Raw genomic sequence first — 57,671 nt, 5'->3', positions numbered from 1 at the left:
ACAGCCCAGACCGAGGGCGATCACGAACAATGCGAACAGGAACATGCCGAAGCTGCCTGCGGAGGCGGCGGGCACGAACAACAGTGCGCCCAGGGCATACAGACACAGACCCACCAGGATCCCGGCTTTATAACCGAACCTGTCCATGAAGAAACCGGCGGGCAGGGCGATGATAAAATACGCCCCGAAATAGGCGGCCTGTAGCAGACCGGACTGGGCTTTATTGACGTGCAACACGTCCTGGAAATGCTTATTCAGGACATCCAGCAGCCCGTAGGATAAACCCCACAGGAAAAACAGCGTGGTGACCAGTATGAACGCCAGTCGGAAACCGGACGTCGTTTTGCGCTGCGCATAAGCGGGCGCGGCAGTTTTATCGGCGAGCATGTTGTATTCCTCAGTATCTGGTGACGCATGTAGGGGTTCAGCTCAGGTGGCTGATTTTTTATGTCAGATAACGTGAAAAACGGTTTCTCCCTCATAGCAGGGAGATGTATAGCTATTTCTGATCAGCCAGCGAAAAAATCTTCTCCATTTCCACCCACTTTTCACCGGCGGGCGTCCACGGCGTAGGGCGCTGATACTTCCACATCAGGGCTTCCCATTCGCAGACTTTCGGATCCTCCAGACTGCGGCGTTCGAACAGTCCGCTGTCAAAATCTTCCGTGGTTTCCATCACCATCATCAGGCGGTTGCCCAGCCGGTAAATTTCCATGTCTGCGATGCCATAGCGGCGCAGGTGCGCGGTAATTTCCGGCCAGATTTCGCGGTGATAACGCTGATATTCTTCGATAAGCACCGGATCGTCCGCCAGATCCAGCGCCTGACAATAGCGGCGTTTCATGTTAAGGCCCGGTCGAGATGCGTATAACCGCCGTCCACGGTCAGCCACTGGCCGGTGGTGTGCGAGGCGCGGGAAGAGAGCAGGAACACCACGGTGTTGGCGATTTCCTGCGGCGTGGTCATACGCTGTCCCAGCGGAATATGCGAAGTGATTTGTTGCAGCTTTTCTTCGGGATGGTCGAAGCTTTTGATCCAGCGTTCGTACAGCGGCGTCATGACTTCCGCCGGGATCACCGCGTTCACGCGGATACCGTCGCCGAGCAGCGCCGCTGCCCATTCGCGGGTCAGCGCCAGAATGCCGCCTTTGGCCGAAGCGTAACCGCTGGTGTTGCCTTGTCCGGTGAGTGCGGTTTTCGAGCTGATATTGACGATAGCTCCCCGGCTGGCGCGCAGGGCGTTCAGGCTCAGGTGCGCCATCAGGTAATAGTGGATCAGATTCTGCTCGAGCGATTGCACAAAGGCTTCGCGACCGGCATCCAGCCCGACGCTGTCGTTGGCACCGGCATTGTTCACCAGCCCGTCGATGCTGCCGTAGCGGGTAAGCACCTCATTCACCGCTGCCTTGCAACTGGCTTCGTCGCGCAGTTCAGTCAGTACAAAACTGGCCTGTGGCGAAAGCTGTTGCAGTTTATGCATCAGTTCATTGGCCGGTTCGGTATTGCTGATGATCACCGGAACCGCGCCTTCTTCCGCCAGCGTCAGCGAAATCGCCGCGCCGATACCGGAACCGCCACCGGTGACCATCACCACTTTATTTTGCAGATGCAGATTCATCAGTCATTTCCTGTAATCGGTAAAGGCTGTAATCGATAAATCGTGCAGGCATTGCCGCCATAAATGGCTGCCTGCTCGTCAGAACTGAGTGCGGCCGTGGCCTGTTCACATAAATCCCACGGATTTTCATCCCCGTCTGCCAGTAAACACACCGGCCAGTCGGAACCAAACATCAGGCGTCCGGCACCGAAAACGTCCAGTGCGGCATCGAAATACGGCAACAGATCGCGGGCTGGCATACCTGCCGGACGCGGCTCGGTCAGCAACCCCGAGAGCTTGCAACTGACGTGTTTTAACCCCGCCAGCGGTGCAATCTGCTGCTTCCAGTACGCTGCACCCCGGCTGAGATCCGGCTTGCCGAAGTGATCGAGCACCAGAAAATGCCCGTCATGCTTTGCCGCGAACTGCACGGCATCGCGCAGATGGCGATGCGTCACCAGAATTTCATAGACATAGTCCTGCCGCTGAATCTGGCGAATACCCGCATTGATGGTCGGATTTTCCAGCCACTGCGCAGGTGAAGACTCGTCCTGAACCTGATGACGAAAGCCGCGCAGCATCGGGTGCGAAATAGCCTCCAGATCCCGTTGCAGCGCGGGTGACGACAGATCCACCCAGCCGGTCACGGCATGCACAAAGTCGGTTTGCTCTGCGATCTCCAGCAGCCAGCGGGTTTCCTGCACAGAGGAACAGGCCTGAACCAGAACCGTGCCCTGAATATCGTGACGTTGTAACGCAGGCCGCAATATCTCCGGCAATAAATCCTGTTTCAGCACCGCCATGTCATCACCTATCCAGCGATAATCCTGCGGGGTGTAGCGCCAGAAATGCTGGTGGCTGTCGATTCGCATCATCGGCGTTCTCCTTGCTGCTTTTCGATCATTAAGGTCAGGCGTGATGGCGGTATCTTTCGATCGACGCCTGATGCATCTCAATGGAGAATCCCGATGCCTGCGGCGGCATATAGGCCGCGCCCCGGACGTCGCACGGATGCACAAAATGCTCGTGAAGATGGTCAACGTATTCGATGACGCGGCCTTCGTGCGTACCTGCGATGCACAGATAATCAATCATCGACAGATGCTGCACGTATTCGCATAACCCGACGCCGCCCGCGTGCGGACACACCGGCAGATTGTATTTGGCCGCCATCAGCATCACCGCCAGCACTTCGTTGACGCCGCCCATGCGGCAGGCATCAATCTGCACCACGTCGATGGCTTCGCGCATAATGAACTGCTTGAACATGATGCGGTTCTGGCACATTTCGCCGGTGGCGACTTTAACCGGTGCAACGCCCTGACGGATTTTGCGGTGGCCTTCGATGTCGTCCGGGCTAGTCGGTTCTTCGATAAACCAGGGGTTGGCAAAGGCGAGGGCGTTCACCCAGGGGATGGCGTCGTTGGTTTCCCATACCTGATTGGCGTCGATCATCAGTTTGCGGTCCGGGCCGATCACTTCGCGGGCGATGCGCACACGGCGGATGTCGTCTTCCAGGTCGCGCCCGACTTTTAGTTTCAGATAATCGAAACCGGCGTCGACCGCTTCCTGACATAAACGGCGAAGTTTATCGTCGGGATAGCCGAGCCAGCCCGCTGACGTGGTGTAGCACGGGTAGCCTTCCGCCAGCAGTTTCTCCGTGCGCCGGGGTTTGTTGTCGGCACGTTGCTGCAATAAGGCCAGCGCTTCCTGCGGCGTGATGCAGTCAGTGATGTAACGAAAATCGATGCAGCGCACCAGCTCTTCCGGCGACATATCGGCGACCAGTTTCCACAGCGGTTTACCGGCGGCTTTGCTCCATAAATCCCACACCGCGTTAACCACCGCACCGGTCGCCAGGTGGATTGCGCCTTTGTCAGGACCAATCCAGCGCAACTGGCTGTCGCTGGTGAAATCGCGCCAGAACTGGCCCATATCGGCGGTAATGTCCGCCAGTTCGCGGCCCACGATCAGATGTTCCAGCGCTTTAATCGCCGCACAGCAGATTTCATTGCCGCGCCCGATGGTGAAGGTCAGGCCGTGGCCTTTCAGCGCCGGAGTGTCAGTGTCTAAAATCACATACGCGGCGGAATAATCCGGATCCGGGTTCATGGCATCCGAACCGTCCAGCGCCAGCGAGGTCGGGAAACGCACATCTTCAACACGTAAAGCGGTAATCGTTGTCATCGCAAAATTCCTTTAGCTGTAAAGGGTTATGCCTGCACTGTCTTCTGGCGCTGCTCACCCAAACCTTCAATCCCAAGCCGCATCACCTGACCGGCTTTCAGGTACACCGGCGGTTTTTGCCCCAGTCCGACGCCCGGCGGTGTGCCGGTAGAAATGATGTCACCGGGTTGCAGGCTCATGAAGCGGCTGAGATAACTGATGATTTCTGGGATCTGGAAAATCATGGTGCGCGTATTGCCGTTCTGATAGCGCTTGCCGTCAACTTCCAGCCACAGATTCAACTGGTGCGGGTCAGGGATTTCATCCGCTGTCACCAGCCACGGACCGGTCGGGCCGAATGTGTCGCAACCTTTACCTTTGTCCCAGGTGCCGCCGCGTTCAATCTGGAATTCGCGCTCAGAGACATCGTTAATCACGCAGTAACCGGCGACGTGCGACATCGCATCGGCTTCGCTGATATAGCGCCCGCCGGTGCCGATCACCACACCGAGTTCCACTTCCCAGTCGGTTTTGACAGAATCACGCGGGATCTCCACGTCGTCATTTGGCCCGACCATCGCGCTGGTCCATTTGCTGAAAATCACCGGTTCTTTCGGGATCTCCGCGCCAGTTTCGGCGGCGTGGTCGGCGTAATTGAGGCCGATACAGATAAATTTCCCCACCTTGCCGACACAGGCACCCAGACGTGGTTCACCGCCGACCAGTGGCAGCGTGTGCGGATCGAGCTGGCGCAGTTTATCCAGCGTTTCAGGCTGCAGAAATTCGCCGCTAATGTCGGCAATATGTGCGCTGAGATCCCGCAACGTGCCGTTGTCATCCAGCAGGCCGGGGCGCTCAGAACCTGCGTTGCCGTAACGTAATAATTTCATGGGTCAGTGTCCTTCTGTGAAAGTCAGATCGGTGAAAATCAAATGTTTAAAGCCGCTGGCGTGTCAGTTGCTCCAGCCGCCGTCAATAATTTGAACCGTGCCGGTGGTGTATGAACTGGCGTCGGAAGCCAGATACAGCGCAAGCTGGGCGATTTCTTCGGTTTTACCGATGCGCCCGATCGGCTGGCGGGAAACAAACGCCGCGTACACCTCGGCTTCGCTGCGGCCTTCGGCCTTTGCCTGTGCCGCGATGCGCTGGCGCAGGGACGGCGATTCCACCGTGCCCGGACAAATCGCGTTACAGCGAATGCCGCGGGTGACGTAATCCGCTGCAACAGAACGGGTCAGGCCAATCACGGCCGCTTTTGAAGCGCTGTAAGCAAAGCGGTTCGGCACACCTTTGATGCTGGAGGCGACGGAAGACATGTTGATCACTGAACCGTGGTTGCGCTCAAGCATGGCGGGCAGAAAAGCGCGGATCATGCGGAACATCGCGGTGACGTTAAGATCGAGCGCAAACTGCCATTCGCGTTCGGTGCAGGTCAGGATATCGCCGCTGTGCACCACGCCAGCGCAGTTGAACAGCACATCGAGCGCGCCGGTTTCTTCTGCCAGCGCAGCAATCGCCTGCGGGTCGGTCACATCAAGCAGGCGCGGGGTGATGCCGGGAATATTGTGTAATGCGTCGATGTTGATGTCGGTGGCAATCACCTCTGCGCCTTCACGGGCAAACAGCGTGGCGGTGTTGAAACCGATGCCTTGTCCGGCGGCGGTGATCAGAACTTTTTTCCCGGCCAGGTTCATAACAATTCTCCCTAAAAGGTGCTTTAAAGGCCTAATGGTCAGGCCATTGGAGGTGAAAAAAACGCGTTAAACGCAGTGCTTTTTGTTAAGATGTTCGGCAAGCTTCTGCTTAAAACGCCATTTCGGTTAACCAATTTTTTACATGCATAAAACAAATCAGCAAGATTTTTGTCCGGAAAATGCTAGCTGAATCACTTAATGAGAATTGACCGCAGGTGTCCGATGCCGATAAAAAAATTAGAAAATCCCAGAATATACAGGCAGATAGCTGACCAGCTTAAAACGTTAATTGATAACAAAGAATTTCCGCCCGGCAGCCGTCTTCCGGCCGAGCGTGAACTGGCGAGTCAGTTACAGGTCAGCCGCGCGTCGGTGCGTGAGGCGCTGATTGCGCTGGAAGTGATCGGGCTGGTGGATGTGCGGGTGGGAAACGGCGTCATTGTCCGTCAGCAACCTGCCGTTCCGGCCACGCCTTCGCAGGAGCCGGTGATGTCGCAGGCAGGGCGTAATCAGTGGGCGGATGTGGATGATGAGCTGAATATTGAGCTGGATTTTACGGCTGAACTGCCACCGTTTTCGCTGTTGCAAACCCGTCGTCTGATAGAGCCGGAAACCGCCGCGCTGGCGGCAAGAAATGCCACTGACGCCGAACTTGCGGCGATCAGGCAGGCATATGAACAAAACTGTCGCGATAACCGCAATGGCTCGGCAACGCATCCCGGCGACCGGTTGTTCCATATCCGTATTGCGCAGGCCAGCGGAAATCCGGCTTATGCCTTCATCATCGCCCACCTGCTCGGCCACCGTTATGGCACCATGTTCCGCAGCCTGCAATTACACTACACGCCGCAGGACATGCCGCACCGTTCTGAGATTGAGCACCTCGAGATCCTGACCGCGCTGGAGGCCCGTGACAGTCGTGCAGCGAAGAAGGCAATGAAGGAACATCTGGATGCGGTGATTAAGATTTTCGGGCAAGGGTGACAACGGTCGCTGCATCTGACCCCGTATTTTTAATGCGACTTCATTCCGGCTGCCGTCATCATCATTCTGAATAAGAATGCCACCACGGCCAGTGATAAAACACTCAATGAATAAATGACGATCAGCCAGACGACGCGTTTCCAGAAGGGCTTCTTACTATTAACGGTCATATCCTGCATCAGGAACCTCCGGTGATAACCGGGCGAAATGCGGTCATTTCGCCCGATACTGTTGCGATCAATGGTAGCCTTCGTTTTCCCTGATTTTCCCCCGGAAGACGTAATAGCTCCAGAAGGTATAAATCAGGATCACGGGGATGATGAACACCGCGCCAACCAGCATAAATGCCAGGCTTTTCTCTGACGATGCCGCATCCCAAATCGAGATGGCCGGCGGAATAATATTCGGCCAGATGCTGATCCCAAGCCCCGAAAATCCGAGGAAAATCAGCGCGAGAGTCAGCAGAAACGGCATATAGTGCGCGTGACTTTTTATCGCCCGCAAAATTCCCCAGGTACAGGCTAAGACCAGTACCGGCACCGGCAGAAAGGCGATCAGATTCGGCATGCTGAACCAGCGATGAGCAATATCGGCATGGGTCAGCGGCGTCCAGATGCTGATCACACCGGTGATCGCCAGCAGCGTGATCACCAGGGGTTTAGCCAGACGGCACATCTTCTGATGCAGGGCATTTTCCGTTTTCATGATTAACCATGTACAGCCCAGCAGCGCGTAGGCGACCACCAGCCCGATACCACAAAAAATAGGGAAGGGGGCCAGCCAGCTTAACGCTGAGCCGCTATACGTTCTGCCTGTCACCTCAAAGCCATTAAGCACTGCGCCGACGGCCACGCCCTGACTGAAGGTGGCCACGATGGAACCGGCAATGAACGATTTGTCCCAAAACGGACGGTGCTTTTCGGTCGCCTTGAAGCGAAATTCAAACGCCACGCCGCGAAAAATAAGACCGAAAAGCATCAGGGTTAACGGAATGGTGAGTGCATCGGTGATCACCGAATAAGCCAGCGGGAAAGCGCCGTATAAGGCCGCGCCGCCCAGTACCAGCCAGGTTTCATTACCGTCCCACACCGGTGCAACGGTGTTGACCATCATGTCGCGTTCGGTTTTGTCTTTATTGAACGGGAATAAAATACCGATACCCAGATCAAAGCCATCCATTACGATGTACATCAGGTTCGCAAATACGATAATTCCAAACCATATAATAGTGTAATCAATCATATTTTTTACTTCCCTCAGGATTGCTCAGCCCTTCCTGCGCCGCAGACAGCGGACGCGCCGGTGTGTTTGGCTTACCTGGTCCACCGTGAGAAACCTCATCACCTTCACCGGTCACCGGCCCTTTTTTGATAAGACGCATCATGTAAACGTAGCCAATACCAAAAACGGACGAGTACACCAGCAGGAAAGCTAACAGGCTGAGGCTCATGTGCATTTCACCGTGCGCGGAGACGGCATCGCGGGTGCGCTGAACGCCATAAACCACCCACGGCTGACGGCCAATTTCAGTAGTAAACCAGCCCGCAAGCAGGGCAATCAGACCGGAAGGTCCCATCAGCAGCGTGAACCAAAGGAACGGGCGGGACTGATAAAGCCGCTTTTTATAACGCAGCCACACACCCAGCACGCCTGCCGTGATCATCAGCAGACCGAGCGCGACCATGATGCGGAAAGACCAGAAAACTACCGGCGAATAGGGACGATCTTCTTTCGGGAAACTCTTCAGCGCGGGCACCTGTTTTTGCAGGCTATGTGTCAGGATCATACTGCCCAGATAAGGGATCTCCAGCGCATATTTCGTGCGTTCCTGCTCCATATCCGGGATGCCAAAAAGAATTAACGGTGTGGCTTCCCCGGGCGGATTTTCCCAGTGCCCTTCAATGGCCGCAATTTTGGCGGGCTGATATTCCAGCGTATTCAGTCCGTGGGCGTCACCGACCATTGCCTGAATGGGGGCGACGATCAGCGCCATCCACAATGCCATGGAAAACATTTTCCGAACCGCTGGCGTATCATTGCCGCGAAGCAGGTGCCAGGCACCGGAAGCCCCCACAAAGAACGCACTGGCGAGGAAAGCCGCGATGGACATATGGAACAGACGATAAGGAAATGACGGGTTAAAAATGACCTTAAACCAGTCCGTCGGCACCACGACGCCATTGACAATTTCATAGCCCTGCGGAGTATGCATCCAGCTGTTCGATGCCAGGATCCAAAAGGTGGAGATAAGCGTGCCCAGCGCCACCATACAGGTCGCAAAGAAATGCAGGCCAGGCCCCACCCGGTTCCAGCCGAACAACATCACGCCCAGAAAACCGGCTTCGAGGAAAAATGCGGTCAGCACTTCATAGGTCAGTAAAGGGCCGGTAATGCTACCGGCAAATTGCGAGAATCCGCTCCAGTTGGTGCCGAACTGATAGGCCATCACCAGACCTGACACGACCCCCATGCCAAAGTTAACAGCAAAAATTTTGGACCAGAAATGATACAGATCCCGGTAACTGCGGTTGCCGGTTTTCAGCCACATCCCTTCAAGCACCGCAAGAAAACTGGCCAGCCCGATCGTAATGGCAGGAAATATGATGTGAAAAGACACGGTGAATGCGAATTGTATTCTTGCCAGGTGAAAAGCATCTAATCCAAACATTGCTGACATCCCCTGTGGAGAAAGTGGGACACGTTAATTAAAATTAACATACAGAGTACACTTGTGATTTATACGTGATTAAGATGAAAGGATTGTGCACTGATATTATTTTGCGGGGTAGATACAGTTTGGTGAAAATACACTATAACAGTTCAGGTTATTTTCATTTTTATCATTAAAATTCAATGGGTTAATTGTTGTTTTTTTCGTGAAGCGAAATTGATTTTATTTCCCGCCTGCGCATGATAGAAATTAAAAACATTGTCGCCAGCATGGTGTGGTTTATTGATTTTTAAGGATTTATATTTCATCTGTATTTTTTACTCCGCCGGGAGTAAATTTTATCCCTAAAACGTATATTCAATTTTAATAAAACTGTTATAGCTCAATCCGGTTCAGGGAAATGAACCGGAAATAGTTTTAACATGATGATAAATTGAGTATTCGGATATGATGGTAACAATGGTTGTGTGGAATTAATTTTAGCTGTTTTTAGGAATTTACTGAATGATCATCAGCGTATTTCCCTGACGCTATTCGTGCTGAAGGGACTGGGTTTCTGCGCCGTCACCGGACAGGCCAACCCTGACGCACAAGGCAATGATCAGCGCAGCACTTAACATCACAATACCTGCCGTGATAAATACCCCGGAGATCCCCCCCAGTCCGAACATGACGCCTCCCAGTGCCGCACCGGCCGCGATAGAAGATTGCACGGCAGCCACCACCATGCCTCCTGCGCTCTCAGCCTGATCGGGCACCGAGCGGGTTACCCAGTTTGACCAGGCGACGGGGACACCGCCGAATGCCAGCCCCCACAGCAAAACCAGCAGAGTGAGTCCGGTGATCTGAACGGGCAGTAATATCATCCCCAGCGCTGCGATACCGACTAAACAAGGCATCACAATCAGCGTCAGGCGAAGGCTGTAAGTCATTATCCATCCGGCCAGCAATGTACCCGCAAAATTTGCCACTCCGAATCCGAGCAATAGCAGGGCCAGTCCGCCCGCATTTACATGACTCACGCTTTCCAGAGAAGGGCGAATATACGTAAACAGGGCATACTGGCCGGTATGTGCCAGCACACAGCCGGACATCCCCGTGGCAATGCCGGGACGGCGCAGCAATGTTAAGACTGATGCTATATGTGTAACCTGACGGGGCGCCATGCGCGGTAATGTGAACCACTGAAAAGCAAGAGTGACTCCTCCCACCAGAGCCGCGGCAATGAACGCGCTGCGCCAGCCATAGAGTTCACCGAGAAAGCTTCCCAGCGGCACGGAAACGACGGTTCCCACCGCAATACCACTGAAGATAACCGACAGTGCCCGCGGCACGAGTTTCTCCGGAACCAGCCGCATCGCGACCGCTGCGGCCATACTCCAGAATCCGCCCAGCGCGACGCCAAGCAGGATCCGCATCACCAGCAACACGGCAAGGCTGGAGGAAAGGGCGACCAGCAGGTTTGAGGCGATCATCAGCACAGTAAAACTTAACAGAACGGTTCTGCGGTCAAGCTTACGGGTCAGGCCCGGTACCAGCAGTCCGGCAAACAGCGCGATAACCGCGGTGACCGTCACCGCCTGACCGGCCAATGCTTCTGTCACCTGCAGGTCTGAGGCCATGGGCGTTAACAGGCTGGCTGGCAGGTATTCTGCTGTTAACAAACCGAACACGCCCATGGTGAGGGAGAAGACTGCCATCCATGCTGGCGGAGCCTGTTGCACATCTTGTCGGGTCGCGGGCGCTGAGCCCTCTGTTTTATGATTCATTTCAAATGTTCCTGAAGATTAACGTAGCGCAGAGTCTAGGCAGGATGGTTGAGATGATCTATGATTCGAAATCCTTGTTTTTTGACTATTACTCCTGAAATGACCCAGCACGATCCCTTTGCCCTTTCTTCTGACCTGATCAGTGAACTCCTGACAGGAATGCGTCTGCGTGGTGTGCAATATCGCCGCATCCAGACCGGCTCTGAATTTGGCATGGCGTTCAAACCGAGGCCCGGACATGCTTATTTTCACTATCTTGCCGTCGGTTCCGCTGTTCTTAAAACCGGGGATGGCGCGATCCATCCATTGTCTGCCGGTGATGTCATTTTTATGCCGCACGGAATGGCACATCAGCTTCTTTCTGAACCCGGCCATACCGCTCAGGACATTGACGACTTCGATGTCGCGCCATTAGGGGAAGCCGTGAGTGGTGTGGATACCTGCCCGAGCAGGGATACGATACCGGGCGCGATTCTTTTTTATGGCTGCATGGCGTTTGATCTGGGCGGAATGCAAAGTCTGGGTAAACTGATGCCGGAAACCATGGTGGCGGATGCCAAAGGCGAACGCTATCCCGGACTGTTGCCGGTGATTGATTCGATGAAACGTGAAATATGCTCCGGCCGTATCGGCTTTGCAGGCATTCTGGCCCGGCTTGCGGAAGTTGCCGCGGCAATGATCGTTCGCGGGTGGGTGGAATGTGGATGTGAAAATGCCTCAGGCATTGCCGCTGCATTGCGGGAACCCCGGCTGGCTAGGGCAATTCTGGCGCTGCACCGGCAGCCGGGCAGGAACTGGACCGTCGCGGAGCTGGCGGCAGAGTCGCACATCTCGCGCTCGGTTTTCGCCGCGCGTTTTCAATCGATGATTGGCGTATCGCCGTTGCGTTACGTGACGGAACTGCGCATGCAACTCGCCACGCAGTGGCTCTCAGACAGCAAGATTTCTATCGAGAACGTGGCATTTCGTCTGGGTTATACCTCACAGGCTGCGTTTAGCCGGGCTTATAAGCGCATTACCGGGCAATCGCCCGGTGTCAGCCGTTAACGATGTGAGTCATCGGGGCATAAAGAATATTCCCTCAGGCTGCTTCGGGATAAGCCAGAAGCAGCCTGTATACGTCATCAGCGGGAGCTGTTGATCTCCAGAAACTCCCCGACGCATTTCATACAGGCTTCCCGTTCCTCGACGTGTGGCATGTGGCTCGAATTCTCGAAAATCACCCATTCAGCGCCTTTGATTAAATCTGCGAACGGCTGCACCACGTCGGGAGCGGCTTCATCGTAGCGGCCGGAAATCAGCAATACCGGCACGTTAATGGCGGGCAGGCGGTCGATCACCGTCCAGTCTTTCATGCTGCCAATGACGTGGAATTCAGTCGGGCCGTTCATGGCGAGGTACACCGTCGGATCCTCGTCCATCGCCGCAAAGGTACGTTTTACCTCCTCCGGCCACGGATCGAGACGGCAGACATGACGGGCATAGAATACCTGCGACGCCGCTTTGTATTCTGCGCTGTTGAGGGTTCCGGCGGCTTCATGTGCCAGTAAGGTTTCCTGAACCTCCGGCGGCAGTTCGCTGCGCAGGCGGGCGGCGGCCTGCAACCAGAGTTCCATCGAGGCCGGTGAGTTGGCGATGACCAGCGCTTTCAGGCCAGGAGGTTGCATGACGGCGTGTTCGGCACCGAGCATGCCGCCCCAGGACTGGCCGAGCAGCGCGTAATCTTTTTCAATGCCCAGATGGCGTAGCAAATTATCCAGTTCCGCCAGAAAGAACGCGGGCTGCCAGAAGCCGGCGGGTTTGTCGGGAAGGTGGGTCGAGCGACCATTACCAATCTGATCGTAGTGGATCACCGCGCGGCCGGTTCCGGCGATATCGCGGAAGGCATCAACGTAATCATGGGTGCAGCCGGGGCCGCCGTGAGCAATAACCAGCGGAGTCTTGCCGTTGTGTAAATCGCCACAGATGCGGTACCAGGTCTGGTATTCCTGAAACGGCGCATAGCCTTCAGTGATGTTGTACATTTTGTTTCCCCTGTCGGTGAATAATAACCACAGGGTAAACATCGGGGCGGCGTTGAACAGCTAGTAAAAAAGATAGAAAACAGGGCAGATTAACTGTCGAGTAAACGGTAATGCATCGCGCGAACCACGGCCTGCACACGGTTACTGGCCCCCAGTTTGCGGGCGGCGGTATTGAGATGGAGCGTGACGGTGGCAATCGACCGGTTGAGTTTGCGGGCGATCTCTTTGGCGGTTAAGCCTTCTGCCGCCCACGTCAGACATTCGCGTTCGCGCTTGCTTAAGCGCACGTGGCGACAGGTGAGAATGCTGCTGTCGAACAGCGGAAACACGCACTCCTGAAAGGTCAGCGCCAGCAGGCTCAGTTCGGCCAATACATCATGAATATCCAGCTCATGTCCCGCACCGGTGTGAATGCCGGTGACCGTCACAAATCCACCATTTGGCAAATGCAACGGCACCGTCGCGCCGCTCGGCATGTTGTTATCGCACATGTAATGGGTGACCGGTTTGTTGAGGTCACTGAGGCGGTTTTGCAGCGAGGTATTGTCCGGGCGCTGATAAGACCAGACAAACGGTGCGCAGCTTTCGAGAGCGTAATGCTGCACCGGATCGACCTGATAATACCCGTTCTCCAGCCATAACCGCTGCATGTCGCCGGGCACATTACCCATCCGCAACAGCGACGGTGTGATCAGCTCGCCCTCAAGCGAACGCGGTACCGGCGTGTAGTCGTAAATCAGGGCGTCAAACCCCAGGCGCGAGGTCTGAGCGAAAAGCTGATCAAACGCACCATCAACGGTCGTTTCCCGCAAAGACACTGCACTCTCTTGCACCGCGAGCTTCATGAATTTATCTCCGCATCACTGTTTGCCAGTCTGAATGGGCTGATCGGGCACCGGTTTTGCTCAATCTCACCTGGTAAGGAAAATTTATGCAATCGCGGTGCCACATCGCTGACGGTGCAAACCTAGTATTTTTGCTAACTACCGGCGCGGCCTGACTGCGGATAACGTAAAGCCACAGGGGAAAAGACTCTCGCTCTGCACCAGAAACTGTCATTAAGAGGATTGTCATGCACCGTTACCGATTTTTGCTCTGGCGACCGCTGCAACTGCTGCCGGTGTTGCTGGGGATAAGTATTCTGACTTTCGTGATGGTGCGCGCCATACCCGGCGATCCGGCGCGGATCCTGCTTGGGGTACGCAGCACACCGGAAGCCATCGCCCGAATCCGGGTGCAGTACGGACTGGATCTGCCGGTCTGGCAGCAATATCTCTATTTTCTGCGCAACCTGTTTCATGGCGAGATGGGCAAGTCACTGATTTACCGTGTGGATACGTTAACGCTGATCATGTCGCGTATTGAGCCAACCCTGTATCTGGTGCTCGGCAGCGTGCTGCTGGCGATGCTGTTTACTGTGCCGCTGGCGGCCGGCGCGGCACGACATCGCGGGCAACTGGCGGATCAGGTGATCCGTTTACTTTCTACTATCGGCCTCGGATTACCGGCGTTCTGGCTGGCGATCATGATGATTTTACTGTTCAGCCTGTCCCTCGGCTGGTTCCCGGTGTCGGGTTATGGCAGCGATGTCGGCGAGCGTATTCATCACCTGTTTCTGCCGTGCCTGACCGTTGCGCTGGCGCTGTCAGCGGTTCTGACCCGTAACCTGCGCGCCAGTCTGCTGATGGAATTACAGAATGATTACGTCACCGCCGCCCGTGCGCGGGGGCAAAACGAAAACCGTATTTTCTGGCGACATGTGATGCCCAATTCACTGGTGCCGACAGTCAATCTGCTGGCAGTAAATATCGGCTGGCTGATTGGCAGCACGGTGGTAATTGAGAGCGTATTTGCCATTCCCGGTATGGGGCAGTTGCTGGTGAAAGCCATTATCAGCCGTGATTACATGGTGGTGCAGGGTGTGGTGCTGGTGTTCGCCCTGGCGACAGTCATCGTGAACCTGATTGCAGACTTACTGACTGTGGCGCTGGATCCGAGGGTGAAGCTATGAGCATGACCGAAAAGATAGCGACACAACGCATGGGGCATTTTCACCTGCGCTGGTTGCCGCGCCAGCAGGCGTTACGGCTCGGCATGCTGATGCTGAGTGTCTGGGTTCTGATTGCGCTGCTCAGTCCGTGGATCGCGCCGTTCGATCCGATTGCGCAGGATGCATCTGTGACACTGTCACCCCCAACGTTCGCCCATCCGTTTGGCACCGATAACTTTGGCCGCGACATTCTTTCCCGCGTGATGTGGGGGGCACGGATTGATCTGCAAATCTGTCTGATTGGTGTGATTTTTCCGTTTACCTTCGGCACGCTGATCGGCGCGTTTGCCGGATATCTCGGCGGCGCAGTCGATACCTTTTTCATGCGGGTGATAGACGTGGTGCTGGCGTTTCCTTTTCTGGTGCTGATGCTGTCGATCATCGCCATTCTCGGGCCGGGACTGGGCAGTTTTTATATCGCGATGGCGATGGTGGGCTGGGTGTCGTATGCCCGTCTGGTGCGCTCGCAGGTGCTGACGCTTAAACACCGGGATTTCATTCTGGCCGCGCGCAGCCTGGGCTACAGCCATCCGCGTATCTTACTTTTGCATCTTCTGCCCAACGCGCTGACCAGTTCGCTGGTGTTCTCGATGTCCGACTGCGTGCTGGTGTTACTCAGTGGCGCGTCGGTGAGTTATCTCGGCCTGGGCGTCCAGCCGCCGGTAGCGGAATGGGGCGTGATGGTCGCCGAAGGCCAGAGCTTTATTACTACGGCGTGGTGGATAACCACCTTCCCCGGTTTGGCGATTGTGGTGCTGGCGATGAGTTTCAGCCTGCTGGCGGACGGACTGGGTGACAAACTGGGGGAACGGCCATGACGTTAATGCAGGTTTCCGGCTTAACCATTGAAGACCGGCAAGGTGTGGCGCTGGTGGACAGACTCTCGCTGACATTGAATGCGGGCGATATTCTCGGGCTGGTCGGCGAAAGTGGCTCCGGCAAAACCCTGAGCTGTCGCGCCATGATGCGCCTGCTGCCCGGTGAAGGGCTGCATATTCGCGCCGGGGAAATCCGCCTCAATGGCACCGATTTACTGACGCTGAACGATAAACGCATGACGGCCATTCGCGGGCGGGAGATCGGCATGATTTTCCAGAATCCGGCCAGCCATCTGAATCCGGTGATGACCATCGGTCAGCAGATTGCTGAAAGCCGCCGTCTGCATTTTGGGGCCAGCCGCCGTGAAGCGCAGAGTCAGGCGGTGGAACTGCTGCGTCAGGTCGGTATTCCGGATCCGCAGCGACGGGCAGATAACTATCCGCACGAGTTTTCCGGCGGCATGCGTCAGCGGGCAATGATCGCCGTGGCGCTGGCCTGCGAACCCAAAATGCTGATTGCTGATGAACCGACCACGGCGCTGGATGTCACGGTGCAGATGCAGATTTTACGTCTGCTCCGCGATCTGCGCGACCGGCTGGGTATCGCGATTATTCTGATCACTCACGACCTTGGCGTGGTGGCGCAAACCTGTGACCGCATTGCGGTGATGTACGGCGGGCGTTTATGTGAAACCGGTGAAAAACGGCCGGTCCTAGCCCAGGCGCAGCATCCTTATACGCGCGGCCTGATTGACTGTCAGCCGGTCAGTGAAGGCGGTTGCGGACGGCTGATCACGCTGCCCGGTCAGCCACCGGTCGCAGCACATTTTCCCAGTGGTTGCCGTTTTCATCCCCGCTGTGCGCAGGCGTCCGCGCTCTGCCGTGAAAATCAACCCGCGATGTCAGCGGGCGGCCACGCAACGGCCTGTCATCATCCGCTGAACCACGGGAGGCACAATGAGTCATTCGTCTGATCTCACGCCGCAGCCGTATCCGCTGCTGGAAGTGGAAGCACTCTCCGTGACATTTCCGGTCTCCGGCTTTGGCCTCAAAAAGCGTCACGTTCAGGCGGTGAACGGTGTGTCCCTGCATATTCACGCAGGCGAAACGCTGGGGCTGGTCGGTGAATCGGGCAGCGGAAAAAGTACCCTCGGGCGGGCGATGTTGCAGCTGGAAAATGCCAGCGCCGGACGGGTTCGTTTTAACGGGCAACTGATTACCGACGGCATGAAACCTGACATTGCCCGTCTGCGACAGCAAACCGCGATGATTTTTCAGGATCCGTTTTCCTCACTCAACCCGCGCCAGACGATTGGCGAAAGTATCGGCGAGGTGTTGCGGGTACACAACAAAGTGGCGAAAGCGGAGATCCCGGCGCGGGTAAGCACGTTGCTGACGCTGGTCGGCCTCAGCCCGGAACATGCCACGCGCCGTCCGCAGGCGCTGAGCGGTGGACAATGTCAGCGCGCCGGCATTGCCCGGGCGCTGGCTATCGAGCCACGCCTGATTGTCGCTGATGAATGTGTTGCGGCGCTGGATGTGTCGATTCAGGCGCAGATCATCAATCTGCTGATGGATCTGCGCGAAAGCATGGGGCTGGCGATCTTATTTATTGCCCATGATCTGGCGATTGTGCGCCGCCTGTGTGACCGCGTGGCGGTGATGTATCTCGGACGTATTGTCGAAAGCGGGCCGACGCAAACGGTGTTTAATGCGCCGCGCCATCCGTATACCGCCGCGCTGGTAGCGGCAATCCCTGAAATCGACCCCGACCGGCCGCTGCCGGAGCATCCGTTACAGGGAGAACCACCCAGCCCGGTTTCGTTGCCTGCGGGCTGCGCTTTCCATCCACGCTGTGCCTTTGCGCTGCCTGAGTGCAGGCACGGTGCGGCACCTGAAACCCGGCATATTGCCGACCATGCCTTCGCCTGTGTTCTTGATAACCACAAAAGCGACGGGATCAATCCGATGACTGAAGGAATGTTACATGAAGCAAAAGCATTTTAACGTTGTGGCCGCCGGGGTGCTGCTGGCGTTGAGTCTGGTCAGCGAAATGGCGCAGGCTGCGGGGGTACTGACCATCGGCCGTCGTGAAGACAGCACCACATTTGACCCGATCAAGTCGGCGCAAAACGCCGATAACTGGGTGTTCTCCAACGTGTTCGATCCGCTGGTGCGCGTTGACAATACCGGCACCAAACTGCTGCCGGGCCTGGCTGAAAGCTGGACGATTTCGCCGGACGGTAAAACCTATACGCTGAAAATGCGCGACGCGAAATTCTCTGACGGCACACCGGTGACCGCCTCTGATGCTGTGTTCAGCCTGACGCGTATCCGTGATGACGCCGGATCGCTGTGGAAGGATTCATACAGCATTATCGATACGTTGAAAGCCCCCGATGCCCATACGCTGGTGATCACCCTGAAAACGCCGTCGGCAGCATTCCTTTCTCAACTGGCACTTCCGAATGCCTCGGTGATTTCGCAGCAGGCGCTGACCAAACAGGGCGCGGATGATTTTGCCGAACACCCGGTGGGTTCCGGCGCGTTCAGCGTGAAAGAGTGGACGCGCGGTGAGAAAGTCGAACTGGTGAAGAACCCGTACTACTGGGACGCCGCAAAAGTGAAACTCGATGGCGTCGAGTGGCTGACGCTGCCGGACGACAATACCCGCATGCTGAAAGTGCAGGCCGGAGAAATTGACGCGGCACTGTCGATTCCGTTCTCGCGCATTTCATCGCTGCAAAAAGACCCGAAACTCGCCGTCGAACTGGATACGTCAACCCGTGAAGATCACCTGCTGATCAACCATTCTCACGGTGACCTGGGCAAAGTGGAAGTGCGTCAGGCGCTGGACTTCGCCATCGATAAAAAAGCCATTATTGATACCGTGACGTTTGGTTACGGCAAAATCGCCAACTCCTACATCCCTGATGGCGCGCTGTATCATTACGCTGACAACCTGCAACGCCCGTACGACCCGGAAAAAGCCAAACAACTGCTGGCCGCCGCCGGAGTGAAAAATCTGACCCTGAAATATCTGGTGAATGCCGGTGATGAAGTGGATGAACAGATTGCGGTATTGCTGCAACAGCAACTGGCAAAAGCCGGGATCACTGCCAACTTGCAGAAAGTGGATCCGAGCCAGAGCTGGGACATGTTAGTGGCGGGGGACTATGACATTTCGGTGATGTACTGGACGAACGACATTCTCGACCCTGATCAGAAAACCACCTTTACGCTGGGCCATGACTCGAACATGAATTACATGACGCGTTATCACAATGACAAAGTGAAAGCGCTGGTGGCCGCCGCGCGGGTGGAGATGGATCCGAAGAAGCGTGAACAGATGTACATCGATTTGCAGAAAATGGCGAAAGCCGATGTGAACTGGATTGATCTGTATTACAGCCCGTACCGCAACGTGACCCGAAAAAATATCAAAGATTTCCACCAGAACCCGTTAGGGCGCTTCACACTCGAGGAGACGGTGAAAGAATAAGAAATCCTGCACCAGGGAGATAATAAGAAAGTTGAGACAAAAGTCTGTTTTGCCCTTTTTAGCCCGCTTCCGAGCGGGCTTTTTTATTGCCTGTAAATCTGACGTTTTCCCCCGTTACATCTTCAACGCTTCATCAACTGGCAGGCAGATGCTGCTTGATTTTGAGCGGTTGCTCAAGTACCTTGCTGGCCTTGAGCGTTTGCTCAAAATCTATCTGAGGCACTTTTTATGTTCGTCAATAACCGCTGGCTGATACTTGCGATTGTCACCAGTACACTCTTTTTGATCATCATTGATATGACCGTGTTGTACACCGCTTTACCGCGTCTGACGCAGGCGCTGGGCGCCACGGCATCGGAAAAATTATGGATAGTGAATGCCTATCCGCTGGTGGTCGCCGGTCTGTTACCGGGCGCGGGAATGCTCAGTGACCGCATCGGACACAAAAATCTTTTTATGAGCGGGCTGCCGGTATTTGCGTTCGCTTCCCTGTGCGCGGCGTTTTCTGCCAGCGCTGAAATGCTGATCGCCTCCCGCGTTTTCCTGGCGATTGGCGCGGCGATGATGATGCCTGCGACGCTGGCAATTGTGCGCCACGTATTTACCAACGAACGTGAACGTGCGCTGGCGATCGGCATCTGGTCGGCGGTGGCTTCCGGCGCTGCGGCGCTCGGGCCGGTCATTGGCGGTGTGCTGCTGGAATATTTCTGGTGGGGCTCGGTGTTCCTGATCAACGTGCCGATTGTGCTGGCCGTTTTCCCGTTTGCACAGGCGCTGATCCCGCGCGGTGAAGGTAATAAACAACGTCCGTGTGATTTTGCCGGTTCTGCGCTGGTGATGGCGGGGCTGGTGGGCGTGATTTACGCGCTGAAAGAGCTGAGCCAGATTAATTCGTCGTGGCTGGTGATCATGGGTTCTGCGGCCGCAGGCGTCCTGTTCCTCGGTTTATTCGTCAGAAGACAAAAACGCGCAGTACAGCCGATGATCGACTTTTCACTGTTCCGCAACCGTGCGTTTGCCTGTGGCGTGGGCGTGGCGATCACGTCAATGATTGCACTGATCGGAATCGAACTGGTGCTGAGCCAGCGGTTGCAGCTGGTGCTTGGACTGACGCCGTTTATGGCGGCGATGTTTATCCTGCCGATCCCGGTGGCGTCTGCGCTGGCCTCGCCGCTGGCGGGTATGCTGATCCCGCGTGTCGGTGTGCGCAAAATGATGCTCGGCGGCTTCGCGATATCTGCACTCGGCATCGTCATTCACGCCCTGGTCTACGATGGCAGCGCGGTGATACAGCTGATCAGTCTGTTTATTTTAGGTTTTGGCCTTGGTGGCGCAGTGACCGCAGCCTCGACGTCGATCATGCTCAACGCCCCGGAAGACAAGGCCGGAATGGTGGCCGCGATAGAAGATGTGTCGTGGGAAATGGGCGGCGTGCTCGGCGTGACCTTGCTGGGCGGCCTGATGACGGCGGTTTACAGCCGCAGCCTGACACTTCCGCAAGGACTGGTCAGCGGTGAAACGGCGTATGACAGTCTTGATGAAGCCTTGACGCTCGCCGGGCATCTCAGTCCTGAGCATGCTTCGTTACTGACCAGTCTGGCGCGAACAGCGTTTGATCAGGCGTTTCTGGCGGTGCTGATTTCTGCGGCTGTGCTGGTGATTACCAGCGTCGTGGTGCTGAAAATCGTGCTGCGTAAGTCCGTGGGCACACGCCAGGCTTCCTGATAAAATGCCGGTCTGAGCAACTGCTCAATGCCAGTACAGGATAAATTATGAAAGAAAACCGGGAAGCGTTAAGGGCTAAAATTCTTGACGGAGCTATCAGTCTCTTTATCGAAAAGGGGATTGAAAAAGTCACGACGCGCGAGCTGACGGAGTACGTCGGGATTTCCCGCAGCCACATTTATCATTATTTTCCTGACTGGCAGACGCTGTGCGTTGAAGCGCTGTCGGTGGTGATGATGGCGGAGCTGAAAGAGTTTTCCGCTGAAATTTCACCGCTTGAGCCCAAAGCAAAATTACACACGCTGGTGTGCAATTATCTGCCCGATACGCAGGGCGATATCTGGCAGTTGTATGGTTCGCTGTGGCAACTGGCGGCGCATAATGAGGCTTACGCCGAACTGGCGCGGCTGATGGTGCATAAGTGGCTGGCGCTGCTGGCTGACATTATCCGCGCCGGGATCGACAGCGGCGTGTTCCGCCCGACCGATGCCGGACGCGTTACCCGCCAGTTGTCTGCCATCATGAATGGCTATTCCGATCAGCTGATCGTCATGCCTTCCGCCGCCGCACGTCAGGAAGCGATGGACGATATTCTCGATTTTATCGGGCGGGTGCTGGAGAAATAAAAAAGGGAGAGGGCATAGCAGAGTTGTCTGCTAAACCCCCTCCCAGCCTCCCCCTTCGCAGGGGGAGGAGCAAGGCAAACCGACCCTTAATCTCCCGATGCTGAGGAAGACAGCGCCCGGCTCCCTCCCCTGCGAAGGGGAGGGTTGGGGTGGGGTATTACAGCAATTTTAGGGAGTTGAAGCTTGCTTCGACATTGCGTGCACCAGCAAAATTCCTCCCAATCGTTTTCATTTAATGACTTCTCATTCCTGCCGCAAACATCAGCAGATGAAACACCGATGCCACAACAAATAACGCCAGCACGCTGCCGCCCCAGATGACGGCCATCCAGCCGACACGCTTTAAGAACGGGGCTTTAGTGATGTTGCTGTCATCCATTTTTCTGATGAGATTCATAACGCGATTCCTCAGTGATAACCCTGATCCGGTGTGACTTTCCCGCGGAACACGTAGTAGCTCCAGAAGGTGTACACCAGAATGATCGGGATGATGAACAGTGCGCCGACCAGAATAAAGCCCTGGCTTTGCGGCGGTGAAGCCGCTTCCCAGATAGAAATGGACGGCGGAATGATGTTCGGCCAGATGCTGATCCCCAGACCGGTATAGCCGAGGAACACCAGCGCCAGCGTCAGCAGGAACGGCGCGTGATGCGCATTTTTGCTGATGGCGCGATACATCCACGCGGAGACCAGCACCACCAGCACCGGTACCGGCAGGAACCAGTAAAGATTAGGGCGCGAGAACCAGCGGGTGGCGATATCGCTGTGGGTCAGTGGCGTCCACAGGCTGACTGCAAGCGTCACCAGCAGGAATACCAGCAACAGGGGTTTAGCGATTTTGTGCATCGCTTCCTGCAATTCGCCTTCGGTTTTCATAATCAGCCAGGTGCAGCCGAGCAGGGCATAAGCCACCACCAGCGCAAAACCACAGAACAGCGTGAACGGCGTCAGCCAGTCCAGTGCGCCACCGGCATAAGTCCGGTTCACCACCGGAATTCCGTTGATCACCGCGCCCAGCACCACGCCCTGACAGAAGGTGGCGATCACCGAACCCCAGATGAAAGATTTGTCCCACACGTGACGTTTGGCCGGACTGGCTTTGAAACGAAATTCAAAGGCTACGCCACGGAAAATCAGACCGAACAGCATCAGGGTCAGCGGGATAGTCAGTGCATCCAGAATCACCGAGTACGCCAGCGGGAATGCGCCATACAGTGCCGCACCGCCGAGCACCAGCCAGGTTTCGTTGCCGTCCCAGACCGGCGCAACGGTGTTCATCATCACATCACGGTCGTGTTCTTTTTTCACCAGCGGGAATAGCAGGCCGATACCCAGGTCGAATCCGTCCATCACCACATACATCATCACGCCGAAGATGATGATCAAAAACCAGATCAGCGGTAAGTCGATACCCATTATCAAGCTCCCTTATTTTCGTCAGTCAGTGATTCTGAAATCGCAGACAGCGGACGCGCAGGCGTGCGGTGCTGGCCCGGACCACCGTGATCAACACTTTCACCTTCGTGCGCCTGCGGACCCTTGCGGATCAGACGCATCATGTAGCCGTAACCGACACCAAACACCGAACAGTAAATGACGATGAACAGGATCAGGCTGACGCTCATCTGGATGACGTTATGGTTAGATACCGCATCTTTGGTACGCAGCAGGCCATAAACTACCCACGGCTGACGCCCCATTTCCGTGGTGATCCAACCCGCCAGCAACGCCAGCAGACCGGAAGGCCCCATCAGGAAAGCAAAGCGCAGGAACGCTTTAGAGGTATACATTTTGCCGCCACGGCGCAGGATCAGGCTCAGCACCCCCAGCAAAATCATCAGCATGCCGAGACCGGCCATGATGCGGAAGGTATAGAAGATGACGGAAGAGTTCGGGCGGTCTTCTTTCGGGAAGGATTTCAGCGCCGGGATCTGATGCGTCAGGCTGTGCGTCAGGATCAGGCTGCCCAGATACGGGATTTCAATCGCGTAACGGGTTTCTTCACGGTTCATATCGGGATAGCCGATCAGCACCAGCGGGGAAGGTTTGTTGTCTTTATTTTCCCAGTGGCCTTCGATGGCCGCGATTTTAGCAGGCTGATATTTCAGGGTATTCAGGCCGTGCGCATCGCCCAGGAATGCCTGAATTGGCGAGACGATCAGCGCCATCCACATTGCCATCGACAACATGGTACGGATGGCTGGCGTATCGCGACCGCGCAGCAAATGCCATGCCGCAGCAGAACCCACGAAGAAGGCAGACGCCAGAAACGCGGCGGTAGTCATGTGCATTAAGCGGAACGGGAAGGACGGGTTGAAGATAACCTTCATCCAGCTGACCGGCACCACCAGGTTGTTAACAATCTCGTAGCCCTGCGGGGTTTGCATCCAGCTGTTGGAAGCGAGGATCCAGAACGTCGACATCAGTGTGCCGAGCGCCACCATGCAGGTAGAGAAGAAGTGCAGGCCCGGTCCGACGCGGTTCCAGCCGAACAGCATCACGCCGAGGAAGCCAGCTTCGAGGAAAAATGCAGTTAACACTTCGTACGTCAGCAGCGGACCGGTAATGCTGCCCGCGAATGACGAGAACATACTCCAGTTGGTGCCGAACTGGTAAGCCATCACCAGACCGGAGACCACGCCCATACCGAAGTTAACGGCAAAGATTTTCGACCAGAAATGATACAGGTCGCGATATGCCTCTTTTTTTGTTTTCAGCCACATGCCTTCCAGAACAGCCAGAAAACTGGCAAGCCCGATAGTAATAGCGGGAAAAATGATGTGAAAAGAGACGGTGAAGGCAAACTGGATCCGGGCCAGTTCTAGCGCATCAAGACCAAACATAACAACCTCTTTTGTGTGTCAGGTTACCCTTCCAAACAGCAATACCGGTACGGGAACCGGCGATGTATGACATTCGCAGGTGAAGTCATGAATGAAAGGGTGGGACTGCCGGGGTTTTGCGAGAAACCGATTTAAGCACATCGCGCGAAGGGATTAACAGGGACCGTTCCGTGGGGAAATTAGTCGCTGAAACACTTTCAGTACGGGTAAAAAGCAGGGGAGGGAAAACTAAATTCGGAGAAAAGCGGGGGAAGGGAATTAACCACAAAAAGTGAGAGGTCATGTTGTTGCATTGATCTGTATCAAAAAGTTGTGATGTTTTTCAAATGTAATTTCCCTGCATTCGGTAATGGCTTGTTGTGTGCAAAATTGGTAACAAGAAAGTTAAATTTGCAGGAGCGGCAGCGCATTCTTATTTTTAATGCAATGTAAATTTATGTCATCGGTTTTGGTGAAAAATGCAGCCGGAAGGTAATTTTTGTAGCATTTTTTTACATTTTAACGGAAGTCTGCCCGGGTGACTGAGGAAAAAAGACGCCCGCAGGCGTCAGGGTAATAAGCCTTCTATCAGCTCAAAAAAGGCATCTTCACTAAACGCCCGCTCTGGCCCGGTGAAGGGATTTGCAGGGCGCCATGTCCAGTCCCTGTTTTCGCCAGCACGCATAAACAACCGGCACAGGACAGTCACGCGACCCTGAACGCAAAGACTGGATTCCACACAGCCTGTGACGCCCTGGCCATATAAATAGACCGGCGTGAATTTCACCTGCCTGTCTTCATAAAACAGCCGTATACCCGGAACGCTGAATGATTTCCCGCCCATCAGACATTCAACCAGTGAGATAGTGGTGCCTTCGATCCGTATACCGGTGCCTTCCAGCCATTCTTCCATGTTTTCCTGCAGCAGGCTGATCCGCTGCCGGAACTCGGCGATATCCGCCTGACCTTTATTTTCAAAAGAGCCAGTGCGAGGCTGGCTGTCTTGTAATTTTTTTAGAAACCGTTCTTTTGCTGACATACTTCCTCTGTAATTTAAGATGGCTGACGTCCGCCGCCACAAACATCAGTTAGTGATCTGCCTGACCATTTTTTTCGGTTGTCGCCGGTAAGTTCTGGATGAGCAACACATACCTGTTCAGCAACTGCGTGAACTGGTTATCCAGTTGCATAATCCGCTGCGGGGATATGCCTTTTTGCTGTTGTTTATCCTGCGCCAGCTTGCGCAGCGATTCTTCGACTGGCGGCGAACTGTTCAGCGCCTGCTGGATGGCGAATACCGAGGATTTTAGCTGTGAGACGGTCATGTATTTACCGCGTTGTTCATCCAGCCCGTTGAGTTTGTCCGCCAGTTGCTGTAACTGCGTATTCGCCTGTTGCCAGCCATCGAGGTTTTCCAGCGGTATCGCACTGGCGTTAAGCTGCTGTGTCCAGTTTTTTGCCAGTTGTTGAGATGCGGGGTTATCCGGCCAGAGGATTTGCGCCTGTTTTACCAGTTGTGCTCCGGTGTCCTGTGCCCAGCGCGGTGGCAATGCTGCCAGCTGGCGTGTTTGCTGTTGGGTGGCGGCCAGAAATGCCGGTGCCTCGCGGTGGAGCATCTCAGCCTGTTGGTTCTTAAGTGTTTCCAGCGTCTGTGCGTTCAGCGATTTTGGTAATACCGGCAGCGTCGCCATCAGTTGCTCTGCCGTTTGCGGATGATAAAAAGCATCTATCCCGGCTTTAAAACCGGTACCGGCCAATGCCGTCACCACGATACCTGCGATAAACCCTTTCCACTGCACCGGACGTTTCACTGGCGAAGGCGGTGCAATCAACTGCGGTTCGGCAGGTCCGCTCTGCGCAACATACACCCATTGTTCACCGGGTTGCGCGGTCCACTCTTTTTCCGCTTTTTCTGCCGCTGCCGCCGGTAAAACGATTGCTGCATCGCTGGTCGCGTGCATATTCTCCAGCCTGACGGCAGTACCATGCATGAAACTAGTCAGTGCTTCCAGCTGGCTGACGTGTTTCAGTTCAAGGCGTTGCAACACATTGCAAAGCGAAGCGATCAGTTTTTCTGCCTGATAAATCTGCGATAAATCATGATATTCCAGTGACATACCGCGCAATATTTGCTGAAGACGCTGACTCAGACCCGAAAGAATTTCCATCCGCGCGTGCACCGGCTGCGGCCACAGTCCCGGCCACTGACGTGAAATTAATGCCTCGAGGATCGCCAGCCCTTCATTTAATCCCGGCATGCCCGCTAGCCGCGCTCTGGCCTGTGTGTACCAGGAGGCCGTTTGCAGCTCGATACCGTTTTGCTGGAACAGGTTCAGACACAGGTGTTCCACCTTTTTCCAGTCCACATCCGGACGCGCCGGATGGGTTAATTTGCTCAGTTCTTCGCGTAAAACCGCGTAATCAGCCAGCGCACGCGGGTCATCCCCGGTGCGCAACTGGCGTTCAATAGACATGGTTGTTTTCCTTAACTGACGTAATTCTGCTGTTTCATATGGCGCATCAGCACGCGGCCTTCCGGCATAAACTCGGTACCGAATCGCACTAAGCCAAGCTCTTTCAGTTCGGCGTCAATGGCGTATTCGAGATGTCCGGGGCTGGACTGGGGCAATAAAATAACGTGCAGTTTTTTGATGCGTGGCTCGTATTTCAGCAAGGTCTCTGACAAGACATCCAGGAGTGAATGCGCCGTACCGGGCATTCCTTGCAGGATTTTGCTCATGTCCGGCAGACCGTAATCCGGCAGATGGGTAAGCGTTCCGGCTCGGCAATTGAGGATGCGCTGCATGTTGTCGAGTACGGAGAGGATCACCTGATTTTCTTCGCTGACGTTGTGCAGATCGAGGCCGCCAGCAAAGTTGCCGAGCAGCATTTCGTAAAGTGAGGGTTGCGACATATCACTTATCCTTCAGTGGCAGCAGTTTCATTCCCTGATTATTCAGTTCGATCTGGCGCGCCTTTTCCGGATCCAGATCGTTACGGCTTAGCACGATACGCCAGGTATTGTTGGTAATATCCGGTGAAAGGAACATACCCGCGACCGCCACAAACTGTGCTTTTTCATTCATCGGCACGTCGATAGTCACTGCTGCCCCCGGAAGAACCCGGATATCTTTTTGCTCCAGCAGATCGGCTTTTATCGCCTGACTGTCTTCAGTAAACAGCGACGGATAATCGGTATCGTCAAAGACTTTTCTGTCTTTCAGCTGATAGATACGCACCACCGTTGAAAGCGGAGCGCCGCTGGCATTGTTGTTGATAGCGTCGCGTGCTGTGATATCCAGATGCAGCGTTTTCACCTGCTTGTAAAAAATGGATTTGGTCACAGCAACCGTACCGTCGCTGACTTTCTGGGTCAGCCCGCATCCGCTCAGGGTCGTTACCATTGCCAGCATCAGTAATGTAAAACGGGTTTTACCAGCGGTAGTCGCCATATTCATCAGTTTCCCTTCTGTGAAGATTTTCCTGAACGCGCTGATAGCGGCCCAGATTAATAGTGATCATTTCAGTTTTATTTTGGGGTGCAGACGTAATCCTTAACCTGCGCATCACTGCGGTTCTTCCCAGCAGCACACCGGATTTTTCCGGGCGGCAGGAAAGCTTTGCATCGGGCAGCAGCGCGCGTGACACCGACAGTTGTAAACGGACGTGCAACCGGGAGCCGAGATACACCTGCAACAACGCCAGCAAATCGGTGTAAAGCTGGCCACCCGGAAGCCATTCACGGGCTTCATCCGGATTTTCAGTTTTCAGTTTCAGCAAAACCTGACAGTTCACATCGACGGTCTGGCGCCCCATCACCGGGCTGCTGCTCATACTGACCGGCGCGCTGGCGCTCATGGTCAATTGCTTGCGCAGGGGAATATTGCAGCGGTCATGCGCCAGTACCTGCGCCTGTGTATCCGGTGCCAGCAACTGAACCAGTGCGATAATGCCTTCGCTGGTGCGTGTCGGTAGCCGCATCATGCTGGTGAGTGCCAGAAAACGGGAAACCGGCGTGGCAATATCTTGCGTACATCCCTCTATGCCCAGCCCGCACAGGCTCAGCAGATATTTCGAGGTTTTATCCATCCCGCCGGGGGCAAACGTGGCGGGATATGAGTATTTACGCCAGATCCGGTAATACTGCGTGGTCAGCCGGTGGTTGAAGATATCCAGAAAATCGGCGACGGCTTCGTAACCATCGCGACGCTGTGTAATGTCATCGATATAGGATGTAGGAAGCGGCGATTCGACACCGTACAACCCGATAAACGTCGTGCGGATGGTCGGTGGAAGATGCGGATGCTCCGGCATTTCCACCCGTTTAAACTCGCTGGCGGGAAATCCCATCCCCGGATGTGGACGAAAACGTACGGGGTCGTGTCTGACTTGCCACTGGCTGCCCAGAGCAGGGGCATCTGGCTGGCTTTGCTCCAGCAACTGACAAAATCGATAAAACTGGGTGTAGGGCAGTTTATCTTGAAGTTGCTCGATCAGCCGGGCAGGCGCTGATTGTGATTCTCTTTCCATCGGATGCATTTCCCGGCAGGCTGAACGATAAGGGTTAACTGATTGAATAAATGAATATCAGCGTAAAGCGCAAAGAAGCGGTTGAGCATTTCCCCGAACAGATGAATATCGCCTTCACCGGTAAAGCCATTGCCATCTAGCGTGACTTCGATATCAATGCCGCGCAGCAAAAATCCCTTCTCAAAACGTTGGATTTGATGATGTTGCACCTGCTGAATGGCATCCAGGCGGCGGTTGTTCAGTTCATCGCTCTGCCAGTTATAGAGCTCAAGCGTCCCGCGTAACACGTCTGCATTGCTCATCAGATTAAGATAACTGGAGCCAAGATGACTGAGCACGCGCCACTGGAAGTGATCTTCTGCCGGAGGATAAGAAGGCAGCGTCGGCTTGCTGAGATTTCGGACTTTCAGCGACGTCTGTAATACGGCCTCACAGCGATCAAGTAAGGTGCTTTGTAACGCTTTGCGTGGTAACTGACCGTTGGTGCCGGTAATTTTCAGGGAGACGGGCTCGCGGGTGAATTCGCGATCCACTTCCCATTGCTGACCGCCGAGAATTAGCCACGTATCATGCAGCCCGGTCACACCGCGTTTAACACGGGTGTGAAAATAACGCTCCGGCGCATGGCGTCTCTGCATCCCGCCGCGGTGACGGAAGCTGGTGAAGGGCACGTAAGTCGCATCCGACGTGCGTTGTGAGCCTGTAACAGAATCGACCGAATAAATTTCGGTATGACCGTCCTGTAAACGGCGCGGACGCAGCAGGTACTCATTCTCCAGTCCGTTAATAAGCAGCGGATCTGCTTCCAGCGTGAAAAGGTTGATCACCGGCACACAATGCAGCGCCATGGCTTCATCGGTAACAGGCAGATCACTTTGCCACTGGCTGTTGAATACGACTTCCAGGTCAAAGAATGCGATGCCTGCGGGCAAGGTCACTGATTCCAGCCCGTTAAGATGCACGAACATGAATTTTTCGCGGAAAGTGAAATACTCCAGCAGCAACTGATAGCCACTGAACGCACTTTCGCCTTTTGGCCACAGCAAATCTTCATCCGCGAATCCGCCCGGCGAGAACCAGCCATCCAGTTTGATGCGGTCAGCCTGATTGGGAAGGCGGATATACAGCGCCGCCTGACGGCGGGTAAGGGCCAGATGCAGCGCACTGCTAACCGGTGCCTCACCTGCCAGATAAAAACACAGACGACGCAGATCAACCTGTGACCAGTCAGTCTGCGTGCTGCATGAGAGACGCAGGCGCAATACTGAACGTCCGTCCGGCTCAGTCGCCATTACCACTTTCGAAACGGCCAGCGGATTAAGCGTCATATCACGCGTGGTGCGGTACTGGCAGACAGTATTTTTAGGGCCGACAGGGCGGGAATAGATTTCCATTCCCGCGGGCACAGTTTCTGCCATTTTCATCGACGGCACGTCGGGGCTCAGCGACACAATGGAAAGTGAAGGAATGGTGCGCAGATAGTGTGGCCATAACATGCTCACCAGCCCTTCGGTGAATTCCGGCAGGTCGTCGTCAATTTTTTCGCGCAGTCTTCCCATTGAGAAGGCAAAGCCCTCAAACAGACGTTCAACGTAAGGATCAGGTGTGCCGGGTTTATCGAGATCGAGCATCGCGGCGCGATCAGGATGAGTTTGCGCAAACTCTTTCGCCGCATCACGCAAATAGCGCAACTCGGCATCGTAATAACGCAGGGTTTGGTCTTTCATTGAAATAAAAATCCTTGAGTAATTTATTTTTCACATCAGAAGGTTGTTCTATTTTTACTCATGCCCATCAGGTTTTTAATTAACCAGTGTCATTAGATTAGATTTTAAATGCACTGTTAAAACTCCGGCTGTGTAATTACATGATGTGTCAACCGCTGAATTAGTAACTCTGAGGTTTACTTCATGCTGATCAACAAGATATTGAGTGTAAATACTTACTCCCGAGTGTACAGGACTTGCGAGGGTTTATTTCGTAATCACACATAAAACATGTGTTGCTTAAGAAAATTCAAACGGCATCCAGGGCCTTTAATTGTCAGATTCATTACTCCATTTAATAACACCCTCTATGTCTGACATGTCATTATAGAAAGGTTCATTTTTATTACTTTTAAAAATTTGAATAATGTCATTAGTGAGCGTGTCAGAGGTTTTCTTCATGCAGTAGAATTTAGAATTGTCAGTATTGTCGCTTAAAATGTAATGGCAGTTGTATTTTTTGGTGTCTGTAGTGAAGCGCAGGGTGACATTCTCAAAAATTATGCTGCACTGAGGGTTTTCTCTCACCAGCGGCTGCAATAATTGCTGGAAAGATGCAGAATAGAGTAGTCCATAGTATCCATTATTCGTATTGCTGATTTTATTAAGATATAACGTGATGGTGTTATCATCTTGAATGCCGTGACTGGATTTTACACGTTGATATTCCCCTTGCATTTTACTGCATGGGGTGGGTTCATTTGCTAAGGCAAAAAATGAAATTGAACTCAGTAGTAAAATGATTTTTTTCAGCACGTGATTTCCTTATTTTAAAAAAAACTTCGCATTAACCCTACCCACCTCTAATAATATTCTTTGGGGTGAGGAATTATGACATATAAAATCTCTGACTGACATAAGGATGGGTAAGGTGTGATTATTTTGGTGCAATGCGCCGGCGGGAAGTGGATGTCAGACATTTATTAAAGTCATATTTATTTTATTTAAACTCATCACCAACTGCCGTAGGGATATTTTTTATCTTTAATGAAGGTTTTCATACCTTCGCTGTATTCGTAACCATCCGGGAAATTCGTTTCGTTTTTGCACATTGCTAACTCTTTACCTGAAACAGTGGTTATTTGGGTGCTCGTCTGGAGTACGTCAGGGTCTCCATTGTTCTTTAGCCAAACTCTGACTTTTCCCTCCGGTGCCAGGCCAATCACCATATACCGGAAGTAATAAGTCTCCTTCGGATTTGACCAGTCAGGCTCTGAACTCACCATTTTATGTTGTGTGTCCAAAGAGAAATATAAGGTGGTTTCATACACTTTTTTGTCAATAATAGAGTCCCAGCAAAACTTAATCATCTGCGGTGGAGATTTTGCCTTATTAAAAGGTGAAGATCCCAGACCATTGTGGGTATCCCATTTTCCAACGCTGTCGCCTTGTGGCTGATCGATAGTCTGGAAAACGTAACCGTAACCGTCGGTATCCAGTAACTTCACAAGGGTGACCTGAGCAGGCAGGGCCTTAGGGGTTGAGAACGTGAAATACCATTCATCCCAGGGCGCTTTAATAGTTCCGTGTTGTTCTTGCGCATTGCCACTGGTGCAACCTGTTAACAGAAAAAGGGATAGGAGACTTGTTATTGTTTTCATGCCTTAGTTCCTTGCATATATTTATGTCCTTCTAACTCATCACCAACTGCCGTAGGGATATTTTTTATCTTTAATGAATTCTTTAATATCGTCATCGTACCCATAACTAAAATCACTGTTAGTTACCCCAGCGCACATATCTAAATCCTTCCCTGATACAGTAGTTATTTGGGTGCTCGTCTGGAGCACGTCAGGGTCTCCATTGTTCTTTAGCCAAACTCTGACTTTTCCCTCCGGTGCCAGGCCAATCACCATATACCGGAAGTAATAAGTCTCCTTCGGATTTGACCAGTCAGGCTCTGAACTCACCATTTTATGTTGTGTGTCCAAAGAGAAATATAAGGTGGTTTCATACACTTTTTTGTCAATAATAGAGTCCCAGCAAAACTTAATCATCTGCGGTGGAGATTTTGCCTTATTAAAAGGTGAAGATCCCAGACCATTGTGGGTATCCCATTTTCCAACGCTGTCGCCTTGTGGCTGATCGATAGTCTGGAAAACGTAACCGTAACCGTCGGTATCCAGTAACTTCACAAGGGTGACCTGAGCAGGCAGGGCCTTAGGGGTTGAGAACGTGAAATACCATTCATCCCAGGGCGCTTTAATAGTTCCGTGTTGTTCTTGCGCATTGCCACTGGTGCAACCTGTTAACAGAAGAAGGGATAGGAGACTTGTTATTGTTTTCATGCCTTAGTTCCTTGCATATATTTATGTCCTTGAAACTCATCACCAACTGCCGTAGGGATATTTCTTATCTTTTATGAATTCTTTAATGTCGTCATCGTACCCATAGCTAAAGTCACTGTTAGTTACCCCAGCGCACATATCCAAATCCTTGCCTGAAACAGTGGTTATTTTTGTGCTAGTTAATAAAATATCAGGATGGCCATACTGTCTTAACCAGGTATGCACGATACCTTCCGGAGCCAGGCCTATTAACATCGTTTGCCGGTAGGCACTTTTTGAAGGAGTGAGGGGGGTTGGATAAGGGGTAATCATTTTCTCCCAGGTATCAGAATAAAAGAATAAAGTGGTTTCATAAGTTTTCTTGTCAATAATAGAGTCCCAACAAAAAACAATCATTTGAGGTGGGGACTTTGCTTTATTGAACTGGGTTCCGCCAGCTGAGTTTTGGTCATCCCATTTTCCCACACTGATGCCCTGTGGTTGGTTTATTGTTTCGAACACATAACCATAGCCTTCGGTGTCGAGTAATTTTACCAGAGTAACCTGAGCAGGCAGGGCCTTAGGGGTAGTAAATGCAAAGTACCATTCATCCCAGGGGGCTTTAATGTTTCTTTGTTGTTCGTGCGCTTTACTGCCGGTGCACCCCGCTAACAGAAGCAGGGATAGCAGACCTGTTATTGTTTTCATGCCTTTGCTCCTTGCATATTCCATACGGCGCGCACCCAGCCGGGATTAGGACGGTTAACAAAACCGACAAGTTCTGCCGGTTTTACCGCGCCGTAAATTGCCTTGACCTTATTGCCATCGAGCCAGACGTGTTTAAATACCACTGCGTTCCAGTTTGCAGAACAGTGGATGTATTTCCCAATCAATTGTATTTCTTCATAAGTGAAGGGAGCTGAGTTACCTCCAGTTATAACTGCTTTTCCCTGGTTAATGGCTTTTTGACTCAACGGTTCTAATTCTTGTGGCAATCTTAATGCGATATTCGTATCGCGAATTGGATCAAATATACATCCAGCGCTTTGAGCGGCGGCTAGCATCACGCGTAAACTTACCTTTGACCAGTCATTAGTGACGGTACGTTCCATTGTCACCGCCGCGCCAACACGCTTTTCCGTCACACCCATACGATTTTTATTCGGATTGACCAAATAGTCATACCATGTTCCCAGTGTAATCTCCCCGGAAAGCATGAGGGGGCTCAGATTTGGCAATACCCGCAGGTCAGGTATTTCCGCTGCGGAACTGCGATAAATATTCGTCATCTCGACGGGAATGCTATCCCTGACGGTCTCAAATCCAGGTTCAGAGAGGAACAGGTATTCTTTTTCCTGCGGATTATAGCCACCGCCAATATCCGAATGTACACCGGGCAAGGCCAGTTCTGGCCACGATTCTTTAATGCTGTTCAGGCTGAAGTTATAGCGGCATTCATGCATTGCGGTAATCTGAAAGACTTTTTGTGCAATATCTTTTGGAAGCGCCAGCTCAATGCCGGGGTTTACACCGCCGTGGACGTCAAACAAATTTGTTACCGCACCGACCGCGCAGACAGTATCAAACAGCCCCAGAAAGCGAACTTCCCCTGCAGGTTTGCCATGTTGATTCCGGCCATCCAGCCCTTTCGTGATGGCTTCCTGTATTGCCTGATCGTTGTTTCTGACACGGTTCGCAAAGTGACGGGCAGCAGCGGCACCACGACTGAAGCCGAAGATATCAAACTGGATTTTTTCAATCGCACATGAATTACTTTTGCTTTCTTTGAGTAGTAATTGAATTTGTTCAGTAATTAATGCAACGCCTTCATTTGTTTTATCGACTACGCCATCAAACCACACACCTATCCCCATCCCAATAAGGCTGTCATCCTTATCTCTTGACGTACCAATCCCCTGAACATAAATAGCACGCTGATACTGCTCTTTATCATCAGTGATTTTATTGTCCTGAGAATAAAGAGTATGAAGCCAATGCACATTCGAATAATACCCAAGATAGCTCCCCGCACCGTTGCCGCTTTTACCTAATTTTTCAACACAGGATGCGGCATCTTCGGTTTTCATTCCCACATCCAGACTGGTGCAGGTTTCCAGAAGACGTTTATCAGTATTAAACACATTATTACCAGTGCCATCGAAAAACATACCGATGGTAAGCGTGATGCCGGGGACTTCTTTACGCTTACAAATCACGATTTTTTCTGAAACGTTTACGTCAGTTGTATGTTGCCCATCACTGACTTCCCATGTATTGCGTTGCGCCATTCTGTATATTCCTTGAATTAACAATCGTTCTACCTGGTGCCCAGAATTTCTATATTCATTCTTTCAGGCGCATTGGTGTAAACCTTCATGGTCTTGCCGTTTTCATCAGAAACACCTGTATAAATTGTGCCTTCAGCGGTGGTGATGCGGTATTCCGTTGAAGGAATGGTGTTTCCTTCTTCATCCTGTAAGGCGTAAACCGCACCGTAACCTTTAGGGAACACAACTGGCGGAGTATTTACGCTCGCCGGTCCCATCTTTTGCCAGTTGGCTGACTTAAACAGGATGTTTTGTGGATCGGCGATTTCAATATTGCCGTCACTGAGTTTGATGTAACCGCCACCGCAGGTCAGGATCAGCTCTTTGGCGGCGGTGATCGTGACGGTGCTTTCCGTGCTGGTCACGGTGATGTCGTTTTTGGCCAGCGCCGATAATTCGTCACCCTGCGCCTGAATGTCGACTTTTCCTTTCCCGGCGAAGAGTTTCATCCCGGATTTTTGGGCAAACAGGCTGACGCTTTCACCCGCTGCGGCAGTAAAGGACTTGCCGCTGCTGATGTCGGTATTGCTGCCGGACATTACGCCGACGCTCTGACTGCCGGAGGCAACGCGTACCGCAGACGGGCTGACGATACCGATGCCTTGTGGCGCAGACATCAGAATGCCTGCCGCTTCCAGTTTTTTCAGTGACGTATTGAGCGCTTTCTGGCTGTCGGTATCGCCCGGCGTGGCTTTGGCTATTTCCGCCACCTTCGCCAGACTGCGTGCCAGTGTCAGCGCCTGTTCAAGCTGCGCAATGGCATCGTCCATCTCGAGCTGCTTACCACCGGCTGCCGGTTGCTCGTCGGCGCTGATGAATATGCCTTTTCCGGCCCGAATTGCGCCCCATTCATCGGTGCGCAGTTCAAAACCTTCACCACGTAACGCACGGCTGGCATCCACGTTATGCCCGAGGTTGAGCTGCGTCTTGCTGCCGTATTCCGTGCTGAGCTTGATATGTTCTTCGCCGCGTTTGTCCTCCATCCGCAGCTTATTGTTAGCCGGGGTGCGGATGACATTACGGGTGTTGTTTTGCTCCGTGACGTGATCCGTGTGGCGCGAATCATGCAGCGCGTGCGCGATATACGGCCTGTCCGGATCGCCGTCGTGGAACGCAATCGCGACTTCCGTGCCCTGTATCAGCGGGAAGTGGATGCCATACTTATCGCCGCCGTAAGGTTTGGCGAAGCGCACCGGCATGCTTTCCTGACCCTGTGCTTTATCATCCTGGTCGGCATCGAATCTGACCCGGTACAGCCCCGACACATCCTGCCAGGCGTAAATATCATTGGCCTTGGCGCTGGTGACGCGCGCCATCAGGGTGCCGCTGACCACGGGACGCGGCAGCAGAGCAGGGCGCCAGCATAAAGTTTCACTGTAAGGTACTGCCATCAGCCGGACTTTCAGGGCATCTTTGCGGCTGCCGCTGAAGTGGGCGTGGATCAATACGACAGGAGATGTCAGCAATTCCGGCAGCGTTGAGGGGATCGCACTGTCGGTAATCGTCAGCACCTGCGCGGGTTGCAGCGTGGCATCGTTACTGAAAAAGGAAAGGGTCGTTTGTTGTGACAAAAAGCGTTCGTGGTCGAGGCGCGCCATAAAGTTGGCGGTTTCAGCCGCCGGATCGGTTTTGCCGCCGGTTTCCGGATGGCGCGGTTTATAGTGATACACCTCGCCGTAAGTGATGCCTTCGCCCGCTCCGCGCGTCATGTCTGCTCTGGCAGACTGTAAAACCTGCTGCGCTTGCCGATGGTTATAATCTTTGCTGGAGACGCCTGCTTGTACCACGCTGTGCTGAATGTTCACTCCCCAGACAGAATCCGCACCGCTGTCGCTCATCCCGGACGGGCTGTTCAGCGGCAGGGTTTTACCGAACTGATAAGCGCTTTGCTTGTCGGCAAAATGGATGACTTCGGTCTGTGCATCGGGTTGCAGGGAGAAAAAATAAAAGATCCCCAGTTCTGAAAGCAGACGTTCAATAAAGGCCAGATCGCTTTCCTGATACTGGTTGATTTGCTCGCGTTTCGGGTAAGTCAGTTTCAGCGAAAACTCAAACTCCCATCCCTTCAGGCCATGTTCGGTCAGCACCTGTTCAATCACGTCAGGGACAGATTTGTTCACAAAGAATCGGTGGGTACGAAACTGCTTTGCGAGCAGTGCCAGAAAGGGCTCGAGCGTAATCTGATATTGCACCTGGTCAGCGGAGCCTGAGATGCGGCGAAAATCCGTGATCACGCCGTGAACGACTTTTTGTTCTGACAGACTTGCCAGCGGGCCGGAGCTCATGGTGAACGTCGCTGGCTGGCGGAGAAGTTCGCCGGAATCGATATCTTTGGCCGTGCTGGTAAACGTCACGTTGTAGCGGTAAAGCTGGCTCATGGCCTCGCTGCCGGTGAAGCTTTCCACATCCAGTTCTGCCTGGCAGGACGGCACGCTCAGGCGGTAGCGGTTCAGGGTCGTTTTCGACAGCGACAGCAAGTCTTGTGCAATATCCATCATGCGGGTATTTCCTTATATTCCGTTAGCCACACAGTACCGCAGCGCGTGCCGGGTCGAGGGCGATGAGTCCGGCCAGCAGATATTCCATGTCACCGTGCAGGCGGGATTTATCGGTGTCTGCGCGGCTGGCTTTCATGCGCAGCAGTTTCAGGCGTCTGGCTTTCACTTCAAACAACAATTCTGGTTCCCACTGCGTGAGAGTGAGCGTCGAACCATTGTTGTCCAGTTCTCCCAGCAGATGCAGCGCCATGTCATTTTTGCCATATTGTTCGGCAACGCGCGCCATTAGCAGGCGTAAAAGCCATAGATGGCGCGGTGTGCGGGTGCCGGGACGGTTCTGAAGCCAGTTCAGCGCGGCTTCCACGCCGCCGCTGTCGGCCTGAGCCAGCGCTTCCGGTTCCAGCTGAAGGATATCGTCATCACCCGCCGTCGTGGCTGATGCGGAAGGTTCATTGCCCCAGTTGCCGGAGGACGTCATCACCTGCTGGTTAATCCAGTTGAGCGTGACCTCATCGGCGAATGGTGTGCCATCATCAAATGCCAGCCCTTCAAGACCGGGTAAACGAGTGAGTAATCCGTTCAGATCCTGCTTAATGATGTCAGCCCAGGTTTCATAGGGGGCGCCTGCTTTGACAAGCGCCTGATGGATGTACCATTGCAGATCCAGCCAGAGATGATTCACCCCCAGAGCAAACAGACTGTCGGTTTGCTCCAGCAGCTCCAGCCAGCTTTGCTGCAGATAAAGTCGCTTGAGCAGGGCGCGGTGTTCGGGTTTCGGCGGCGACAAACGGGTACGTCCGTCGGCAGCCAGCGGAGGCAATTCATGCAGAGTATCCAGCCGGATGCTTTTAATCAGATGATGACCTGAGAGCCAGCCGGATGGCTGATCACGCAGGTATTTCGCCAGCAGTTTTGCCTGGTCGAGCAGGTCGCGTCCTGAAGTCACCGGTTTAAGTGTCGGGGACTCAGCAGACGTGTTTGACGTGTGGCCGGTTGTTGCTGCGCTGCTGTTCTGCGGGATAACCGCATCAAAGCCACCGGACTGCGCAAGCCGGTTTTCCAGCGCACCATAAAGCACCCCAAACTGCGGACGGGTGGCGGGTTCCCAGGAATTTAATCCCTGTTCGATGAGCGACAGTGCACCGACGATGCGTGAAAAATCATTCTTGTCCACTTCAGGGAAAAGCGACAGGCTGTCGAGGACACGTGAGGCTGCCAGCCACTCCAGCGCGGCTTTCCGGCTGGTAGACCGCAACGGATGCAGGGTTTCACCAAAGCGTGTAATTAGCCCGGCCAGCAAAGAAAGGCCGTCGGCCAGACCGGTTTCTCCGTCACGATGCAAACGTGCCCAGATGTAATAGGTCGCAACGCGGACATCTTTGCAGTGTGAGACAAGCAGATTTTCAGCCAGCTCGCAGGTCAGGGACGTATCCGCACCGGACAGTTTGTTAACCTCTTCGCGCATTTGCTGGAAGTTGTCGTCATAGCCGGGGTCTTCTCCGGCAGGCATGTCCTGCGTAACCGGCTGTAGCCAGTTATCCCAAAGCGAGGCTTGCTGTTGTGCCTGTTCCAGCAGAAACGCAGGTTCTGCAGAACACGCGTTCTGCAGTGTATTTAATGTGGCCATTACGGCTCCTCAGCGATAGCGTCAGGATCAAAAGGTTTTTCTGCAGGTACAAGCGGTACGGCCTGAATCTGGAAAATCTGCGCGGGGAGGGTGAAATCACGCAGTCTCAGTAAAGCCAGAGGACCTTCACCCGCTTCGGTGCGCAGGGTGTAATTCAGCAGTCTGCTGTCCGGTGCTTTCCAGGTGATATTAAAGCTGCTGCTCACACCCTGATACGGCGTAACTGACGCTTTATCGAGCAGGCGGATCAGCCCCCAGGCTCCCGGCAGATCGGCAAACTGTCGTGTGCCTGCTTGCGTGCTGATCCAGCTCAGGCTGGCGCCCGGTGCTTCGGTATCATTTGGCCAGGTGAAGCGCTTCCAGGCAGGCAGCTGGTTGTAATAACTGAGCTTCTGGCTGTCGATCACCAGATCCGTTTGCATGACATCTTTAGCAGTGCCCGGACGCAGCTCAAAATGCATCCCCGCTTCGCCATTGGTGAAAACCACATCAGAGAGGTAACTCAGGGTATCCATGGCTTTGAGGAATTGCGGGCTGAAGGTCAGTCCTTGCGCATTGATACTGTCAGGTACCCAGTGACTGCCTTCTTTATGCAGGACGCCGTTCAGACGAGTTTGCAGGAAACGGGCGATGCGACCGCTGTCGCTGTTGAGATAGCGGGCCATCAGCGGCAGTGACACTTCGCTGCTGGTATTTTTTAATGGATAACGGCCACCGAATGCGCTGTTCCAGTCATCGACAATCGCCGTCTGCCATTGCACATTCAGGCTCTCTGCGGCAGGAGTCAGCACCTGCTGCCATGCCTGTTCCATTGGCTGAACAAAAATTGTCTGCCCGAATCCGCTCCATTCCTGACCCAGACTTGCCGCCACCAGGCTGCCGTAATCACGGGTTTCAGTCAGATCCACCGCTTTGCCCTGAAATACCGTTTGAGCGAGTGTTTGGGTCATCGCCTGTGGATCGGCGGCATTAACAACCTGCTGGAGTTTCAGACGCACCTGTGTAACCCGTGTCAGGAAAGTCTGCAGACTGAGGCTGGTATTACTTTGCCCACTGCTTTTGTTGTCCATCAGTGCCAGTACCGGACCAAATGTCGCATCCAGCGGACCACGGGCACCGGCTTGCTGGTCAATCGCCGGTTGTTCTTCGCGGTTTAAAAGATTTTTGGCAGATTTCACCAGCGAGTCAGAGAGCGCTTCTCCGCTCTGACCGGTTTTACCTTGTATGCTCAGGGTATTCATCAGCGCCACCAGCGGCGACTGACGTACGTCCGCCATCAGGGTCAGTTGATCGATAGCATCTGACAGGGTTTGTGCCTGTTGCCAGTGCAGGCTGTTTAAAAATTCCAGCCAACTTGAGGAGAAGTCTGCGAAATAACGTTCTTTCAGGCGTGCCTGCAACGCTTCCGGTGAGTCCTGCTGCAACACTGCAGTTTTGTTATCACTCAGCACCCAGTCCATTTCTTCACGCCGGCCGTTAACCACTTTCTCAATCGCCGGTTTGACAGACTCATCCCAGGCTTTCCGGGTGAACATGCCCGGCACCACGGCATCGGTGGTAAAAATCCTGTCAGTATCGGTATCACCCGTCATATCGGACAGAGTCATATCTGCATACTGGTGTGCGACCTGACGAAGCATCTTCTGATACAACGAAGATTCACTGTTACGTGCGCCCATCAGGCGGATGAGTAAAGTTCGAACCTGACTGACCAGATTTTCGTCAACAGAAAGCTGCCATTCAGGATGGCGGGAAAGGTTACGGGCATAAAAATCCAACAGAACAGGCCCCTCACCCTGCCATACACCATCGGGCACATCTTTACGCTGTGACCAGTCGCTCAGCAGTGTTCTGCTAAACCAGGTGGGGTCCATTTTTGCAGGACGTGACAGCATCAGATAGAGTTTTAGCTGATCGTAAGCGGGCTTTACCATTGCATCCCGACGCGGATCGCCCGGAGGAAGCCCTGCGAAGGTGGTGAGACGGTCTTCCAGGTGCTGAGCGGCAGCGTCACGCAACAGTGGCATTGCACTGGCGGCATACTGAGGCCAAAGTGCAGTCAGCAAAGGGTCAGTCTGATTCAGTCCAAAACTGCTGTACCACGGGGCATGCTGCTGGCGATACTGAAGCTTACCGAGCGTATTTTGCAGTTCGCGTTGGGCTTTGAGTCGCACGGGAAGCACTTGCTTCACATCCGCAGCCTGTTTCACTTGTGCTTCGCTGGTATTTATTGTCTGGCGGTTAACCAGGAAGGACATGACCATTCCTGCACCCCATAACACCATCACACCTGCGGCAATTGCGCCGAACGTTTTGCCCCAGGCGAACCCGAGTTTCTTGGCCGACAACCCTGCGGGTAATGACGGCAGCGAATTAAGCAGAACATCCCAGCGATTATCCTTACCCCAGTGATGTTTCACGGTGCGCTGAGCATTCACCGACACCGGGCTGAACATGATGCCCGCAAGGGGAGAAGGGCGGTAAGGATTCAGCAATGCGGCGACAGGTTCAATAATAACGCCCGGTGCTTGCGCCAGCTGGTCGGCAAGCTGCAACAGGAACTGATTGCGTGTGCTGGCGCTGATTTGTTGTGTACCTTGCGCGATCAGCCTCGGTACCAGCGCGGTGAGCTGGATTTTGAGTTCATCAGGTTTGCAGGCAGCAGGCAGCAGGCAGCCGACGGGCTGGGTGATGCGATCTTTATTATCACCCTCGGCCGGATGCAGCGACCATACATACAGCGGCAACCGCCATCCCAGCAGATCAAAGCGAACGGCAAAGGCTTTCGCGGCGCTGTCCATCATGTCGGCAGTGAGGGGGGGCTGAGTCTGCAACTGACCGTTCGCGGTATGTTGCGCCAGCGCAGATGTCACCCAAATCACACCATCCAGCGAGCGACGGCGCAGATTGCGCAATGCGTTAAGCCACGCGCTGTCGGCCTGTGCGCCCAAATCTCCCCCCCACACCAACACGGTACCGCTATCTTCCTGCCAGTATTGCGATGTCAGACCGGGCGTCAGACGCTCAACGTCAGCAGCGCTGCCGGTGAGCAGCAGAATGCGGACTTTGCGGGGCCAGAAACGGCCGTAGGTCTGGCGCAGGGCTTCCCGCAGTTCAGTTACCGTGACGTGGCGTGGTGCAGTTTGTACCAGGCGCTCTTCGCTTCCCGGCAGTATGTTCTGCTGCTTTTCTTCTTCGCGATGCATGAGTTGTCGCACCAGTCGCAGCAGTGCAGGGCCAAAACGCAGCGCTGCACCGAGTACGCAGATCATAAGGAAGGCTCCGGCTTTTTTGCCCGTGGTATCGAGGCCGAAGAAATCACCGTGATGCCATATAGTCCATCCAATGAGGCTAAGCAAAGCCAATAGCAGAACCGTCAGGCCCCCAAAACGCCAGAGCCTACTTAATACGCTCATCCCCACTCCCTGATGCGATGGTGTAAACAAAATTTTCTGCTCCTGTTGTGGATAACGCTAACCAAGATTGTTGTCCGATATGAACAAAATCAGCCCCCAGCGCGAGGGTTAACCATGGGGAGAATGGCCCCTGAATGCCGCAATATGTTTCGATAGTCAGAATATTTTCGGCCTCCCATTGAGTACCCAGCGCATTTCCAATGGTGATAAGTGCGGCGGAGGACCCGGTCCATTTCTGGTGATCACCCAGGACGCGGGCAGTCCGGCAGGCCTGCGTTTGTGTCGTAAGAAGTAAAGTCAGCTCTTCGTTGAGATTACCCACATCCAGTGGCATAGGCCGCAGTACGCGGACGATGTGAGGTAAAGCATGTTCTTGCGCGACATCATCACTAGTGAACAACAATGCGGCCAGACCGTCGGAATAATGAGTATTCCCGTTCATCTGTATCACCAAAATCAACTGGACTGTGGATTCCGGTTGTCCGAGCCTTTCATCAAGTGAACGGAATGAAAGCTGATCGATGATATTCAGCGATGCAGGACGAAGGTTTTCAGGCGCACGGGTCTGCCAGCACTCATCAAACAGTGCGAATAATTTCTGCCTGCCTGATTCAGGTTCATCGGTTAATACCGTGACCTGAAGTGCTAACTCAGGGGGGAGTATCCGCAGGGCACTCTGAATACCTTCCAGCAACGTATTAATGACCGACTTGTTATCTTTCAAATAATCAATGTGGCGAACCAGCCCTTGCTGCTGTGGTAACCCTCTGAGGTTTTGCTTTAATAAGGCCGCTGAAATACTGTCCGGCAGCATGACGCAACTTGCTGAGAGCGCGATATAACGTTCGGCCCATGCGGTCCATTGTTGCTGAGCGTGTTCAGCCTCACGCTGGAAGAACTGGAAACGCTCCATTTCGCGGCCATAAAGATAACCACAGGTACTGAAAGTCAGTATCCAGAGCACTATGGGTATCAGCGCGAATAACCAGATATTTATGGCTTTCAGTGCACTGAATGTTCCTGATGCATGTAAAACAAATAACAACACACCGGCAATCACCGCCAGCACACCACTGATTAACCAGCCACCGGAAGAGGGAGGTGAGGGTTGTTCAGTCGTAAAGGGTTTTTGACGTTCCCAGCCCATGACTTATCCTATTGCGCAATCCGGTGCACCGGAGATGACCTGACAACCGCAAAGACATTTGCAGCCATCCACCACAACTGCTTTACCGTCTGATGACCATTCGGGTGAACCTTCTACAATAGGGTTAACACCGTGGAAGGGAACCGGGCAACTGACTTTGTCACCGACTAACGCGACAGGTTTTCCGTTTACAATCATGGTTGAAGAGGCTGAAATAACAGAGCCACCGTGTGTGGTTTTGTCGCCGAGTAATACGAAGCCTTTTGGCATGAAAATTCCTTTTATTTGATGTTCAAATAACATTGATGAAATAACGTTAAAGGTACTTTAAAGTACCTTTAAATGTACGAATCTTAAATTTGGTTTAATTTTTTTTGTCGGGAGAAGTTACGTAATTTTATTAATATTCTTGAGGTCTGTTTTTACGTAAAGTGTCCACGCCGGAGTTAATAAATATAATGCCCATGGATTCTACTTCTCATTTATTCATCTATATAAAAATACTGGCGACCTCAAGTGGAAACGGTTTTGTATAAGGTGACGGGTTTTGAACTTCCACATTAACCCATTGAGTATCAGAGGGTGGTGATAATGTATGGTCGGTGTTGCTAACACAGCCGCAGTTTGATAAAACAAAAGTCATGAGAATTATTGATTTGTTATTCATTTTGTAATCCTTGTAAAACAGGATGTGTTAATTATTTGATTTCGGAATTATTAATTTTATCAAAGCTCGGATTAATGCTACCATCGGAGATTACTGAACCGTCCGGGTATACAAAACTGTAAAAAACACCATGTTTATTTTCTTTTGGCGCAACCATTCTTGTTATTTTTTTCGTTTAAAAGCGGTTTGTATTGAATGTTTACATTCTCAGGGCTTTTTAAGCTTTTCAGAGATAAAAAATCTTTCTTCCCGAAGAGATTTAATGTTTTTTTATTTGGGTTGATTTCTTCCTGTATTACGGGGAATTATAAGGGTGAAATACTAATGTTCCCTGAAAAATTATCAAATTTCCCATTGCGAGCAGCAATATCATCAAAAGCGATCGTTGCTCCAACCGCTGTACCCGGTACCAAATCTTACCGAGATGTGTGGCATCGATATATTCAATGCCGAGATTAAACTCACTCAGTGTCCATTCGCATGATCCTCCACCCTTCACTGCCACTTTTGCATGCCAGTCATTAGTGTTCCCCTGTTGCAGGAGAGGGACTTTAATACCATTATAACTTGGCTTTGCTTCACGGGAGCCATCAACTCTGTTTATGCTAATTTTCATGCATTTATGAGAACTATAAACTACTTCAAGTGGAAACGGTTTTGTATAAGGTGACGGGTTTTGAACTTCCACATTAACCCATTGAGTGTCAGAGTGGGGTAATAAGGTACGGTCTGCTGTAACTGCACAGCCACTTTTTGGTAAAAAGTCAGAAGGACTAATGTTTTATTGTTCATTCTGGAGTCACTTAAGTTATCAATTATTCAACCTTCATTTTATCAACCAAGTTAAAATCAGGAAAAAGCGTTCTTTCAGGAGCAATGCTTCCATCGGGATAAACTATTTTTGCATGGGCGCCATCAATTTTTTTTTCAGGCTCGATAAATTTAACAATTTTACTTTCATCTACCTTGGGGTTAAATAAAATATTATTAGCATTGATTTCACGATAAGAAACAAAACTTTTTTTACCTAAGAGTGAAAGGGTTTTTATTTTTTCAGAAATATTTCTTTCTCTTATGTATGGGTAATATTTCTCTGAAATCCATATATCTCCCTGTACAGCGGTAAACTTCCCATTGCGAGAAGCATCATCATCAAAAGCAATGCTAGCACCCACGGCTGTGCCAGGTACGAGATCCTTTCCCAGATGAGTCGCATCAATATATTCTATCCCCAGATTTAGGGCACTCAACGTCCAGTTGCAGGATCCACCGCCGGTCATCGCAACCTTTGCCTTCCAGAGATCATTATCTCTTTGCTGCAGCGGGATTTTAATGACGTTATAGCTTGGTTCGGTAATGACAGAACCATCAACACCGCTTACTCTTTTTTTCAAACATTTATGAGAAATATATCTGACCTCAAGTGGAAACGGTTTTGTATAAGGTGACGGATTTTGAACTTCCACATTAACCCATTGAGTATCAGAGGGTGGTGATAATGTATGGTCGGTGTTGCTAACACAGCCGCAGTTTGATAAAACAAAAGTCATGAGAATTATTGATTTGTTATTCATTTTGTAATCCTTGTAAAACAGGATGTGTTAATTATTTGATTTCGGAATTATTAATTTTATCAAAGCTCGGATTAATACTACCATCGGAGATTACTGAACCGTCCGGGTATACAAAACTGTAAAAAACACCATGTTTATTTTCTTTTGGCGCAACCATTCTTGTTATTTTTTTTTCGTTTAAAAGCGGTTTATATTGAATGTTTACATTCTCAGGGCTTTTTAAGCTTTTCAGAGATAAAAAATCTTTCTTCCCGAAGAGATTTAATGTTTTTTTATTTGGGTTGATTTCTTCCTGTATTACGGGGAAGTATAAGGGTGAAATACTAATGTTCCCTGAAAAATTATCAAATTTCCCATTGCGAGCAGCAATATCATCAAAAGCGAACGTTGCTCCAACCGCTGTACCTGGTACCAAATCTTTACCGAGATGTGTGGCATCAGTATATTCAATTCCGAGATTAAACTCACTCAATGTCCATTCACATGACCCTCCACCCTTCATTGCTACTTTTGCATGCCAGTCATTACTGTTCCCCTGTTGCAAGATAGGGACTTTAACACCATTGTAACTTGGCTTTTCTTCTCGGGAACCATCAACTCCGTTTATGCTAATTTTCATGCACTTATGAGAAATGTAAACGACCTCAAGTGGAAACGGTTTTGTATAGGGTGAAGGATTTTTGATTTCCACATTAACCCATTGTGTATCAGTCGGTGGTGATAATGTACGGTCAGCTTTGCTGGCGCAACCGCTGCTGAATAGCATTGGCAGAAGGATTATTAAAATCTTTAATCGGTCAATCATTGTTCAATCTCCTCTTCTCCGTAAAGGGAAAATCTTTGCATGATAATATTACCTTTTTCAGAACTTAGAGTTGGAGTAATTGACACTTTTAGTAATTCTTCAAGTTCCAAAAATAATCTATTTCTTTTTAACTCATTTTCAGGTATTTCAGTGAGGTTCTCATTTATTTGATTTTTAAAGGCTTCGATTCTATCTTGATGCTCGCTAAATGAATCCCCTAGACTTAATTCTTCCTGATAAATTAATTCAAGCAATTTATTGTTAATATATGGCATGTAAGAAGTCATGAAATGTTTAAATATATTAAGAGCTGTTCCCCTCGCAGGATTTGTACCTTTAGGGAAAAACTCCAGCAAGTCTTCTCTTGTCAATTTATTCTTAAACTCTTTTTGTTGTTCACCCGCAGCTAGCGCAGAGCCCTCCGCAAGACAGGGTGCCAGGTATAAGGTTACGCTGAGAGGCAATCGCTTACGAATGGTCATACAATTATGAGGATAGGGTAATGTTACTTTACACTCTTTCCATACCCTACTCTGTGTTGTATCCAGAAAGGCAACTGTATTTCCATGATGCCAGAAGCAGTCTCCCCACTCTTTAAGCTGATATGCACCTAATTCAAGAGTGGACCATACCCCTCCTAATACTACTCCCAATGGTCCCCATAAATTATAAAACCAGTTGTCCAGATTAGCTTCTGGTGGCAACGCTGGGACAGGATCAGTTTCGTTAACGTGTCGGTAATGTGTGATATCAGATAATTGACTCACAGCATCGCGAGTAAAAGTCCTTGGCATTCCGTAGGTGTATAAAATAGGCATTTGCGATTTTAAACTTGCCGCATGTATCAGGGCTAGTGCGCCTCCGAGACTATGACCACAAATATATAAGTATCTACCTTTTATAACTGTCTGCAATTTTTTAATTTCATTTTGAAACTTACGTTCAACTACGCTATATCCATCCCAAAAACCATAGTGCACCTTGCCTTTCGACACCAGCTCTGTGCACTGCAATTTGATATCACACGACTCAGATTCTACTGGGCGGAAAGAACCATCAGCAACCCCGTCCCAGAAACTGGCTGTACCACGCCACGCCACAATGACATTGTCATCATTGTATACATAAAAAAGCTGAGTATCTCCATCGGGTTCTGCTGCTTTTGTAGAATCCATATAGACAGGTGGAAAATACCTTTTGCTAAATGAAACATCTTTGACTAAGGCGTTAGTTGAATAATCGCCCTTATGTAATTGTGGTAATCTGGATAAGTTTTGACACTGATTAATAAAAAAATGGCTAATAGAGGCTTCGTCAATACTACTATCATCCGCATAGGCCAGTGACGCTGCGGCCCCTAAATTAATGGCATTCGCCATCGAATAGTCTTTCTGATGATGCAAAACCAGTTCCCAGGCTCTGAAGGGACAAATCTCAATGACATGCCGTTGTTCAAGCTCATTGGTTCTTATTTTAAAACCTTTAAATGATTTATCTGCAGGGAAATGGAATGGAGGTGGAAAAGGCTCACCTTCTCGCTGTTCAATATCCGGAACCGTCCGGCATAATTCACCAATAACCGCATAATGCCAGATATGCCCGTTTTCTTCAGCATCATTGCGCACGGTAGAATCATTGAGTTCGCGACTAACCCGCAGTGAGCGTTGTTCCATTTCTTTAGCCAGCGGTTGGGCATCGATAAATAATCGTAGTTCGCTGCCATAGCGAGGCTCTATTCTTATCAGGCCAGTTGCATCGCTGGTCCCTTTGAGTTCTTTCTCATAACCTCCTGGCGTTGCGCTGTTTTCTGCCTGCCATGGCATATTGGCGACGGCCTTCCCTTCTTCATCGACCAATTGTATTTCAACCCAATAGGGTTTCTGCTTACCAGTGTATGCATTCTGGTTTTGAGGAGACGCTGAAGTGTATGCTTGTTGCGTTGCCATAGATTTTTTCACTCCCTGTTTTGTTATCGTTATTTCCGTTTAATTCTTAAACGCTTTTTTGTGCAATTTTTAATGAATACACCTTTATTATTTCTGAAACAATGACTGCTAAAATCAAAACTAGCGCACTACTAATGCTGAGGCTTTTGAATAGCCAGGGAAGAAAAGACAACGATGGCGTGAGCAATAACAGGCGGAAAGGGGTTTGCAGATAAATAAAAAAATTAACCCTTTTCCATTTCTTAACTAGAAGAATAAAGGAGAATATAATAGAAATGTTAAGAAGAAGGGATGTGGAAAATATGATAACCGATGAAACGCCATGCTCAGGATAAATTTTACTAAAGGAAAGGATGTCATCTATAAGTGGAATTCTTCCTTGTAGTATATTCAGCCAGACAAATCTCACGATGTATAAAAAATCCATTGCTGCCCAGAACAAGTAGATGTTGTTAAATTTATTTTTCATTTTTATTTGCCCTTGCTTTCATAGATATCATCAGCCATTACCGGCTGCCAGTGCCAGGATTTCCCTTCAGGTGCCCAGTTATCATCACCCCCAAGGAAGGTCTGAGTGACGATCTTTTGTTTACCGTATTTGTAAACAGCCGATTTTTCGATTAACTCTTCTGCAGCATCTGTGGGCATAGGTTTCCATTCCAGGACCATGTCCCTTTTAGTATTCATATAGTCCTTCCCATCAGAACCAAACACTCTTCCTTCATCTCCCATAGACGTCAGGCGATTACCAAGCATAAGACCTGCATTTTTTAAGGCGTGGTAGTCATAGCTTACTTTAACCCAATGTCAGGGACCTTCTGTGGGGATTTCATCAGGAAAACTTACCTGGATACTTGTAGGGGCAACTGAATTTATATCAGGCGTCTTTCCTGCTGCGTCTGAGAATCCTTCAAATATCTCACCTTCACCTGTGGTAATTTTATATTTCGTGAAGGGCTTTATTTCACCGGATTCAGGATCTTTAAGAGTAAATCCTCCGCTATAACCTTTTGGGAATTCAAGCTTAGGAGAGTCGAGACTTGAGGAGCCCATTTTCTGTACATTAGCGGCTTTCAAAAGAATATTACCCGGCGCACCCAGCTCGATATTACCACCGCTAATCTTGATGTAGGCCCCTGCGCAGTTAAGTATCAATTCCTGGCTGGCATTCACCGTCACTTTTCCTTCCGTGCTGGTGATAGTCACATCTTTTTGAGCTGATGCAGCGAGTTCATCCGCCAGTGCCCGAATATCGACTTTGCCATTACCGGCAAAAAACTGCATTCCTGTACTCTGCGCAAATAGGCTTACGGTATCCCGGGCTGAAACTGTGAAGGACTTACCGCTGCTTATATCCGTGTTTCCGCCCGACACCACGGCAATGCTTTCATTGCCCGATGCCACACGTATGGCTTTTGGACTTACGAGGCCAATGCCGTCTGGGGCTGATATGACAATACCCGGAGCTTTCATCTTGCTGAGCGACTTATTCAGTGCCTGCTGGAAATCTGTATCACCTGGCGTTGCCTTTGCTGTTTGTGCTGCTTTCGACATGCTCCGGGCTAGTGTGAGCGCCTGCTCAAGCTGGGCTATCGCATCGTCCATTTCCAGCATTTGACCGCTGGCTCCCGGCTGCGTATCAGCACTAATAAATAAACCCTTCCCGCCGCGTATCGCCCCCCATTTATCGGTTCTCAGCTCAAACCCTTCACCGCGTTGTGTTTTGTTTGCATCGACGTTATGCCCAAGGTTCAGCTGGGTTTTGCCGCCGTATTCCGTACTGAGTTTTATATGCTCTTCGCCGCGTTTATCTTCCATACGCAGCTTGTTATTTGCAGGGGTACGGATAACGTTGCGGGTATTATTGGCTTCTGTCACATGGTCGGTGTGGCGTGAATCGTGCAGGGCATGGGCGATATAAGGGCGGTCGGGGTCACCGTCATGAAACGCGATCGCCACTTCGGTGCCCTGGATCAGCGGGAAGTGAATACCATACACATCGCCACCGTAAGGTTTGGCGAGGCGGACAGGCATGCTTTCCTGGCCCTGTGCTTTATCATCCTGATCGGCATCGAATTTAACACGGTATAAACCGGACGCATCCTGCCAGGCGTAGATATCGTTGGTTTTCGCGCTGGTGACGCGTGCCATCATCGTGCCGCTGACTTTTGGGCGCGGCTTAAGAGCAGGGCGCCAGCACAGGGTTTCGCTGTAAGGGACTGCGCTAAACCCTACATGCAGTGGCGTAGAGCGACTGGCCGAAAACCGTAATCCAGTGATGACGACCGGTGTTTGCCATACAGAAGGAAGTGAAGATGGAATATCGCTATCCATCACAGTCAGAACCTCTAACAAACGCAGTGAAGCATCTGTACTGCTCCCCTGTAATTGAGTTTGTGCAGCCAAAAATCTTTCATGTTCAAGGCGTGCCCAGAAATTACCACTTTCTGGTGCTGGCGTCGTTGCATCTCCACGTGTTAAGTGACGGGGCTGGTACTGGTACACGTCGCCATACGTTATTCCATCCCCATCTCCTCTGGTCATATCCGCTCGAGAAGAAAGCAGAGAAAGTTGAGCCTCACGGTGGTTGTAATCTTTAGCTTGCACTGAGGATTCAACTACTTGATGTCGCTGGGACAGCCCCCAAACAGACTCGACGCCGTTATCGTTCATTCCTGCCGGATTACCCAGCGGAAGTGTTTTACCAAACACATAACAGCTTTGCTTATCTCCCAGAATAAGTACTTCGGTCTGTGTGTCTTGTTGTAATGCAAAAGTATAGAAAATTCCTACTTCAGACATCAGGCGCTCGATAAAATCTCTGTCGCTTTCTCCGATTTGGTTGATTTGTTCACGTATCGGATAACTCTGCTTTAGCTTGAACTCAAATTCCCAGCCTTTAAAATTGTGCTCACATAATATTTGCTCTATGACTTCTGGAATTGATTTATTGAGAAAAAAGCGATGAGTGCGTTTTTGCTTATCTAATAATGCAAAAAAAGGTTCAACAGTTATTTGATAATGTGCTTCATCAGCGGAACCTGACACTCGAGTGAAATTTGTTACTACCCCGTGGACTACTTTTTGAACTTGGGCTGCCGACAGACCTGGCATCAGTGCACCCGCTGTTTGCATTATCAATGTAGTGCTGCGGTTAAGCATTGCTTGCTGGCTAATGTCCTGGTTGGTACTAGTAAAGTCTATTTTATAGCGATATCCTGAGCTTACGAATTCTTGACCAGAAAAAGACTCAACATCCAGGCATGCTTCGCAACCCTGAACATCAAGATGGTAACGATTGAGACTTATGGAAACGGTTTTTTTTGCATCGGATAATGTGTCGGTAATATTCATTGTTCTTCCTCCTGCACTGTATTTATCCGGAAGCAGAAAGATGAGCTCCGGTAATATGCATTCCTTTAAATAGTTAATATTTATAAATTAATCTGGCTGCGTATACTTTTCTTTCCCCAGCGTTAATTTTCACAACGGAGAAACTGACATTATATTCAATGCCACTAATGAATTTATATCCCATCAAAGGTAGGCATCTATTTTTTGCATGTTGTTGACCAGGAATGTTGGCCTTGAATTCTACTTTCTCGCCTGATTTTTGTATTTTCATCTTCTCGTAAATAAAATCACTGTTTATTCCAGGGGCAAGCAAGCAGACTTCTTGCCCGGATTGTCTAACCTCAGCAGGATCCCAGGGGATTTTGTCACCCAAACACCCAGTTAGTAAAAAAACACAGATGATAATTATTTTTTTCATAAAGCCTCCGGGGAGGGGAAAGAACCTAATATATTTTCATACATACGTAAAAGGTCACCTTCTGCATAATAACTATCTTTATTTATGAAATTGTTCCCCCAGAGATCTTGCCAGACGCTGTATCCGAATTCCCGAAGGATAAAGTAGTCTGATACGATGGATGCTTGTTGCTCCATTGAGTAGTCTGAAAGCCGGTGTTTAACCAAATTATAATGATAATCGGCAGCCCAACTGAATAATCCACATATCTTAACCATCATGCCATGTTGGTACTGCCAGACATGACATAATTCATGAAGATAAACATGTTTGCTGTCTATACTTACATTTTTGGCTGAAAAATCAGGTAAGTAATAACCTTCGCGAAAATAGATTTCACCATTTGGTGTCATCGCCACGTTTTTTGACTGTAAACCGAAAGGAAGATAGCTGTCACAATGGATCCAAACGCTTGAGTAATTTATTTGGTTGCTGTATAAGCTCTGAGCTAATGCGATTTCTCCTGGTGTCATTATCCTAAGCTTTCCCTCTCCTTCCGACATAGGTATCTCCTTAATAGAAATTAAAATCGTATGTACTTACTAAACCTAGCGTCATGCCAATTCCCGTAACGAGTCGGGGAATAATTATGAGGAAGAAGTTTTTTATATTCACTTTCACTCGATTCAAAAGTGTTACTCATGTATTAACGGTAATCTAATTTAATTACTATTTTTATGATTGTCTTGGGATTCAATAAAACATGAGTTTTTCATGTGTGGTTAGTAGTAGTTATCCCACCTTTGGTGAAGGTTGGGGAATGCATATCAGTAGATTAAATATCCAATGGTAATTAATAAAATAGAACATTCACCCCAGAAAAACTATATTCGCCATCGGAAATAAAGAAAAATCATGCACAAAGAATCGCTCCGGAAATAACCATTGTTGAACCTATCGCGCCGGCAATTTTATAAATAAAAGTGACTACAATTCTTATTATGTTCATAATGCCTAAATAACAAAAGTTACGGGCAGCGAAGTAAAATCTTTTCCAACAGCACCCCAAAATCCATCGCTATCTACATTGATAGCATCAAGCATGTCGCGTGCAATCTCTTTTGCACCTTCCATAATGATTTTCCCCATTGAGAATCTGGAAACTATTTTACGCCGGATTACCCGGCGCTCCATTACCGATCTTTATTCTGCGGCAGCATCGTCAAATTCCAGCGTGATCCCTTCGTCCTCATCCCAGCCCAGTGCCAGCGCCGTGGTGCGTTGTTGCGATGCCATGCGTTGCAACAGTTGCTGGCTCAGTACCGGCAGGATTTGCTGATTGAGCAGGCTGTCGATGTTGCGCGCACCGGTATCCGGCAGCAGGCAGGCAGCGACCAGCGTGTCGTACAGACTTTCTTCGATGGAGCAGGTCAGGCCATAGTGCTTGTTCAGACGTTTCGCGACTTGTGCCAGTTTCATCTCAACGATAGTGCGCAGTGCGACGGCGTTCAGCGGACGATAAATCAGTGTCTGGAAGCGGGCGAGCAGGGCGGGCTGGAAATGATCGCGCAGGATCGGGCGCAGCAGTTCCTGTAAATCGCTGTCAGTGGTTTCCGGCTGTTCATCCAGCAGTTGCATCAGGTGGTCGCTGCCGAGATTGGCGGTCATCAGGATCACGGTATTGCGGAAGTCGATTTCACGTCCTTCGCCGTCGCGCATAAAGCCGCGGTCGAACACCTGATAGAACAGGTTGATGACATCACGGTGGGCTTTTTCCACTTCATCGAGCAGGACGACGCTGTACGGACGTTTACGCACGGCTTCGGTGAGAATACCGCCCTGACCATAACCGACGTAGCCCGGAGGTGAGCCTTTCAGCTGGGATACGGTATGCGCTTCCTGGTATTCGCTGAGGTTAATGGTGATAAGGGATTTTTCGCCGCCGAACAGGCAGTCAGCAAGGGAAAGTGCAGTCTCCGTTTTACCCACGCCGCTCGGACCGACCAGCAGGAATACGCCCAGCGGGCCGTTCTCGGACGTCAGACCGGTTTTGGCGGCGCGCAGACGTTGTGCCATGTCGGTCAGGGCATGATCCTGTCCGACGACCCGTTTGTTCAGGTGATTTTCCAGTTGCAGTAAATCGGTCTGCTCATCTTTCAGCAGGCTGGTCAGCGGCACGCCGGTCCAGTCGGCAATGACTGTCGCAACGGTGCGGACGTCCACGTCAAGAGACAGCAGCGGGGCGCTGCCCTGCAACTGGGCCAGTTCTTGCTGCAGCGCGTGAATATCTTCCTGACGGCTGATGTCCTGACGGATTTCCAGCAGCTTATGCGTCAGGGCTTTTTCGGCTTCGTACTGCGCTTCGAGAGCGGAAAGCTGGGCATTGAGTTCGCGGTCAAGTTCGCCAATTTTCTCCAGACGTTCGCAGTGGCTCTGGCTGCCCAGCGCGATGTCTTCCAGCAGTGCCTGCTCTTCCATTTCCAGCGCGGTGATTTGCGCCTTCAGACGGGTCAGATCTTCCGGCAGCGTATCCAGACTCATGCGTACACGGGCAGAAGCGGTATCTAACAGGTCGACGGCTTTGTCCGGCAACTGACGACCGGTGATATAACGTCGCGAAAGGCTGACGGCGGCTTTTACCGCTTTGTCGGTGATGTGTACGCCGTGGTGTTGTGCGTAACGGGATTTCAGACCGCGTAACATCAGGCACGCCATCTCGTCGTCCGGCTCATCGACCTTAACGATCTGGAAGCGGCGTTCAAGGGCGGCATCGCGCTCAAAATATTGTTTGTACTCGCTCCATGTTGTCGCAGCAATGGTGCGCAGTTCGCCACGGGCCAGGGCCGGTTTCAGCAGGTTAGCGGCGTCCGCGCCACCGGCCTGATTGCCCGCGCCAATAATAGTGTGCGCCTCGTCGATGAACAGCAGCACCGGCGTCGGCGATTGCTGTACGGCATCGATAACATTTTTCAGACGCTGCTCAAACTCACCTTTCACACCGGCACCGGCCTGCAACAGACCGAGGTCTAAGGTGCGCAGGCTGACAGTTTTCAGGCTGTCCGGCACGTTGCCTTCACTGATGCGCAGTGCAAGACCTTCCACCAGCGCGGTTTTACCGACGCCCGGTTCACCGACCAGAATCGGGTTGTTTTTACGACGACGGGAGAGAATATCCACCATCTGACGGATTTCATTGTCGCGGCCAAACACCGGATCAATCTGACCCGCTTTGGCTTTTGCCGTGACATCCAGCGTGAATTTATCCAGCGCGGCCTGCAGCGCTTCGCTTAACGACTGGCCGGTAACACCAGACTCTGCTTTTTGTGTCGCTGAGTTTTCAGAAAGCGCGGAAGGTGTGCGGCTAAGGCTTTCCTGTTGTTGCAACTCCGGGCGCTCTTCGGACAAGGCATCCAGCACGGGCTTGAGGCGACGGATATGTTCTTCGCTCAGGCTGAACAGCGGCCATAACCCTTCGCAGCGCAGCAGACGCGGTTGCGCCATCAGCGCCTCCAGCAAATTGACACTGCGGATGCTCTGGTTGTCATCCTGCAGTGATGCCGCCAGCCAGCCCGCTTTCATCAGCGATTGCAAATCCTGAGAAAGTTGAGGACGCGAATGTACTGAACGCGGCAGGGCATCGAGATGTGCCAGCAGGCTTTGCCACAGCGCATCCATATCCCATTCATAGCGGCGGGCCAGCACGGTGATGTCGCCTTCGCCCAGTTCCAGCAGTTTGAGCAGCCAGTGCTCAACGGTAATTTCATTGTGGGCGCGGGTCTGGCAGAGCGTCGCGGCGGCTTCCAGCGCTTTCGCGCAGTACGGATTTAAGCGGCGAAGTAAGACAGCTGACTGATGTTCCATGCTAAATTCCTTTTTTAGGTACGCTACCGCCCTTAGCCTTTTCCGTTGCAGGAAACCCAGGCCCATAAGGTCGATGTCCGGTGGTGTTTTTGTTTGCTCAACCGCCAGGCAGCGGCTCAGGAAACAAAAACAGCAGACGGTGAACCGTCTGCTGATAAGGTCTTACGCGGTAGTACGTTCGTTCCAGGAATCGGAATGAATGATGTTGCCGTCTTTGTAGGTCCAGGTGATTTTTTCGTAACGCAACTCGATAGCTTCGAGGTGGTTGTGTTTCTCTTTAGCCGGATCTTTGATGTCGTGCATTTTTGGCGCGACTTTTACCAGCTTGACGTTTTCCAGTTTAGTGTTGAAATACTCCACTTCCTGGCCCGCGTCATTGATGCGATACCATTTGAACTCAGCAGATTTCAGGGTCTGGCCAGTGGTCACCGCTTTGTACAGGTACGGGCTGGAGGAATCGATTTCTTTGGTAAACAGGAACGGGGTGTGAATACGAGTACCCGTCAGTTTGCCGGTGTTGTTATCGGTCGGGATATACAGGTTGTGATCCTGTGCAACCACTTCGATGCTGCCTTCGCGATCTTTAACGTCTACGGAGCCTTTAATGTCCGCACCGCCGTCGTCTTTCAGCCACAGATAAACAGGAATTGCCATGGGTAGTTCTCCATTTCTAAGGTAAACATTCATCAATCATTTGATGAACTTGGGGTTGCTGATGCTTTGCAGGCATCTGCCTGTGGCACCAGACTGATTTCGACACGACGGTTAGCCGCACGGCCTTCCGGGGTATCGTTTGTTGCAACAGGGCGTGTTGCGCCGTAGCCCTGTACGGCAAAGCAGCTTTCGGACACGTCGCCGGTATCACGCATCCAGTTGCGTACTGACTCTGCACGTCTGAGTGATAACATTTGATTGGATTTATCATCACCTGTGTCATCAGTGTGACCCGCTACCACTATCAGCCAGCCCGGTTTGGCTTTGATCCCAACCAGCGCGTTGATCAGCACTTTGGTGGAGCTTGTTTTAAGTTCGGATTTACCCA

The 57,671-nt window shown here is 51.7% G+C and carries 53 protein-coding genes (2 of these 53 cut by a window edge); 9 read left to right on the top strand and 44 right to left on the bottom strand.

From position 1 onward, the window contains the following. The 7 genes from fucP to GW591_RS17590 form a co-directional block, all read right to left on the bottom strand. Positions 1-387 carry the start of an L-fucose:H+ symporter permease gene (gene fucP / locus GW591_RS17620; protein WP_014416553.1) on the bottom strand. The gene continues 852 nt to the left of window position 1, outside the view, so 387 of the gene's 1,239 nt are visible here — the first part of the coding sequence; the start codon lies at positions 385-387; its stop codon lies beyond the left edge, outside the window. Positions 388-499: 112 nt separating this feature from the next. Further along, positions 500-844 (bottom strand): L-rhamnose mutarotase, encoded by a 345-nt coding sequence (locus GW591_RS17615; protein ID WP_013577878.1) that lies wholly within the window; start codon positions 842-844, stop codon positions 500-502. Further along, positions 841-1,617 carry an L-fucose dehydrogenase gene (locus GW591_RS17610; RefSeq protein ID WP_166861150.1) on the bottom strand — a complete coding sequence of 259 codons (777 nt, stop codon included), beginning with the start codon at positions 1,615-1,617 and terminating at the stop codon, positions 841-843. The genes GW591_RS17615 and GW591_RS17610 overlap by 4 nt, the downstream gene beginning before the upstream one ends. Continuing rightward, on the bottom strand, positions 1,617-2,471 hold the full coding sequence (locus GW591_RS17605) for an amidohydrolase family protein (RefSeq protein ID WP_131637325.1): 855 nt from the start codon (positions 2,469-2,471) through the stop codon (positions 1,617-1,619). The genes GW591_RS17610 and GW591_RS17605 overlap by 1 nt, the downstream gene beginning before the upstream one ends. A 34-nt stretch (positions 2,472-2,505) precedes the next feature. After that, complete coding sequence (locus GW591_RS17600) at positions 2,506-3,783, bottom strand: L-fuconate dehydratase (RefSeq protein WP_166861148.1); 1,278 nt, start codon at positions 3,781-3,783, stop codon at positions 2,506-2,508. A gap of 26 nt (positions 3,784-3,809) precedes the next feature. Then, positions 3,810-4,652 carry a fumarylacetoacetate hydrolase family protein gene (locus GW591_RS17595; RefSeq protein ID WP_166861146.1) on the bottom strand — a complete coding sequence of 281 codons (843 nt, stop codon included), beginning with the start codon at positions 4,650-4,652 and terminating at the stop codon, positions 3,810-3,812. A 63-nt stretch (positions 4,653-4,715) separates the two neighbouring features. Further along, complete coding sequence (locus GW591_RS17590) at positions 4,716-5,456, bottom strand: SDR family oxidoreductase (RefSeq protein ID WP_013577873.1); 741 nt, start codon at positions 5,454-5,456, stop codon at positions 4,716-4,718. A 222-nt stretch (positions 5,457-5,678) separates the two neighbouring features. On the opposite strand from GW591_RS17590, the gene GW591_RS17585 reads away from it, so the two are divergent. After that, positions 5,679-6,440, top strand: a complete 762-nt coding sequence (locus tag GW591_RS17585) for a FadR/GntR family transcriptional regulator (protein ID WP_112151518.1) — start codon at positions 5,679-5,681, stop codon at positions 6,438-6,440. A 29-nt stretch (positions 6,441-6,469) separates the two neighbouring features. Here the strand turns inward: GW591_RS17585 and GW591_RS17580 are convergent, their stop codons facing one another. The 4 genes from GW591_RS17580 to GW591_RS17565 form a co-directional block, all read right to left on the bottom strand. Continuing rightward, positions 6,470-6,619, bottom strand: coding sequence for a DUF2474 domain-containing protein (locus tag GW591_RS17580; protein ID WP_013577871.1), 150 nt, complete (start codon positions 6,617-6,619; stop codon positions 6,470-6,472). Positions 6,620-6,677: 58 nt separating this feature from the next. Then, a complete protein-coding gene (gene cydB, locus GW591_RS17575) occupies positions 6,678-7,682 on the bottom strand; it encodes a cytochrome d ubiquinol oxidase subunit II (RefSeq protein WP_153376378.1) in 1,005 nt (334 codons plus the stop codon). Beyond that, a complete protein-coding gene (locus tag GW591_RS17570) occupies positions 7,675-9,108 on the bottom strand; it encodes a cytochrome ubiquinol oxidase subunit I (protein ID WP_166861143.1) in 1,434 nt (477 codons plus the stop codon). The genes cydB (GW591_RS17575) and GW591_RS17570 overlap by 8 nt, the downstream gene beginning before the upstream one ends. Positions 9,109-9,641: 533 nt before the next feature. After that, positions 9,642-10,880 (bottom strand): MFS transporter, encoded by a 1,239-nt coding sequence (locus GW591_RS17565; RefSeq protein ID WP_166861141.1) that lies wholly within the window; start codon positions 10,878-10,880, stop codon positions 9,642-9,644. Positions 10,881-10,940: 60 nt separating this feature from the next. Here GW591_RS17565 and GW591_RS17560 point away from each other — a divergent pair, with 60 nt between their 5' ends. Further along, positions 10,941-11,927, top strand: coding sequence for an AraC family transcriptional regulator (locus tag GW591_RS17560; RefSeq protein WP_166861138.1), 987 nt, complete (start codon positions 10,941-10,943; stop codon positions 11,925-11,927). A 77-nt stretch (positions 11,928-12,004) separates the two neighbouring features. On the opposite strand, the gene GW591_RS17555 is transcribed toward GW591_RS17560, so the two are convergent. Further along, entirely contained in the window at positions 12,005-12,904 is a 900-nt protein-coding gene (locus GW591_RS17555) for a proline iminopeptidase-family hydrolase (protein WP_166861136.1), read from the bottom strand. A gap of 89 nt (positions 12,905-12,993) precedes the next feature. Then, positions 12,994-13,749, bottom strand: a complete 756-nt coding sequence (locus tag GW591_RS17550) for a LuxR family transcriptional regulator (protein ID WP_037033099.1) — start codon at positions 13,747-13,749, stop codon at positions 12,994-12,996. Between the two features lie 227 nt (positions 13,750-13,976). On the opposite strand from GW591_RS17550, the gene GW591_RS17545 reads away from it, so the two are divergent. The 7 genes from GW591_RS17545 (at position 13,977) to GW591_RS17515 (ending at position 21,625) form a co-directional block, all read left to right on the top strand. Further along, positions 13,977-14,915: an ABC transporter permease gene (locus GW591_RS17545; RefSeq protein ID WP_037033096.1), complete on the top strand. Its 939-nt coding sequence runs from the start codon at positions 13,977-13,979 to the stop codon at positions 14,913-14,915. Continuing rightward, positions 14,912-15,772, top strand: a complete 861-nt coding sequence (locus GW591_RS17540) for an ABC transporter permease (RefSeq protein WP_013577863.1) — start codon at positions 14,912-14,914, stop codon at positions 15,770-15,772. Before GW591_RS17545 ends, GW591_RS17540 begins: the two co-directional genes overlap by 4 nt. After that, positions 15,769-16,746, top strand: a complete 978-nt coding sequence (locus GW591_RS17535) for an ABC transporter ATP-binding protein (RefSeq protein WP_166861134.1) — start codon at positions 15,769-15,771, stop codon at positions 16,744-16,746. Before GW591_RS17540 ends, GW591_RS17535 begins: the two co-directional genes overlap by 4 nt. Further along, positions 16,730-17,779 (top strand): ABC transporter ATP-binding protein, encoded by a 1,050-nt coding sequence (locus tag GW591_RS17530; RefSeq protein ID WP_013577861.1) that lies wholly within the window; start codon positions 16,730-16,732, stop codon positions 17,777-17,779. Before GW591_RS17535 ends, GW591_RS17530 begins: the two co-directional genes overlap by 17 nt. After that, the gene (locus GW591_RS17525; RefSeq protein WP_013577860.1) at positions 17,760-19,274 is read left to right on the top strand and encodes an ABC transporter substrate-binding protein; all 1,515 of its coding nucleotides are present in this window, start codon (positions 17,760-17,762) and stop codon (positions 19,272-19,274) included. Before GW591_RS17530 ends, GW591_RS17525 begins: the two co-directional genes overlap by 20 nt. A gap of 228 nt (positions 19,275-19,502) precedes the next feature. Next, positions 19,503-20,999 (top strand): MFS transporter, encoded by a 1,497-nt coding sequence (locus GW591_RS17520; protein WP_013577859.1) that lies wholly within the window; start codon positions 19,503-19,505, stop codon positions 20,997-20,999. A 47-nt stretch (positions 21,000-21,046) separates the two neighbouring features. Continuing rightward, complete coding sequence (locus GW591_RS17515) at positions 21,047-21,625, top strand: TetR/AcrR family transcriptional regulator (RefSeq protein WP_013577858.1); 579 nt, start codon at positions 21,047-21,049, stop codon at positions 21,623-21,625. Positions 21,626-21,857: 232 nt separating this feature from the next. Here GW591_RS17515 and GW591_RS17510 read toward each other — a convergent pair whose 3' ends face one another. From GW591_RS17510 to GW591_RS17360, 31 genes are all read right to left on the bottom strand, one after another. After that, a complete protein-coding gene (locus GW591_RS17510; RefSeq protein WP_013577857.1) occupies positions 21,858-22,022 on the bottom strand; it encodes a DUF2474 domain-containing protein in 165 nt (54 codons plus the stop codon). 11 nt (positions 22,023-22,033) lie between these two features. Further along, positions 22,034-23,041, bottom strand: coding sequence for a cytochrome d ubiquinol oxidase subunit II (gene cydB, locus GW591_RS17505; RefSeq protein ID WP_013577856.1), 1,008 nt, complete (start codon positions 23,039-23,041; stop codon positions 22,034-22,036). 2 nt (positions 23,042-23,043) lie between these two features. Beyond that, a complete protein-coding gene (locus GW591_RS17500; RefSeq protein WP_013577855.1) occupies positions 23,044-24,468 on the bottom strand; it encodes a cytochrome ubiquinol oxidase subunit I in 1,425 nt (474 codons plus the stop codon). 547 nt (positions 24,469-25,015) lie between these two features. Further along, a complete protein-coding gene (locus GW591_RS17495; RefSeq protein WP_119262411.1) occupies positions 25,016-25,486 on the bottom strand; it encodes a hypothetical protein in 471 nt (156 codons plus the stop codon). Between the two features lie 49 nt (positions 25,487-25,535). Then, positions 25,536-26,921, bottom strand: coding sequence for a VasL domain-containing protein (locus tag GW591_RS17490; protein WP_119262412.1), 1,386 nt, complete (start codon positions 26,919-26,921; stop codon positions 25,536-25,538). A gap of 11 nt (positions 26,922-26,932) precedes the next feature. Continuing rightward, on the bottom strand, positions 26,933-27,370 hold the full coding sequence (tssE, locus tag GW591_RS17485) for a type VI secretion system baseplate subunit TssE (RefSeq protein ID WP_037033085.1): 438 nt from the start codon (positions 27,368-27,370) through the stop codon (positions 26,933-26,935). Beyond that, positions 27,363-27,899: a type VI secretion system lipoprotein TssJ gene (gene tssJ, locus GW591_RS17480; RefSeq protein WP_276145821.1), complete on the bottom strand. Its 537-nt coding sequence runs from the start codon at positions 27,897-27,899 to the stop codon at positions 27,363-27,365. Before tssJ ends, tssE begins: the two co-directional genes overlap by 8 nt. Further along, positions 27,880-28,977, bottom strand: coding sequence for a type VI secretion system baseplate subunit TssG (tssG, locus tag GW591_RS17475; protein ID WP_119262413.1), 1,098 nt, complete (start codon positions 28,975-28,977; stop codon positions 27,880-27,882). The genes tssJ and tssG overlap by 20 nt, the downstream gene beginning before the upstream one ends. Then, entirely contained in the window at positions 28,941-30,704 is a 1,764-nt protein-coding gene (gene tssF, locus GW591_RS17470; protein WP_037033081.1) for a type VI secretion system baseplate subunit TssF, read from the bottom strand. The genes tssG and tssF overlap by 37 nt, the downstream gene beginning before the upstream one ends. Positions 30,705-31,013: 309 nt before the next feature. After that, a complete protein-coding gene (locus GW591_RS17465; protein ID WP_119262414.1) occupies positions 31,014-31,499 on the bottom strand; it encodes a hypothetical protein in 486 nt (161 codons plus the stop codon). A 197-nt stretch (positions 31,500-31,696) separates the two neighbouring features. Next, the gene (locus tag GW591_RS17460) at positions 31,697-32,344 is read right to left on the bottom strand and encodes a DUF2931 family protein (protein WP_121019820.1); all 648 of its coding nucleotides are present in this window, start codon (positions 32,342-32,344) and stop codon (positions 31,697-31,699) included. A gap of 39 nt (positions 32,345-32,383) precedes the next feature. Beyond that, positions 32,384-33,031 carry a DUF2931 family protein gene (locus tag GW591_RS17455; protein WP_121019819.1) on the bottom strand — a complete coding sequence of 216 codons (648 nt, stop codon included), beginning with the start codon at positions 33,029-33,031 and terminating at the stop codon, positions 32,384-32,386. A gap of 39 nt (positions 33,032-33,070) precedes the next feature. After that, the gene (locus GW591_RS17450; protein ID WP_121019818.1) at positions 33,071-33,718 is read right to left on the bottom strand and encodes a DUF2931 family protein; all 648 of its coding nucleotides are present in this window, start codon (positions 33,716-33,718) and stop codon (positions 33,071-33,073) included. Next, positions 33,715-35,298, bottom strand: coding sequence for a T6SS phospholipase effector Tle1-like catalytic domain-containing protein (locus GW591_RS17445; RefSeq protein WP_166861132.1), 1,584 nt, complete (start codon positions 35,296-35,298; stop codon positions 33,715-33,717). The genes GW591_RS17450 and GW591_RS17445 overlap by 4 nt, the downstream gene beginning before the upstream one ends. Positions 35,299-35,327: 29 nt before the next feature. Then, a complete protein-coding gene (locus GW591_RS17440; protein ID WP_404814856.1) occupies positions 35,328-37,832 on the bottom strand; it encodes a type VI secretion system Vgr family protein in 2,505 nt (834 codons plus the stop codon). A gap of 25 nt (positions 37,833-37,857) precedes the next feature. Then, positions 37,858-39,462 (bottom strand): type VI secretion system protein TssA, encoded by a 1,605-nt coding sequence (gene tssA / locus GW591_RS17435; RefSeq protein WP_166861128.1) that lies wholly within the window; start codon positions 39,460-39,462, stop codon positions 37,858-37,860. Further along, positions 39,462-42,878 (bottom strand): ImcF-related family protein, encoded by a 3,417-nt coding sequence (locus GW591_RS17430; RefSeq protein ID WP_166861126.1) that lies wholly within the window; start codon positions 42,876-42,878, stop codon positions 39,462-39,464. The genes tssA and GW591_RS17430 overlap by 1 nt, the downstream gene beginning before the upstream one ends. Further along, a complete protein-coding gene (locus tag GW591_RS17425; RefSeq protein WP_037033072.1) occupies positions 42,862-44,025 on the bottom strand; it encodes a hypothetical protein in 1,164 nt (387 codons plus the stop codon). Before GW591_RS17425 ends, GW591_RS17430 begins: the two co-directional genes overlap by 17 nt. Before the next feature lie 3 nt (positions 44,026-44,028). Further along, complete coding sequence (locus tag GW591_RS17420; protein ID WP_119262420.1) at positions 44,029-44,295, bottom strand: PAAR domain-containing protein; 267 nt, start codon at positions 44,293-44,295, stop codon at positions 44,029-44,031. Between the two features lie 692 nt (positions 44,296-44,987). After that, entirely contained in the window at positions 44,988-45,380 is a 393-nt protein-coding gene (locus tag GW591_RS24025) for a hypothetical protein (RefSeq protein ID WP_191996267.1), read from the bottom strand. Positions 45,381-45,507: 127 nt separating this feature from the next. Beyond that, complete coding sequence (locus GW591_RS17410; RefSeq protein WP_037033070.1) at positions 45,508-46,266, bottom strand: hypothetical protein; 759 nt, start codon at positions 46,264-46,266, stop codon at positions 45,508-45,510. A gap of 31 nt (positions 46,267-46,297) precedes the next feature. Continuing rightward, a complete protein-coding gene (locus GW591_RS17405; protein ID WP_119262422.1) occupies positions 46,298-47,071 on the bottom strand; it encodes a hypothetical protein in 774 nt (257 codons plus the stop codon). After that, positions 47,068-49,017: a lipase family protein gene (locus GW591_RS17400; protein WP_119262423.1), complete on the bottom strand. Its 1,950-nt coding sequence runs from the start codon at positions 49,015-49,017 to the stop codon at positions 47,068-47,070. Before GW591_RS17400 ends, GW591_RS17405 begins: the two co-directional genes overlap by 4 nt. 46 nt (positions 49,018-49,063) lie before the next feature. Continuing rightward, positions 49,064-49,486 carry a hypothetical protein gene (locus GW591_RS17395; protein WP_191996266.1) on the bottom strand — a complete coding sequence of 141 codons (423 nt, stop codon included), beginning with the start codon at positions 49,484-49,486 and terminating at the stop codon, positions 49,064-49,066. 2 nt (positions 49,487-49,488) lie between these two features. Further along, complete coding sequence (locus GW591_RS17390) at positions 49,489-49,773, bottom strand: hypothetical protein (RefSeq protein WP_119262424.1); 285 nt, start codon at positions 49,771-49,773, stop codon at positions 49,489-49,491. A gap of 51 nt (positions 49,774-49,824) precedes the next feature. After that, positions 49,825-52,371, bottom strand: coding sequence for a DUF2345 domain-containing protein (locus tag GW591_RS17385; protein WP_119262425.1), 2,547 nt, complete (start codon positions 52,369-52,371; stop codon positions 49,825-49,827). A 73-nt stretch (positions 52,372-52,444) separates the two neighbouring features. Then, positions 52,445-52,789, bottom strand: a complete 345-nt coding sequence (locus tag GW591_RS17380; protein ID WP_037033062.1) for a putative T6SS immunity periplasmic lipoprotein — start codon at positions 52,787-52,789, stop codon at positions 52,445-52,447. Next, on the bottom strand, positions 52,786-53,331 hold the full coding sequence (locus GW591_RS17375; RefSeq protein ID WP_037033061.1) for a hypothetical protein: 546 nt from the start codon (positions 53,329-53,331) through the stop codon (positions 52,786-52,788). The genes GW591_RS17380 and GW591_RS17375 overlap by 4 nt, the downstream gene beginning before the upstream one ends. Positions 53,332-53,971: 640 nt before the next feature. Continuing rightward, complete coding sequence (gene tssH, locus GW591_RS17370; RefSeq protein WP_119262426.1) at positions 53,972-56,629, bottom strand: type VI secretion system ATPase TssH; 2,658 nt, start codon at positions 56,627-56,629, stop codon at positions 53,972-53,974. Positions 56,630-56,791: 162 nt separating this feature from the next. Beyond that, a complete protein-coding gene (gene hcp, locus GW591_RS17365) occupies positions 56,792-57,283 on the bottom strand; it encodes a type VI secretion system effector Hcp (protein ID WP_013577830.1) in 492 nt (163 codons plus the stop codon). Between the two features lie 32 nt (positions 57,284-57,315). Then, positions 57,316-57,671 carry the 3' portion of an OmpA family protein gene (locus GW591_RS17360; RefSeq protein ID WP_119262427.1) on the bottom strand. It continues 1,339 nt past the right edge of the window, so only the last 356 of its 1,695 coding nucleotides appear in the window; the start codon falls outside the window, past its right edge; it ends in the stop codon at positions 57,316-57,318.

Source organism: Rahnella aceris (assembly GCF_011684115.1).
Lineage (GTDB): Bacteria > Pseudomonadota > Gammaproteobacteria > Enterobacterales > Enterobacteriaceae > Rahnella > Rahnella aceris.
This window is presented reverse-complemented; position numbering and strand designations above follow the sequence as displayed.

What these genes read in the sequence shown, in the direction of transcription:
- GW591_RS17455 (WP_121019819.1), bottom strand. Translation starts at nt 33,031, where the DNA reads ATGAAAACAATAACAAGTCTCCTATCCCTTCTTCTGTTAACAGGTTGC.
- GW591_RS17395 (WP_191996266.1), bottom strand. Translation starts at nt 49,486, where the DNA reads ATGAAAAATAAATTTAACAACATCTACTTGTTCTGGGCAGCAATGGAT.
- GW591_RS17600 (WP_166861148.1), bottom strand. Translation starts at nt 3,783, where the DNA reads ATGACAACGATTACCGCTTTACGTGTTGAAGATGTGCGTTTCCCGACC.
- GW591_RS17595 (WP_166861146.1), bottom strand. Translation starts at nt 4,652, where the DNA reads ATGAAATTATTACGTTACGGCAACGCAGGTTCTGAGCGCCCCGGCCTG.
- GW591_RS17570 (WP_166861143.1), bottom strand. Translation starts at nt 9,108, where the DNA reads ATGTTTGGATTAGATGCTTTTCACCTGGCAAGAATACAATTCGCATTC.
- GW591_RS17410 (WP_037033070.1), bottom strand. Translation starts at nt 46,266, where the DNA reads ATGAATAACAAATCAATAATTCTCATGACTTTTGTTTTATCAAACTGC.
- GW591_RS17580 (WP_013577871.1), bottom strand. Translation starts at nt 6,619, where the DNA reads ATGCAGGATATGACCGTTAATAGTAAGAAGCCCTTCTGGAAACGCGTC.
- GW591_RS17500 (WP_013577855.1), bottom strand. Translation starts at nt 24,468, where the DNA reads ATGTTTGGTCTTGATGCGCTAGAACTGGCCCGGATCCAGTTTGCCTTC.
- GW591_RS17560 (WP_166861138.1), top strand. Translation starts at nt 10,941, where the DNA reads ATGATTCGAAATCCTTGTTTTTTGACTATTACTCCTGAAATGACCCAG.
- GW591_RS17425 (WP_037033072.1), bottom strand. Translation starts at nt 44,025, where the DNA reads ATGGGCTGGGAACGTCAAAAACCCTTTACGACTGAACAACCCTCACCT.
- GW591_RS17530 (WP_013577861.1), top strand. Translation starts at nt 16,730, where the DNA reads ATGAGTCATTCGTCTGATCTCACGCCGCAGCCGTATCCGCTGCTGGAA.
- GW591_RS17420 (WP_119262420.1), bottom strand. Translation starts at nt 44,295, where the DNA reads ATGCCAAAAGGCTTCGTATTACTCGGCGACAAAACCACACACGGTGGC.
- GW591_RS17605 (WP_131637325.1), bottom strand. Translation starts at nt 2,471, where the DNA reads ATGATGCGAATCGACAGCCACCAGCATTTCTGGCGCTACACCCCGCAG.
- GW591_RS17450 (WP_121019818.1), bottom strand. Translation starts at nt 33,718, where the DNA reads ATGAAAACAATAACAGGTCTGCTATCCCTGCTTCTGTTAGCGGGGTGC.
- GW591_RS17535 (WP_166861134.1), top strand. Translation starts at nt 15,769, where the DNA reads ATGACGTTAATGCAGGTTTCCGGCTTAACCATTGAAGACCGGCAAGGT.
- hcp (WP_013577830.1), bottom strand. Translation starts at nt 57,283, where the DNA reads ATGGCAATTCCTGTTTATCTGTGGCTGAAAGACGACGGCGGTGCGGAC.
- GW591_RS17405 (WP_119262422.1), bottom strand. Translation starts at nt 47,071, where the DNA reads ATGATTGACCGATTAAAGATTTTAATAATCCTTCTGCCAATGCTATTC.
- GW591_RS17445 (WP_166861132.1), bottom strand. Translation starts at nt 35,298, where the DNA reads ATGGCGCAACGCAATACATGGGAAGTCAGTGATGGGCAACATACAACT.
- GW591_RS17540 (WP_013577863.1), top strand. Translation starts at nt 14,912, where the DNA reads ATGAGCATGACCGAAAAGATAGCGACACAACGCATGGGGCATTTTCAC.
- GW591_RS17390 (WP_119262424.1), bottom strand. Translation starts at nt 49,773, where the DNA reads ATGCTTGGTAATCGCCTGACGTCTATGGGAGATGAAGGAAGAGTGTTT.
- GW591_RS17615 (WP_013577878.1), bottom strand. Translation starts at nt 844, where the DNA reads ATGAAACGCCGCTATTGTCAGGCGCTGGATCTGGCGGACGATCCGGTG.
- GW591_RS17380 (WP_037033062.1), bottom strand. Translation starts at nt 52,789, where the DNA reads ATGAAAAAAATAATTATCATCTGTGTTTTTTTACTAACTGGGTGTTTG.
- GW591_RS17585 (WP_112151518.1), top strand. Translation starts at nt 5,679, where the DNA reads ATGCCGATAAAAAAATTAGAAAATCCCAGAATATACAGGCAGATAGCT.
- GW591_RS17385 (WP_119262425.1), bottom strand. Translation starts at nt 52,371, where the DNA reads ATGAATATTACCGACACATTATCCGATGCAAAAAAAACCGTTTCCATA.
- GW591_RS17590 (WP_013577873.1), bottom strand. Translation starts at nt 5,456, where the DNA reads ATGAACCTGGCCGGGAAAAAAGTTCTGATCACCGCCGCCGGACAAGGC.
- GW591_RS17555 (WP_166861136.1), bottom strand. Translation starts at nt 12,904, where the DNA reads ATGTACAACATCACTGAAGGCTATGCGCCGTTTCAGGAATACCAGACC.
- tssJ (WP_276145821.1), bottom strand. Translation starts at nt 27,899, where the DNA reads ATGGCGACTACCGCTGGTAAAACCCGTTTTACATTACTGATGCTGGCA.
- GW591_RS17440 (WP_404814856.1), bottom strand. Translation starts at nt 37,832, where the DNA reads ATGGATATTGCACAAGACTTGCTGTCGCTGTCGAAAACGACCCTGAAC.
- GW591_RS17510 (WP_013577857.1), bottom strand. Translation starts at nt 22,022, where the DNA reads ATGAATCTCATCAGAAAAATGGATGACAGCAACATCACTAAAGCCCCG.
- GW591_RS17490 (WP_119262412.1), bottom strand. Translation starts at nt 26,921, where the DNA reads ATGTCTATTGAACGCCAGTTGCGCACCGGGGATGACCCGCGTGCGCTG.
- GW591_RS17545 (WP_037033096.1), top strand. Translation starts at nt 13,977, where the DNA reads ATGCACCGTTACCGATTTTTGCTCTGGCGACCGCTGCAACTGCTGCCG.
- GW591_RS17495 (WP_119262411.1), bottom strand. Translation starts at nt 25,486, where the DNA reads ATGTCAGCAAAAGAACGGTTTCTAAAAAAATTACAAGACAGCCAGCCT.
- cydB (WP_013577856.1), bottom strand. Translation starts at nt 23,041, where the DNA reads ATGGGTATCGACTTACCGCTGATCTGGTTTTTGATCATCATCTTCGGC.
- tssF (WP_037033081.1), bottom strand. Translation starts at nt 30,704, where the DNA reads ATGAAAGACCAAACCCTGCGTTATTACGATGCCGAGTTGCGCTATTTG.
- GW591_RS17525 (WP_013577860.1), top strand. Translation starts at nt 17,760, where the DNA reads ATGAAGCAAAAGCATTTTAACGTTGTGGCCGCCGGGGTGCTGCTGGCG.
- GW591_RS17610 (WP_166861150.1), bottom strand. Translation starts at nt 1,617, where the DNA reads ATGAATCTGCATCTGCAAAATAAAGTGGTGATGGTCACCGGTGGCGGT.
- tssG (WP_119262413.1), bottom strand. Translation starts at nt 28,977, where the DNA reads ATGGAAAGAGAATCACAATCAGCGCCTGCCCGGCTGATCGAGCAACTT.
- GW591_RS17515 (WP_013577858.1), top strand. Translation starts at nt 21,047, where the DNA reads ATGAAAGAAAACCGGGAAGCGTTAAGGGCTAAAATTCTTGACGGAGCT.
- GW591_RS17460 (WP_121019820.1), bottom strand. Translation starts at nt 32,344, where the DNA reads ATGAAAACAATAACAAGTCTCCTATCCCTTTTTCTGTTAACAGGTTGC.
- GW591_RS17565 (WP_166861141.1), bottom strand. Translation starts at nt 10,880, where the DNA reads ATGAATCATAAAACAGAGGGCTCAGCGCCCGCGACCCGACAAGATGTG.
- GW591_RS17550 (WP_037033099.1), bottom strand. Translation starts at nt 13,749, where the DNA reads ATGAAGCTCGCGGTGCAAGAGAGTGCAGTGTCTTTGCGGGAAACGACC.
- GW591_RS17400 (WP_119262423.1), bottom strand. Translation starts at nt 49,017, where the DNA reads ATGGCAACGCAACAAGCATACACTTCAGCGTCTCCTCAAAACCAGAAT.
- tssH (WP_119262426.1), bottom strand. Translation starts at nt 56,629, where the DNA reads ATGGAACATCAGTCAGCTGTCTTACTTCGCCGCTTAAATCCGTACTGC.
- GW591_RS17375 (WP_037033061.1), bottom strand. Translation starts at nt 53,331, where the DNA reads ATGTCGGAAGGAGAGGGAAAGCTTAGGATAATGACACCAGGAGAAATC.
- GW591_RS17520 (WP_013577859.1), top strand. Translation starts at nt 19,503, where the DNA reads ATGTTCGTCAATAACCGCTGGCTGATACTTGCGATTGTCACCAGTACA.
- cydB (WP_153376378.1), bottom strand. Translation starts at nt 7,682, where the DNA reads ATGATTGATTACACTATTATATGGTTTGGAATTATCGTATTTGCGAAC.
- GW591_RS17430 (WP_166861126.1), bottom strand. Translation starts at nt 42,878, where the DNA reads ATGAGCGTATTAAGTAGGCTCTGGCGTTTTGGGGGCCTGACGGTTCTG.
- tssA (WP_166861128.1), bottom strand. Translation starts at nt 39,462, where the DNA reads ATGGCCACATTAAATACACTGCAGAACGCGTGTTCTGCAGAACCTGCG.